Origin of the sequence: Micromonospora sp. NPDC049081 (assembly GCF_040648835.1) — a bacterium.
Classification (GTDB): domain Bacteria; phylum Actinomycetota; class Actinomycetes; order Mycobacteriales; family Micromonosporaceae; genus Micromonospora; species Micromonospora antibiotica.
The window spans coordinates 1-44,274 of record NZ_JBEZEK010000038.1 but is presented as its reverse complement, the minus strand read 5'-3'; the positions used below and the strand labels follow the sequence as shown (position 1 = coordinate 44,274).

Sequence of the window (44,274 nt, the reverse complement as noted above, 5' to 3'; positions counted from 1 at the left end):
CCGGTTGACCCCCATCGAGTACGAGACCATCATGACCCCACCGGCCAATCAGGCCGCGTGACTGAAACTGTCACCTATCGGTGCAGCAGACCCCGCACCGCGACATCGCCTCGCGCTTGTGGGACGTGCGCGAGTCGTACCTGTCTCTGATCGTCGACCTGATGTCCGGCGCGACGTCGGCGTCCGATGCCCGTGAGCGCCGTGACAAGCTCCAGGAGGCCACGCGTGCGGCCTACGCCGACGCGCCCAGGACCACATCCAAGGCTTACGGCAAGGCGCAGGACGGGCTTAAACACAACGAGGAGCTGACGTTCACGTCACGCGAGGTTGATCTCTTCCTCCCGGAGGCCCTCCGGCTCAACGAGAGCGAGGCGGCCGCATGAAGGTCGCGGAGATCTTCGACACACTTCTCGAGAACCTGAAGGTCGGCGACGCCAGCACCACCATCGCCGCGCGTCGGGATGAAATCACTAAGGCGCTGAATAAGGACTTCAGGTCGGTCGAGGGATCCACCGCGAACCGGCTAATGGTGGGCTCCTACGGGCGACACACGGCGATCCGTGGGGTGTCCGACCTCGACATGATCTACATCATCCCGGCCAACCTTCGCTCGAGCTACGACAGCGAGACTGGGCCGCGGAGGATCCTCAGCCGCGTCCGGGAAGATCTGAAGGCTCGTTATCCCAACACTGATATCCAGGTCGACCAATGCGTTGTGCGGGTGCAGTTCACCAGCAACAAGTTCAAGTTCGAGGTTCAGCCGGCCTTCGAGAACGCTGACGGCACCTTCGACTACCCGGACACGAAGTCCGAGAGCTGGAAGGTCACCAAGCCGCGCCACGAGATCACGGCGACCAAGGACTGCAACGATCGCACGTCGAAGAACATGCGCCACCTCGCTCGGATGACCCGGGCGTGGAAGGACACGAACGGCGTGGTCATGGGCGGCCTGCTTATCGACACGCTGGTACATCGGTTCTTCTCGAACACCACCGAGTACGACGACAAGGGGTCTCTCTGGTTCGACTTTATGGTCCGGGACTTCTTCAAGTTCCTCGCGGAGGAGCCTGACAAGGACTACTACCTTGCGCTGGGCAGCAACCAGCGTGTGACGGTGAAGAAGCGGTTCCAGCCGAAGGCGAAGAAGGCATACAGCCGCTGCCTCGAGGCTATCGCCGACGAGGGCAAGGCATCTGCGAACAAGAAGTGGCGCAAGGTGTTCGGCACGGCGGTTCCGCTTGAGACCAACGAGTCCGCCCGTTCGTTCATCGACACGGAGGAGTTCATCGAGAACCTGTTCCCCGTCGACATCGGGCACTCGGTGACGATCGACTGCGAGGTCACGCAGAACGGCTGGCGACCGACCCTGCTGCGGATGATGCTGCGCGACCGGACTCCGCTCCTCGCGAACAAGGGCCTCGAATTCACGATCATCGAGTGCAGCGTCCCAGAGCCGTATGATGTGAAGTGGAAGGTGCTGAACCGAGGGGACGAGGCCGAGCGCCGGAACAACATCCGCGGCCAGATCATCTCGTCGAGCCGCCCCGGCGTGAGGCACGAGCGAACCAGCTTCCGCGGGGAGCACGTTGTCGAGTGCTACATCGTCAAGGACGGGATCGTGGTCGCACGGGACGTCATCGACGTGCCGATCAACACCAACGCGGCATAGCGCTACAGAGCGGCGATGGTCGTCGTTGCTGGTCGGCGGTCGAAAAGTCGGGCTGTATGCAGAGAATCGTGCATACCCCATCTAAATATACTAGGCCGCCCACAAGGGCACATAGTGCATCATCCCCGCGCGGACCCTCAGCCGCGCCACTCGCGGCTTTAGGGGATTAATTTTCAGGTGAACTTGCGGCGATTGACCGAGAGTTCGGCTGGTCCATGGTCGTCCAAAACGCGGACCTGCGGGTGCTCGCGCGCCATGGACAGGCGGCATCTAGTGGTACGTGGTACCCCGCCCAATTGCGGACCGCCAGGGAAATCTTGGCCTGCCGGCGTTGTATGGGACCGACGAGCACGGCATCGACGTAGCTCTTAACCTGCGGGACTGCCTGGACTGGGCGGTACTCGTAAGACTGGGGCTGACCTGGTGATCCTGTGCGGACCGTTAGTGTTGAAGCTGCTGGTCCAGTGGGGCTTTGCCCCGCTGCATGTGTGAAGTCCGCTGGTCAAGGAAGCCGGCTGGTCTGTCACTGAGGCAATCTTTCGGGGGCCGGTCGTAGGTTCAGGATTTCGGTCGCGTCTGTCCTGTCGGTGGTGTGGCGTCGAAGTAGGTTGAGGAGGTCTTCCTGTCGTGGTTGGCCGAACGCCAGTCGGTACACCGCCAGGTCAGATTTGAGCCGGTCTAGCCTCGTCTGGTCGCGGCTGAGTGGGTACGGCAGGACGTGTCGTTCGATCTTCGCCCGCCCGGGGAACACCCAGTACGGCGCGAAGTCGCCAAGCTCTCCAGAAACCACTCGTGCCGCGTCGTACAGGGCTTTCCACACGTCCGGCTCGGGGGAGCGCAAGGCATCAGCGCGGTGTGCGGCGGCGATGTTACGGCGTACGGCGTGTCCGCCGAAGCGGTGGACCCGGCCTTCGCGTTGTTCGAAGTCGACGGGGTTGGCGGGGGTGTTCCAGTGCACGACGGCGGAGCACCACTGGTGGAAGTCGATGCCTTCCTGGCCGGCGCTGGTGGTGGCGACGACGAATGGCCAGAAGGGGCTGTTGAAGGCTCGGCGTACGACTGCTTTGCGGTCTGCTTGGGTTTGTTCTTCGCCGCGGCCGCCGTAGCGCAGCGCGAACCGGCCAGGCAGTTTGATCCGCTCGTCGGGGTGGTGCGGGTCGAAGGCTTCGTAGGTTGACGGTCGGCTGGCGATCGCCAGCCGTGCCTCATCGGCGAGCTGGCAGAGGTTCTCGTCGTCGAGGCGGGTGTCGGCGGTGCCGCTGCGTAGGGTGTGCAGGTGCTCGTCGAGGACGGCCTGTAGATCACCGGCGGCGCAGTAGCGCAGTACTGCCTGCCAGTAGACCGGGCCCATGGACAGGCTGTCGAGCAGTTGGGCGGATTCGGGCCGGTTGAACAGGGACCGGAGTCCGTTGGCCAGGATCGCCGCGGCGCGCCAGTGCCCTGCGGGTGTGACTGCGTCGTCGGGGTGGATCAGTCGGGACAGTGCCCGCCAGGCGATGTTGCCCGGCCCGTGCATGCCGATCTCCGCGACGCTGCTGAGCAGACCGTGGAGATGGTCTGCTGCCGGGTAGCGGGCGTTGTCGGCCAGCTCCCGGGCTCGCCCCACGTGCCGGTCCAGGCCGGTGGCCGTTGCGTCCTCGTCGGCGGAGGTACCCAGGGCGGCAGCGGCGTCGTCGCAGCCGGGGTCGGCGCCGGGCCACCGGAAGACCAGTTCCCACGGCTCGGCCGGGGTCGCTTCGGTGACCGCCGTATCGGTGGAAGCGCGAGCGAGCAGCCGCTCCCGCACCTCGCGTTCGAGCACGGCCAGCGGCGCGGTCTCGTCCGGTCGCTGCCGGGCCAGGGCCAGCGGGTCGCACAGTGTGGCCAGGGCGGGATGGGGCCAGAAGAGTGCCAGGGCGCTCATTGCCGCTGGGCGGTTGTTCTCGGTGCGGTAGTCGAGGTGCCGGTGTCCCTCCCCGTGGCCGCCGAGCCGGCGTTCGGCTTCGTAGCTGAATAGTCCGGCCACCGCGGTGGGGGTGGCGTTCCAGGAGGAGAACAGCAGCCGCTTGGTGATGCCTTCGGCCGCCGCGGTGGCGAACGGTTCGTCGAGGGTGTGGTACGGCAGGGACGGGGGCAGCCACAGCAGTCGCCACCAGCCCCGGTCGACGGTGTCCGCGGCGAGTCGCCGTAGCCGGCCGTTGCCGAGATCGACGGGTTCTCGTCGGTTGATCATGTCGGCGTCGAGTAGTTGCGCGGTGGCCAGCAGTGCGGTGACGTCGGGGTCCGGCTTGCCGTCGAGGGCTTTTCGGACCTTGTCGCCGAGTTGGTAGCCGTCGAGGAAGTTCAGGAAGTAGGGGGCGGACTTCCAGTACTCGACCGACATCCGTGCGCCGACAACGTCGGCGACCCGACGCATCGCCACGTAGCCACGCACGTCACGGGTGTCGAGGTCGTCGGCCAGGTCGAGGTGTTCGCGTAGCATCCCGTCCTGGCCCAGCGCGGGCCGCTCGGTGCGGCACATGACCCGCAACAACAGGGCGCGCACCCGGTCGCGCAGGTCACCGCAGGGCTCGCCGCGGACCAGGGCGTCCCGGTACGCCTCGAAGGCCTTCGTCACGTCGGCGTGCCAGGACTCGTCGTCGGTGAGGAAGCGCAGGACCTGCCGAAAGTCGCGGTAGTGGTCCTCGCCGGCGCCGGCTTCCTCGGCGAAGGTGAACGGTTTGTACGGGGTGGCCGACAGCAGCAGCACCCGGGCGGCTCGATGGTCGAACAGGTGCCGGGCGAGTTCCGCGCTGTCGCCACCGTCCGGGTCGAGGAGCTCCCGGAACCGCTGGAACTCGTCGAGGATGACCAGGTCCGGGTCGAGGACCTCGACACCGGCGGTGGCCAGCGCCGTTCGCAGGGCACCGGTGAGTGTGCGGGCCTTCTCCCGCAGCGCGTCGGGCAGGGCGGGGCGTCGACCGATGCCGTCGAGTAGCGCGTCGAACTCGTCGAGCAGGCCGCCCTGGCGGGCACGACGCAGGAACCCCTCGGCGATCGTCGGGTCGATCTCTCCTTCGAGTTGTTCCCAGAGCCGGTTGCACTGATCCTCGAACTTCTCAGGGGTGGCGACGGTCGCCTGCAACGCGCGTAGCGCGGCTCGGGTTCGCCAGCCGTCCCACGAGTGGGCCTGTTCGAGGAGTAGGAAGATCAGCGCCCGCTCCTCTGCGGCACCGGTTAGCCGGCCCTGGTCGAAGGAGGTGCCCGGGGTGAACGCGATCAGATTGATCGGCTTGCCGGTGGTGGCGGTCGCGGCGTTGAGCTTGTGTGCGTGTTTGGCGAGCAGGGTGAGTCGGCTGGACAGGGTGACGGTCTTGTCGGCGGTGACCCGTAGCCGGTCGATGTTCTGCCGGGCGACGTCCTGGTTGGAGCAGACGTAGATGATGTCGACCCGTTCAACGCTGTCGTCGTCCTGTAGCCGTTGCAGGGTTTGGGCGATGACGCCCCGGGCGACGACGCTCTTGCCGAGTCCGGTTTCGTCGGCGACGAGGAACCGGCGGGTCGGGTCGGCACCGAAGTACCGGTCGACGACATGCGCGACGGTGGCGCGCTGGAAGTCCTTTAGGCCGGCCATGACCGGCCCCGCGTCGTACCGCTTCACCGGTCCACCGCCTCTGGGTTCGCGTTCCGTGCCTGGTCGATGACCCGCCACAGCTCGGTGAATCCGGGCGGTAGCAGTCGTCTGCTGTCGCCGTCGGCTTCGATACGGGCGACCATCCGGGCCAGGTCGTCGAGCTGCTCCGGGCGGTCCACGAGAGCGTTGAGTAGCAGTTCGAGGATGCCGGTGCCGCCGGTACGCCAGATGCCCTGCCCGTCGGCGTCGCCGGTCACGGCGGCGGCAGCCTCGGTGCCGAGGCCGAGCATCAACAGCAGGAACCGCAGGAACTTCTCCGGCGTGTCGATCTGGTGGGCGAGGACGTGGTCGAGCCGGTGGGCGGGGTCACCGATCAGGGTGGCGAGGACGACGGTCTGCTCCCGGCCCGTACGGTCTTCGGCGACCACCAGGATGAACGGGGTGATGTCGGCCAACGCGAGCCCGGCGAACACCGCGGACACCCGTTGGCCCGGAAGCAGCGGCACAGTTTCCCCACGGCGGGTGTGCAACTGCGCGGTGATCCGTACACCCGTCACCTTCGGAACGGCTTCCTGCGAGTCGAGCCGGATCTCGTAGCCGCCGGCTGAGGTCGTGACGGTGGCCGACATGGGTATGGCGGCGATGTCCCGGATGAGATCGCGCAGAAACCCGGTGTCGGGTTCCGGCTCGGTGACGTCTTGGCGGTTGTGCCGTTCGAGGATCTCCCGGAAACCGGCGTCGGGACCGAGGAGGGCGTTGATCCCCCACCGGTTCCGGCTGCCGCCCAGTTCCACCAGCAACTCGACGTTGCCGCCGAATGCCGCGTCGGTGGCGTTCGCCGAGCCGAGCAGGACCCGCGCATGGTGGCCCTTCTCCACGACGTACACCTTCGCGTGCAGCCCGTGCAGCACCTCCTGACCCGGCGGCGCCTCCTCGGCGGGCAGACCGGCCAAGGCGCTGACCACGAACGCCTCGGAACCGGCCAGGCTCTCCTCGGGCAGGCGGTCGAGCGCCTCCTGCCGGCTCACCACCGACAGCGCCCCGCTGGGCGCGCACCGGTTCAGGCCACCCGGCGTGCAGAACGGCGAGATGACCAGGTGACGAGTCCCCGCGAAATCCGGCGGGCGGCTACCAGGCACCCCCAGGGCGTGAAAGACGATCCCCTGAGCATCCTCGGGTGGTTCCCAATCGGCGCGACGCAGGTCCTCGCACAGCGCCTCGATCGCCGCGTGCCGGGCGGCCGGTAGCGGCGTGACCGCCAGCCGCACCGCATGCCGCAGAAGATCGACCAGAGGCCGGTTGTCCTTCCTCGGGCGGGTGCCGGGCACGCCATCCAACCGAAGGCACACGTCCCAGCTGCGATCCTTGGTCAGATTGCGGCTGAGCACCAGCAGCCGCAGCGACACCTCTCCCGTCGTGTCGTCGCGGAACCGCAGCATCCACAGCTTGGGGTGGAACAGGTGACCCGGCTTGGGCCGGTGCACCTGGTGCACCATCGGCTCGACGAACGCCAACAGCGCCGACGCCCCTGACGGCACCACGATCTGCCCCGTCTGACAGAACACGTCGATCCGGTCCGCGCAGCGCCGTACACCCTCCATGACCGCGATCGGGTCCGCCGACTCCCGCAGGCCATGCGCGGCGAACGCCAACGGTGCGACCAGCAGACTCTCCAGATCCAGGGTGAACGTCAACGCCACCGCCCGGCACAACCGCGCCCCCGGCGGTGGGCGCAACGCGTCGAGCAACAGCGCGCGGGAGTCAGGCGCGAGCACCGGCAGCCTCCGAAGGACCAGCAGCGCAACCGTCGTGGATGTCGGCAAGGATCCGGCGAACCTGCGGCCAACGGAACACCAACTGTCGGCTGCCCGACGCGCCACTCCACGTACGCAACAACTTGTCGTTGACCAACCGCGACTGGCCCTTCTTCACCGACCGCTCCCGCTCGCCGACGAGATCCCGCAGGGCCGGGTCGCTGGCCGCCTCGCCGGCAGCCCCGCTGGTCACGGCGTCGAGCCACCGCTCGATGAACTGCTTCGCCTTGACGTTCGTGCTGATCCGCGGATTCTTCTCGATCAGCCGCGTCCACATCCCTGACCGATCCCAGCCCTTCAGGTCCGGCTCCGCCGACACCCCATCGCTCCATGCCGACAGCCTGTCGCGGTAGCGAGCCGCCGGCTCCTCATGCTCGGACAGGCCCGCCTGCTCGTACCGCTCGGCGACGAGCAGGTTGTACAACAACGCCGCACCATGCATCGCCAGCGAGAAGCGCTGCGTGTCCCGAACCAGGGAACCGATCGGCTCCGGCGCGGCCAGTGCCATCGGCTCGTCCCACGGCGCATCGCCCTCCGACCCAGGGCGATGCGCGGGCTCGAGGAGGTACGCCAGCAGGGTGCCGGGCACCGCGGCGATGATCCGCTCGCGCAGCCAACGGGCCTCGTCTGGGAGTAACCTCAGCCCGCCCTCGACCTTCTGTGGAAAGTTCGGCGGTGCCCCGGGCAGGGTCGGATGCCAGCTGCCGCGTGACCGCTCGGTCAGCTCATCAGCCTCGGCCAGCCGGGATACCAGCCGTCGGTCCGGTGCCGTGTCATCCTCACCGCTGCGGATGCCGTACTCCTGGAGAGCAACGGCGTAGATGTTCGAGGGCAGGGTGCGAACCCCGACTCCGGCACGCCTGCCGATCATGCCCTCCGTGTCGCTGCCACGCAGCAGCGCGGCGATCACCTTCCGCTCGTTGCGGTCGACCCGCGCGGCGAGACGATCACCACGTAGCCCACGCTTCTGCGCATCCTGGTAGCACCAGGGCACGATCAACAGGTACCGTGCCCGGTTCTGCAGGACCGACGTGCCGGGGAACAGCAGGTCGCTGAACGCGTCGCGGACCTGACCGATGCCCAGCTCGTCCCGGCTCTCCGTGTCGCTGAAGAGCTTGAGCAACTCGCGCATGCGTTGCTGATCCTCGCGAGACGTGTCCAGCCAACTCAGCCCCGAGGTCATGAGCGCCTCCCGCCGGCTTCGGTGCAATCGACAAGGTCGCTGAGCGGCCCCGTGGGCAGGGCGATCCAGCCCTCGACTCCTGCGATCTGCCGTTGCTCGTCGTCGGGTCGGGTCGCCCTGCCTGTCGCGGCGGCACGTGCGTTGAGGGCCGCGACGACCGCATCGAAGGCGTCGTGGCTGCGGCGACACAGCGCCTCGGAGGCACCCATTTCCAGCCAGGGTGCGGCCGCGCAGAGCGCGGTCACGAGGTCGGCATGCTGCGTCTTCTGGCCACGCCCCTTGTAACCGCGGTACGTCAACCCCCAGCGGCACAGAGCTGCGGCCGGGTACACCTCGACGACTTTGCCAACGCCGCACCGGTCGACGTCCTGGCCGGCGGCGGCCAGCATCGCCAACAGCCCGACACATCGGAAGGCGGCATGGGCGATGCGGTCCGCGGCGACGCTGAGCGGAATGATGCCGGTCGTCTCGCGTACCACCTCGTCGGTCAACCGGTAGGCCAGGCGACGCCGCCACCGTGCGGCATCGCCGTCATCGACGGAGACATGGCCGGACCGGTGGGCCGTGACGAGCGCGACGAAGGGTTCCGGCCAGCCGAGTGGGCAGTCCAGCCCGACCTTGTCCGCCTCCTGGCTGGCCTTGACGATCTGGGCGTCACCGACGTCAAGGGCCACGTCTCGCACCACTGCGCGGTCCGACAGCCATTCGATGGTCGCCATCGCCGTACGTTTGTCCGCCGCTGCGAGGTCGACGCCGAGGGTCAGCACCGCAACACTCTAGGTGCCGCCCATGCGCCGAGACATGGATCAACAGACTGTCGTTGTAGGACGTTCAGGTACGCGTGACCCCCGATCGGTGAGCGAGAGTGGGTCCAGTCCCTGTGAGTGATTCCGCGCCAGCACGGCCAGGGCCTACCGTGATCCATGGTCAGCTGGTTGTCATGATCCATGCGGTGTCTCCGTGGGTGCTCGGGCGCGATGGGACGGGGCCAGCGCGCGACGGACTGGGCTGGACGCCGTCCCGTGAAGCTGGGGCCTGACCGCGAACAGATGGACTCACGCGACTCCGTTGGACCAGGCGACTCGACCAAGATCAACCTCCTGATCCGCGGGTTCGGGGTTCGGGCCGCGGTGGACATGAACACGAAAGGCCCCGACCCGGGGACAAACCCGGGTCGGGGCCTTTTCGGGTTCATGCCCGGTGTCCGGGTGTGTCCAGTCGCGTCCAGCATCCCGCTCGCAGCCTGCTGCCTGTTGCGAGGCTTGCCGTCCCGGTCCGGGGGCGTTCGGCTCCTGACCCGGCCGACCAGTCCCCTCGCGATGGGAGCGGTGAATGTCAGAACGTGCCGTCAGTTACCCGGAATTGAGAAGACCAGGCCGCAGGGCCCTGCTCGCCGTGGCACTCGCCGCCGTGACGTCGGTGGCCTTCGTCCCGACGGCCGCAGCGGCCGGACCGGCCGGTGACCGTCCGGCCCGGCCCGGGGGCGGGGTGGATCTGACCCGCACCGACGGCCGGGCAACCCCGGCTTCCATCGGTGGCGTCGCCGACCGGGGCCGGGCGGGCGGAGCCCCGGACATGGCCGAGGCGATCGCCGAGCAGCGCGGCATCAGCCGTGCAGCCGCCGAGAAGCTGATCAGCGTCGAGAACGCCAACGTGCGACTCGCCAACCGGTTGACCACCGAGCTGGGTGCCAGCTCCGGCGGCGCGTACCTGTCCGACGGCAACCTCGTCGTCACGGTCACCGACGCGGCGGCTGCCGCGAAGGTGACCGCCACCGGCGCGAAGGCACGCCTCGTCGCCCGCAGCGAACGGCAACTCCAGGGCATCCAGCGCGCGCTGGAGGCCGCGGCGAGTGAACCCGACACGACGTGGGGGGTGGACCCGCAGACCAACCAGGTGGTGGTGAGCCTGCCGGCGTCGGGGGCGAAGAACGCCGTGCAACGCTCGGCGGCGCGCAGGTTCGGCTCGGCGGTCCGGTTCGAGACCGGCACCGGCCCGATCCAGCCGAACGTCGGGATCTCCAGCGGGGACTCGTTGGGTGGCTGCTCGGCCGGCTTCACCGCCACCGACTTCACCTTCAACTACATCATCACGGCCGGCCACTGCACCCAGGGCTTCCCACACTGGACGCTGCCCAACGGGCAGGACGTCGGGCCGTCACTGGAGAGCAACTATCCGGAGAACGACTTCGGCCTCATCTGGATGAACGGTCCGTCGGTCTGGGCCACCGGCACCATCAACCTGTGGAACAACACCAGCCGCAGCATCCACGGCTGGGCGACGGCCGTGAGCGGGCTGTCGGTCTGCAACTCCGGCCAGACCACCGGATTCAGGTGCGGCTCCGTGCTCAAGACCAACGTGACGGTCAACGGCACGGGCGGCACCGTACGCCAGATGATCGAGACCAACATCTGCACCCTCGGCGGCGACAGCGGAGGGCCGCTCTTCGCCACCAACACCGGGTACGGGCTGAACTCGCACGCCAACCGCAACGGCAGCCAGTGCAACTCCTCGCCCCGCACCTGGCACCAGCCGGTGGGAGAGGCGATCACCACGTACCAGGTCGTCATCTACGGCGCGCCGTGACGAGCGGCGACAAGCACAAGGAGACCGCGATGAGAAGCGCATTCACCCGCGCCGCACGCCTCACCGCCGCGGCCGTCATGGCGACGACGGTGGCCCTCACCGTGGCCGTCGGCCCCGCCCAGGCGGACCTCTGGCAGCACACCGACGGGTTCGAGAGCAGCCCGGCAGCGGTGTGGGAGTTCCACCGCTCCGGCGCCGGGAGCGGAGCCTTCGAGCTGGGCGCGGGGAAGGCCCGCTCCGGTGCCAACAACGCCATTCTCACCACGTCGGCCGGTGGCTGGTCCGGGGTGGGCAAGCTGCTCACCGTACGGCCGCGTACCGCCGGGCACAACACCACCTGCGGCGGCGGGTTCTTCGTCCAGGCGGTCAGCGGCCCGGCGGTGCTCAACGTCGAGGTGATCGATCCGGCGACCTGGAACTACCTCGCGCTGCGCACCGTCCGGATCACCGACACCGTCTGGCGGCGGCACGACGTGGCCAGCTACGCGAACGGCCCGAGCCAGGTGTTCGTCCGGGTCTCCCTGCTGGGCGGCAGTGGCCCCGTACGGGTGGACGACATGGCGTTCCAGTGCACCTTCTTCAGTAACTGAGCAGGTCGACCACGGCGGGGCCGGCGCGCGTGGCGTCGGCCCCGTGACGCCCGCACGCGATGACTTGACCGTGACGTCAGTGTCAGGGTTTTAGCATCGCCGGGTGGGTAAGGGGACCAGTGACATGCGGATCGGCGAATTCGCGCGCCGCTGCGGGGTCAGCGCCCGTTCGGTGCGGTACTACGAGCAGCAGCACCTGATCGCCCCGGGCCGTGCCGCCAACGGTTATCGGGAGTACGACGAGTCGGCGGTGGTCCGGGTCCGGAACATCCACGAGCTGCTCGACTCCGGCCTCACCATCGAGGACATCCGGCTCTCGATCGACAAGGGGTGCCTCGACGAGCCGTTGAGCACCCTGCCCCGGTGCCCCGACGCGCTGCGGATCGCCACCGACCGGCTCGGTGCCCTGGACCGGCGGATCGCCGCTCTCCAGGACCTGCGCGGGCGGCTCGCCCGGCAGCTCCTGGCGACCAGGTCGGCGATGGCCTGCGCCGGGGAAACCGTGACCGACGAGTGGACCCGATGAGATTCGGACTCTCCCTCGAACCGCAGGCGTGGCCGGGCGACACGGGTGCCGCCGTGCTCCGGGCGGCACGGGACGCCGAGCGGATCGGCCTGGACCACGTCCTGATGGCCAACCACGTGCTGGAGAACCCGCACGGTGCCGGCTTCGACCCGGTGGTCCTGCTGGCGGCGGTCGCCGGGGCGACGACCCGTCTGGGGATCGCGACGAGCGTGCTGGTCCTGCCCTATTACCAACCTGTGGTGCTGGCCAACCAGCTCGCGACGCTGGACGTCGTGTCGGCGGGGCGGCTGGCGGTCGCCGTCGGCACCGGATGGAACCCGCAGGAGTTCGCCGCGCTGGGGGTGCCGCTGCGGCTACGTGGCCGGCGGACCGACGAGAGCCTGGAGGTCATGAAGGCCCTGTGGGCCGGCACCACCGCAGACCTGGACGACAGGTTCGCCGGCCTGCGCGACACCCGCACCGGTGTTCCCCCGTACCGGTCCGGCGGGCCACCGGTCTGGGTGGGTGGGCACAGCGACGCGGCGATCCGGCGGGCACTGCGGTTCGGGGAGGGCTGGCACGGTTCCGGCCTCGACCACGAGGAGGCCCGCTACGTCCGGCGTCGGATCGAGGAACTGGCCGACGGCACGGGACGTGACCCGGCGACGATCGAGATCAGCACGGTCGGGTTCCTGGTACCGCCGGGCATGCCGGCGGTCCGGCCCGCGCCGGGCCGGCTGATCGGCGGCACCGACGCCAGCACCGAGGCGATCGTCGAGGACCTGGGCCGGCTCGCCGACGCGGGCGTGTCGATGTGCTCGCTGTGGATGCCGATCGACGGTCGCCTGCTGGATGCGGCGTTGGAGTGGCTCGCCGGCGAGATCCTGCCCCGGGTGCAGCGTACGAGCGGGTCAGGTCCGCGCTAGCCGCCGCTCGCCGGAGGGCGTCCGGCGTCGTGCCGGCCGGGCGAGCAGCAGCACGACCGTGAGGACGGCGGCGGCGACCGGGAGACCCCAGGGCCGCCGGGTAGCCGCCACGGTGAACGCGAGCGGCCGACCGGGCACCGCGATCCGGCCGTCCACCTCGTACCGGCCGAACGGGGCCGCGTCGGTGGGCACCGGGACGTGGTACTCCCGGGTCTGCCCGGCGGCGATGGTGCCCAGCGCCGGGGCGGCCACGATGGTCCGGGCCCGGCCGGGTGGCCCGACGGTCAGTGCGAACGCCGGGTCGGTGATCTCCTGCGGGCCGGTGTTGTGCAGGGTGATCCGGACCGCGAGTTCGCCCGGTAGGCCGAACCAGCCGCGCGGCCCGGACCGGTCGACGGCACGCAACGCCACCAGGGTCAGCTCGGGCGGGGTGATGGGCGCGGCGGCCGGGGCGGTCACCCCGGCCAACGTCAGGTCGGCGACGGCGGTGGCCGTGCCCGTCGGCGTCCGGACCCGCAGCACGCACGGGCAGGCCACCGGCGGGGCGACCAACAGCACCGGCAGGGTGGCCCGGCCGGACGGCGGCACCTGCCCGTGGGTGGCGGCCCCGGTCGCGCAGTCGAGCGCGCCGCGCCGGGCCGCGTTGCCGCACACCTCGGCCTGCACTGTGCCGGCCGGCCAGCTGTCGAGGCCGACCAGCATCCGCTGCCCGACCCGCAGCATCCCTGCCGGCACGGTGACGCCGGGACCGCCGCCCGCCGGGGTGCCGGCCGGGGCGGGTGTCCCGGGGGCCGGAGCCAGCGCGGCGGCCACGGCCAGCAGGGCGACGGCACGCAGCGGCCCGGTCATCGGGCGGGCGGGGCGTCGGGACGCGGGTCGACACCCGGGGTCGACCCGGCGGCGGCAGCCGGAGTCGGCACGGTGGCGGCAGCGCCGGTCGCGGCGGAGGCGGTCGCGGCCGGTGGCGGGGTGGCGGCAGGGTCCTGCTGACCGGGGGCGGGGTCCGGGGTGGACGGTCGACCGGCGGCAGCGGCCTTCCGTCGCCACCACCGTAGCCCGGCCCAGCCGGCCGCCCCGGCGAGCAGGGCCAGCAGCAGCCACGGCGCAGCCCACACCCCGGCGGTACGGACCACCGGCGGCAGGGCGGTGTCCGTGCTGGTGGCCGCGATGTCGACCTCGGCGGTCAGCCGCAGCAGCGGGGGCACGCCGGTGATCCGCTCGGTGACGGTGAAGGTGCCCCCGGGCAGCAGCTCCGGCAGGTCGGTGGGGGAGGTGCGGGCCTGTTCCCGGCCGAACGGCGCGCGTACGGTCACCGTGGCGCTGCCGCCGATCCGGACGTTGCCGTCGTTGCGCAGCCGGTAGCGGACCACCAGGTCGCCACCGGCGAACGGGTTGACCGGGTTGGCGTAGGAGACGTCGACCGCCTCGACGGTGACGGCCGGCCGGACCGGGCCGTCGACCCGCAGGTAGACCCGGGCGGCCAGGCGCTGGTCGACCAGCACCCGCTGCCCGTCGGCGGTGGTCCGGACCCGGGCGACGGCACCGATCACCCCGCCGGTGTGGTCGCCCGGGGTGGCGTTGGCCGGCACGGTGAGCCGGAACGGGATGTCGACCCGCTTGCCCGCCGGAATCGTCCATTCGCGCCGGTCGACCCTGATCCAGGAGCCCACGTCGGTAGCCGGCCGGTCCGCCGGCAGCAGGGCGAACGCGCCGTCGGTGGAAGTGTAAGCATCGGTGCCGTACACGTCGAAGGTGACCGGGTGGTCGCCGAGGTTGGTGATGCCGACGTGGTCGGTCAGGGTGCTGCCCGGGGCCAGGTCGTAGATGAAGTAGTTGCGCCCGGTCGGGCCCTTGGCACTGGACGGCTGGACGGCCCAGCGCGCCGCGCCGGTCTCCCCGGCCCCGGCTGCCGGGCCGGGCGACGGGGCGGGCGCGGCGGGGGCCGGTGCGGGCGGTGCCGTCGCCACGAGCAGCGCGGCGGCGAGCACGGCGCTCGCCCGGATCAGGGTGGTACGCAGGGACATGCCGGGCTCCGCAAGGGTGATCGGGCCCGGTGGGCGGGTGGCGAGCCCGTCCCACCGGGGTGTTGCCGAATCAGGAGAGGGTGAGGGTCAGCACCGCGCTGTAGTCGCCCGCCGCAGCGGACGCCGGAACCCCGAGCTGGAGTTCGGCGCCACAGGTGAAGGTGCCGTTGCTCGCGCCGGTGGCCGAGGTGCACAACGCACGTGCCGTGCCCAGGCCGGCACCGGGCGCGGCGGGTGCGCCCGGGGTGACCACGCCGGGGGTCCCGGCGAGGCCGTCGATGCCGACGGTGGCGCTCGGCGTCCAGCCGAGGTTGTCCGCGGCGATGGTGCCGCCGCTGGCCGAGGCGAAGTCGGCGACCTGCCCGACCAGGCTCCAGCCGGCGTTGGTGCCGCGCAGGTCGGCCACGGTGGCGGCGTTCAGCGCCCCGGTGGTGACCTGCCCGTTGCTGACCGCCGGCAGGGTGACCGAGGAACCGGTCACGCCGAGGGTCAGCGCACCACCGGTGACGGTGGTGGTGATCTGCTGGCTGGCGTCGCCGCCACCGGCCGGGGTACGGCTGAACGTCACCGGGGTGAAGGTGTCCTGGCTCCGGTCGGCCGCGCCCCGGGCGGCGAAGGTGATCACATAGCACTGGACCTTCGTGCAGTCGACGGACGTGCCGGTGCGGTCGGTGTAGACCGCGCTGATCGGCAGGGTGGTGCGGAACGTCCCGTCGGCGTTGAGCCGGTCGCGGGCCTCGGTCGGCTCGTTGGACTTGTTGACCCACTTGGTGACCTGGAGGACACCGGCGTTCGTCCAGTGCTCGTCGACCTTGCGGCCGAAGGAGACGTAGATCCCCGCCGCCCCGTTGGCCTCCGGGTCGAAACCGCTGCCGGTGACCGTGATCGTCGCCCCGGCCGGATCGAGCCCGGTGGCCGGGGTGACGCCGACCGCCGGGCCGGCCGGTTCGCCGCCGCCACCGGTGGAGAAGGTGAACGACAGCGGGTCGAGTGCGGAGCCGGCGGAGTAGAAGCCGTTGAACGCCGAGGCGCCCTCGGCGGTCAGCGTCGCCGCCAGGTCGGTCGCGGTCACCGTGCCGCCGCTGCCACCGGGGTTGCCGTCGGTGACGGCGATGGTGGCGATGGTGGCCTGGCGGACCGAGACCGGCTCGGCCGCGGTGGTGGTGAGGTCGACGTCCGCGGTGACGGCGGCGGTGCCACCGGTCACGACGACCGTCGGGTTGGCCAACGAGATGGTGAAGAAGTGCGCCGGGTACGAGAAGACGATCTTCCCGCCGTACCGGGCGTCGATGGCCCCGGTGCCGGCGTCGTGCGTCCCGCCCTTCGCCGGGAAGGTGAAGGTGCCGTCGCTGTTGATGCTGGCGCCCTCGCTGGCGGCGATCGGCGGGTTGCCGTTGCCGGTGTTCAGGTAGGCGCGGAACGATGCCTTGAAACCCCAGGTCAGGCTGCCGGAGCGGATGTCCGCCCCGGCGGCCTGGGCGGGGCTGACCCCGACGAGTGCGGCCGACGCGCCGAGCAGGGCGACCGCCGCCCACCGCGCCGACCGCCACCGACCGGTGCCGGTGCTGGATCTGACCATGCTGCTCCCTCTGTTGTCCCCAATACGGACAGTGGTTGAGGTTAGGCAAACCTAACTACCGCGGCACAGTGGGCGGTGGGTTGAAGATCTTGACCCGAAGAACCCCTTGTGAACTGCGGATCTCTCGCTTAGGTTAGGCAAACCTTAGCTACGGTCGGTGTGTCAGCCGGCCCGATCAGTCATGTGGGGAGCCTGATGCGAGCACTGCGTCGCGCCGTCCTGACCGCCACCCTGATCACTGTCGGTGTCGGCCTGCTGCCGACGTCGGCCCACGCCGGCACCGGTCGGGGCGCCACCGGGCAGGCCCTCACCGTCACCCCGAGCGCCGGGGTGGGCCGCAACGGGGCCACGGTGACCGTCACCGGCAGCGGATACGACGTCACCAAGGGCATCTACGTCGCCTTCTGCGTGGACAACGGAGCCGGCGTCGCCCCCAGCCCGTGCGGCGGCGGAGCCGACACCACCGGCAGCACCGGCGCCTCGCACTGGATCTCCTCCAACCCACCCTCCTACGGGGAGGGCCTGGCCGTGCCGTACGGCACCGGCGGCTCGTTCCGGGTCAGCCTCACCGTGGCCACCCGCATCGGCGACGTGGACTGCACCGTCCGCCGGTGCGTGGTCGCCTCCCGGACCGACCACACCCGCACCGCCGACCGTTCCCAGGACGTCCGGGTGCCGATCACCTTCGCCGCCGCGCCCACTCCGGCGCGTACCACCGCCGCCGCCCCGGCGACCACCGGCGTCGGCGGCGGCACCGGTCGGACCACCCCACCGGCGGCGGCACCGACCGGCGGGGCCGCCGCGCCCACCGGCGCGGGCCCGGTGGCGACCGCCGACGGGAGCGTCCCCGTCGGGGCCGGCGGCGGGACCGACCAGGGGGGCCGGGTCGGGCAGACCGACCAGGCGCAGGTGACCCGGGTCAGCGCCGCCTCCGACACCGGACGCTGGTGGCTCGCCGTGCTGGTCGTACCCGTGCTCGGGGTGGCGCTGCTCGCCGGCCTGCGCCGTCGTCGCCGGGCCACGTCATGACCCGACGCGCGCTGCCGCTCGTCCTGCTGCTGATCGTCGGTGGCCTGACCGCCTGCACCGACCCGACGGCGCAGGCGCAGCCGACCGCACCGACGTCCTGCGGCCCGGTCACCGCCACGCTGCCCGACACCGACGTCACCCCGCTGGTCCCGCCGCCGACCCCGGCCCTGCCGGTGACAGTCAGCTCCACCGACGGCGTCGCCAGCACGGTCACCGATGCCACCCGCATCCTGCCGGTCAACCTCTACGGCTCGATCGCTGAGATCGTGTTCAGCCTCGGGCTCGGCGGCAACGTCGTCGGCCGGGACACCTCCACCACCTTCCCCGCCGCCGCGCACCTGCCGGTGGTCACCCCGGCCGGACACGACCTGTCCGCCGAGGCGGTGCTCGCCCTCGCCCCGACGGTGATCCTCGCCGACGACAGCATCGGTCCACCCGAGACGCTGCGGCAGTTGCGCGCCGCCGGCATCCCGGTGGTCCTGGTCGCCGCCGAGCAGAGCCTCGACGCCGTCCCCGCGCACGTGCGGGCCATCGCGGCGGCGCTCGGCGTCGGCGCGGCCGGCGACCGGCTGGTCACCCGGATCGAGGCCGAGATCGCCGCCGCCCGCGCCGGGGTGCCCGACGGCCCGGCCCCCCGCGTCGCCTTCCTCTATCTGCGCGGCACCGCCGGGGTCTACCTGATCGGTGGGCGGGGCGCCGGCTCCGACGCGATGATCGAGGCGGCCGGGGGAGCGGACGCCGGCACCGCGATCGGCCTGGCGAAGTTCCGCCCACTGACCAGCGAGGGCCTGATCAACGCGGCCCCGGACGTGCTGCTGGTGATGAGCGGTGGGCTGAAGTCCGTCGGCGGCGTCGACGGCCTGCTCAAGCTCCCCGGGGTGGGGCAGACCCCGGCCGGGGCCGCCCGCCGGGTCGTCGACATGGACGACGGCGTCCTGCTCACCTTCGGCACCCGATCCGGGCGGGTGGTGCGGGCCCTGGCCGACGCGCTGCACTGCCGGACCCCCCGGTGACCGCCACCGACATCCGGCCGGCCACCGGGGAGACCGCAGCCGGCCGCGACCGCCGCCGTCGGGGCCGGCGCGGACCGGTCCTGCTCGCCGGGCTCACCGCCGGCCTGCTGCTGGTCGCCCTGATCGCCGCCGGCCGGGGGCAGGTGGCCGTCTCCCCGGCCGAGGTACTCGGCTCGGTGCTGCACCGCCTCGGCCTGGACCTCGGCGCCCGGCCCGCCGCCCCGCACGGCGAGAGCGCGCTGTGGCTCGTCCGCTTCCCCCGGGTCGCCCTCGCCGCAGTGGTCGGCGCCGCGCTCGGCTGTGCCGGTGCGGTGATGCAGGGGGTGTTCGGCAATCCGCTGGCTGAACCGGGCGTCATCGGCGTCTCGGCGGGCGCGGCGGTCGGCGCGGCGCTGGCCATCGTCACCGGTGTCACCGTCCTCGGTGGCTGGACGGTGCCCGCCGCCGCGTTCGCCGGTGGCCTCGCCACCACCTGGCTGGTCTACCTGCTGGCCCGCTCCGGCGGCCGGACCGAGGTGGTCACCCTGGTGCTCACCGGGGTCGCGGTCAACGCCGTCGCCGGTGCCGCCATCGGGCTGCTGATGTTCGTCGCCGACGAGTCGGGCGTGCAGGCCATCGCCTTCTGGAACCTCGGCAGCCTGGCCCAGGCGAACTGGTCGGCGGTCGCCCTGGCCACGCCCTGCCTCGCGGTCGGGCTGCTCGCCACCCTCGCCGACGCCCGCCGGCTCGACCTGCTCGCCCTGGGTGAACGGTCCGCCCGCCACCTCGGGGTCGACGTGGAACGGCTACGGGTCCGGATGATCGTGGTCACCGCACTGCTCGGCGCGGCGGCGGTCGCCTTCACCGGCATCATCAGCTTCGTCGGCCTGGTCGTGCCGCACCTGGTCCGGATGGTCGCCGGCCCCGGGCACCGGCTGCTGCTGCCGGCCAGCGCCCTCGGTGGCGCGATCGTCGTCATCGTCGCCGACCTCGCCGCCCGGACCCTCGTCGACTACCAGGAACTGCCGTTGGGGGTGCTGTCCGCGATCGTCGGCGGCCCCGCCTTCTTCTGGCTGCTGCGCCGCACCCGCGACCGCGCGGGAGGCTGGGCATGAGCGGGGACGGCCCCCGGGTACGGGACCGCCGCCGACGGGTCCGGCTGCGGCTGACCGGCCGCCGGTCGACCCCCCGGCCGCCTGCGCCGGCGACACCGGGCGGCATCCGGGTCCAGGTCACCGGGGTCCGGGTCGAGCGCGCCGGCCGACCGGTGCTCGACCAGGTCGACCTGTCCATCCGCGCCGGTGAACTGCACGCCCTGGTCGGCCCGAACGGCGCCGGCAAGTCCACCCTGCTGGCCGCCGTCAGCGGTGACCTGCCGCTCGCCGCCGGGACCGTCGAGGTGGACGGTCGTCCGCTGGCCGAATGGTCGGCCGTGGAGTTGGCGATGCGCCGGGCGGTGCTGACCCAGCGCAGCACCCTGAGCTTTCCGTTCGCGGTGGTCGAGGTGGTCCGGATGGGCCGGGCACCCTGGGCCGGCCGTCCGGAAGAGGCCCACGACGATGCGGTCGTCGCCGAGACCATGCGACGCTGTGACGTGATCCGGTTCGCCGCCCGCCCCTTCCCGTCGTTGTCCGGGGGCGAGCAGGCCCGTGCCGCCCTGGCCCGGGTGCTGGCCCAGCAGGCCGGGGTGCTCCTGCTCGACGAACCGACCGCCGCCCTCGACCTGCACCACCAGGAGCTCGTCATGCGGATCGCCCGGGACCGCGCCGACGCCGGCGACGCGGTGGTGGTCGTGCTGCACGACCTCGCCCTGACCGGGGCGTACGCGGACCGGATCACCCTGCTCGCCGACGGGCGGGTACGCGCCGCCGGCCCCCCCGACACGGTGCTGACCGCGCCCCTGCTCAGTGAGGTCTACCGGCACGACATCGAGGTCGTGCCGCACCCCGACACCCGCCTGCCGCTGGTCGTGCCCCGCCGTCGGGGCCCCGCCCGGAACACCCCCCGCACGGAGGAATAGATGGACACCCCGCCCATGCCGTTCTCGGCCCGGCTGCGGGCCGCCACCCAGGGCGCCCACGCCGCCGCCGAGAGTCAGCGCTACGTCTCCGCGCTGGTCGCCGGTGAGCTGGACCTCGCCGGCTACGTCGACCTGGTGGTCCAGCACCACGCCCTCTACCAGGCGTTGGAGTCGGCCGCCGGGGTGATGCGCGACGACCCGCTCGCCGGTGGGTTCGTCGACGACGCGCTGACCCGGCTGCCCGCGTTGGAGGCGGACCTTAGCCGGCTGGTCGGCCCGGACTGGGCGTCGCGTACCGCGCCGAACCCGGCGACGGTGGCCTACGCCGACCGGATCCGGGCCGTCTGCGGCACCTCCCCGGTACGGTTCATCGCCCACCACTACACCCGCTACCTCGGTGACCTCTCCGGCGGCCTGTACATCGGACGGGCGGTGTCCCGGCGGTACGGGTTGACCGACGGGTCCGGGGTGGCGTTCTACGCCTTCGACCGGATCACCCGGCCGAAGGCGTACAAGGACGCGTACCGGGCGCGGTTGGACGCCCTGCCGATGAGCGCGGCCGACGAGGCGGCGCTGCTGGACGAGGTGCTGGTGGCGTACCGGCACAACATGGCGGTCTTCTCGGCCCTGGCCCGGCACGTGCCGGACGGCCCGGACGCCACGGAGGCGGTGGCGTGACCGGGCAGCCGTTCGACGCCGACGTCGTCCGCGCGGTCAGCCGGCACATGAACGACGACCACGCCGGGGACGCGCTGCTGATCTGCCGCACCCTCGGCGGCTGCCCGGACGCCAGCCGGGCGCGGGTGACCGGGCTGGACGCCGACGGGATGGACTTCGCCGTCACCCTCGACGACATCGAGGTGCCGGTGCGGGTCCCGTTCGCCCACCGGCTCACCGAGCGGGCCGAGATCCGCCGGGAGGTGGTCCGGATGTACGAGCAGGCGTGCGCCGCGCTCGGCGTGCCACCGCGCCGGGCCGGCTGAGCACCCGGCGGTGGGGCGTCGCGGGGCCGACCCGGTGCGGGCCGGCCCCCACGGGCGGGGCCGAGCCGGTCAGGTCGTGCCCGGGTGTGGCGGGGTGGGCGCCGCCGGACGGCTCAGCTGCTCCGGCAGCGGCTTGCTGTGCAGGATCACCAGTTCTCCGACGGCCCGGGTCAGGGCGACGTAGAGCCGGTTCATGCCCCGGGGTTCGGCGGCGACGATGTCGGCGGGTTCGACCAGCACCACCCGGTCGTACTCCAGGCCCTTGACCTGGCTGACCGGGACCGCGTGCAGGGCGTCGGCCAGGTGGTCGGGGGCGATGACGGTCCCGGTCTCCCCGGCCACGGCCGCGGCCAGGTCGTCGACCCGGCGGATCTCCAGGCTGCCGCCGGGCCGGAACGACCGGGTCGGCGCGATGCCGGGCGGCAGGGCCCGGGCCGCGAAGTCGGCGATGACCTCGGGCACCCGGTAGCCGGTGGGCAGGTCCAGCGTCCGGGCGGTCCGCTTGCCGAGCCGTTGCACCAGCTCCGGCCACGAGCCGCAGGCCAGCGGATGGGTCGCCTGACCGAGGTCGCCCACGATGGTCATCGAGGCGTACTCGGCCCGGCGGGCGATCATCCGGCACTCCATCGGCGACAGGTCCTGCGCCTCGTCGAGGATGACGTGCTGGTAGGCGTCCTCGACGGGCTCCTCGGCCTCGGCCACCGGCAGCGGCTCGGCCAGCACCGGAACGTAACCCTCCTCGCCGTACGGGTCGAAGCCGTCGACCCAGCCCACCACCTGGTGACCCTCCCGCAGGATGATCGCCGCCGCCCAGCGCTGGGCACCCCAGTGGCCGCTGTCCAGCGACTGCCCGGACTGCGCCATGGGGGTGGCCAGGCCGGGGGCGAAGAGCTGCCACCCGTCGGCGAGGCTCGGGCTGAGCACGAAGGTCTCGGCCAGCCGGGTGCCGCTGCCCAGTTCCCGGCGTTGCCACTCGGGCCGGACCTCGGTGACCCGTGGCGGCCGGCCCAGGATCTCGGCCAGCTCGTCGAGCAGCGGGACGTCGTCCACCGACCATCCGCCCCGCTGGGCGGGGAGGACGTCCTGCGGGGTCAGTGCCGGCCACCAGGCGGTCAGGAAGGCGTCGGGGACCTCCCGGCCGTCCAGCAGTTCCGCCAGCACCGTCGCGGCCTGCGGCCGGGCGGCGTTGGGGGTGATCCCGGCGGCCTCGCACCGGCGGCGGATTTCCCGGCGGGCCCGCGCCAGGTCGTCGGCGTCGAGACCCCACAGCCGGTCCGGCACGTTCGGTGGGGTGTCCCAGGCCAGGTCGGTCAGCACCCGCACCATCCGCAGGTCACCCTTGGTGCGGGCCACCTCGGCGCTGTCCCGTCGGGTCGCCACGACACCGTCGAACAGCTCGCCGATCGCGCGCAGGTGGACGCTGTCCTCGCCGAGACCGGGCAGCACCCGGCCGATGTACTCGGTGAACACGGTGGACGGGCCGACCACCAGCACCCGGCCGTCGGCGAACCGGCCCCGGTCGCGGTAGAGCAGGTAGGCGGCCCGGTGCAGGGCCACCTGCGTCTTGCCGGTGCCCGGACCGCCGGTGATCAGGGTGACCCCGTGGGTCGGTGCGCGGATCGCCTCGTCCTGCTCGCGTTGGATGGTCGAGACGATGTCGCGCATGTGTGCGCCGCGTTCCCGGGTCAGCGACGCGAGCAGGGCACCCTCGCCGACCACCCCGTCGACGGGCGTGGTCGACAGCACCTCGTCGTCGAGGCCGACGACGGTACGCCCGGCGCAGGTGATCACACGGCGACGGGTGACCCCGAGCGGTTCGCCGGGGGTGGCCCGGTAGAACGGTGCGGCGGCGGGGGCCCGCCAGTCCACCACCAGCGGCTCCCGGTCGGCGTCGCGGACACCCAACCGGCCGATCCGGTACGTCTCGTCGTCGTCGAAGTCGAGCCGGCCGAAGACGATGCCCTCTTCCTGGTCGTCGAGATCGGACAGCCGGGTGGCGGCACCCAGCACCATGGCGTCCCGCTCGACCAGGCCGGCGACCGGTCCGCCGCCGGCCCGCCGGTGCCCCTCCTCGTTCAGCTGTCTGGCCTGCGCTCGCATGACCTCCAGGCGGGCGTACACCGCGTCGACCACCTGTTGTTCGATGGCGATCTGCCGGGCTGTCTCGGACACGTGCTCCCCGTTCTCCCGCCGGCCGGTCCGGCGTGGACCGGTCGAGCGTAGGCGTGGTCCCGGGGGCAAAAATCGTTATCCGGGACGATCTGGGCGGCTTGACCGACGCATATGATGAATGTGGCGGCAGGGGAGACGGGTGCTCCGTTTCCGGGGGTCGAGCGCTGCGACGCGACCCGACGCCACCCCCCCATCTCACCGGCCGGACGCCGCCCCGGCGGCCCCGGCCGGACGATCACTCGTTCCACGGCGTGGGCCACTGCTTGGCTGAGACCTGGTTGGCTCTCACGCCGCCCGGGCCGCACTGCGCCGCCCGGGTGGCCGGGCTCGACCTCGACCGGGGCACCGACGCGGAACTCGCCGCCGTGCGCGCGGCCCTGGTGGCGCACAAGGCGGCATCTTCGCCAACCCGGGCTTCACGTCACACGTCGTCGGTGTCTCCCCGGCGGCGAACCGGGCTGTGCTGGATCTGCTCTACGCCCACCTCACCGAGCCGGAGCACCTGGTCCGGGGGACCGTTCCCGGGGGCCGGGCGACCTGTGGCGTCCCCGGTGGCTTGATCACCGGTGTCCGACCTGCTCGCATCCCGGTGCGACCCGGTCGTCGGACGGGTGGGACCCGGGCGCGGCTGTGGTGCCGGCCGCGGCGGACCGGGTGTGACCGGAGGTCCGTCACCGAACGGGGATCGGTCGGGGTCGGCCCGGGTCGGGTGGTCCGTCGAGCTGCGGACCGGGATCGTGCTCGCTGCGGTGCCCGCTGTCAGCGGGTCTTCCTGGTCGCCCGTTTGCGGGGCGGGGTCAACAGGTCGGCGATCGCGCTGATCGCGGAGGGCACCGTGCGGTAGTACGCCCAGACCCCGCGCTTCTCGCGTTCGATCAACCCGGCCTCGGTGAGGATCCGCAGGTGGTGACTGACCGTCGGCTGGGACAGGCCGAGCGGCGCGGTGAGGTCGGTGACGGACGCCTCGCCCTCCGGGGCGGACTGGATGAGGCTGAGCAGTCGCAGGCGGGCCGGGTCGGCGAATGCCTTCAGCACTCCCGCGAGCCGTTCCGCGTCGGCACGTTTGATCGGCTCGCCGGCCAGCGGCGAGACCACAGGTGTATTGATTTTCGCAGCTCCCACGTCCGCCATCATGGCAGCAAGTGCCCCGTCCGACCGCTGGATCGACAATCGGCCGGCACGAATTCGCGGATCGGGTGACTCCTGCCGGCGAGTCGGCCGACCCGCCGTGGTGCCAGTGGACGACACCCGGGGGCGGGGGCACAGGACGTCACTCCCGTGCCCCCGCCCCCGGGTCGCCTGCCTGCCGCTTCCCGGTGGCGCAGCCGGCCGGCGGCCGGTCCGTTCAGCGGGCGGTGCGGCCGGCGGCCGGCCCGGGTCAGCGGGCGGTGCAGGTGGGTGTCAGCCCGGACCCGCTGCCGTTGCCCTGGAAGCCGAATTCCGCCACCTGGCCGGCACCGAGCTGGCCGTTGTAGCTGACGTTGGTGAAGCGCACCGTGCCGGTGCTGCCGCTGGCGGTGGCGTTCCAGGTGTTGGTGACGCTCGCGCCACCGGGCAGGGTCGTGCTGACGGTCCAGCCGGTGGTGCCGGAGGAGCCGGCGGTGACCCGTACGGAGGCGGTGAAGCCACCGGTCCACTGGTTCACCGTGACGGTGGCGGAGCAGCCGCTACCGCCGGGCGGTGGCGTGGTCGGGGTCGCGGGGGGAGTGGTGGGGGTGGCCGGGGGAGTGGTCGGCGGCGGCGTGGTGGGCGGCGTCGTGCCGTCGAACTGGGTGAAGAAGCTCCACACCACCGGTCGGGTCCAGGACTTCTCGCCGGGCGCGTAGGGGTCGGCGGTGCCGTCCACGGCGTTGGGGGCGTGCCCGCCGTCGAACGGCGCCCAGGCGACCGGGTATCCGGCCCGGCAGCCCGAGTAGTAGGTGATGGTGTGCGTCAGGCTGCCCTGCGCCGGCTCCGGCGGGTTCTGCGGGGTGCAGCCGTTGTTGCGGACGAACCGGTCGCGCAGCGACCGCCCGGTCGCGATGGGGAGCACGTTGTCCCGCAGCCCGTGGATGCCGATGTACGCGATCGGCTGGGTGCCGCCGTTGCAGCCGCTGAGCTGGCCGCCGGAGTAGACGGCGACGGCGCGGAAGACGGTGGCGCGGGCGCAGGCGATGGCGTAGCTCATGCCGCCGCCGTAGCTGAAGCCCATGGCGAACCGCTGGGTGGTCTCGACGCACAGGGCGGACTCGATCTGGCGCATCATGTCGTCGACGAAGGTCAGGTCCCGGTCGCCGCTGTTGGCCCAGCCGTTGCCGATGCCCTGCGGTGCGACGAAGATCGCGCTGTTGTTCGACAGCGCCCGGATGCCGTAGTACGACCAGGGATAGCCGCTGGTGCCGCCCGAGTCGACGTCGTTGGCGGTGCCACCGTTCCAGTGGAAGCCGAAGATCAGCTTGTAGGGGTGGTTGCGGTCGTAGTTGTCGGGGATCCGCAGGATGTACGAGCGGTTCTGGCCGCCGCTGGAGATGGTGCGGTTGCCGCTGGTCAGCGTGGGCGCCTTGCCGCAGCCCGCGGTCGCCGCGAGCGGGGTGACGTCGTTGGCGTACGCGGGCGGGCTGGCTCCGGCGGTGATCGCGGCACCGCCCAGCGTGAGGGCGAGCGTCGCCGCTGCCGCGACGATGCCGGCCGCGAGTCGGTGTCTCGACATCAGGGGAACTCCTTCGATGTCAGCGTGGTGGTGGAGGGGGTGACTTGCCCGCCCGCCCGGCGCGGACGGCGGCGGTCGTGGGGTGACCCGGTCACGCCGGTGGTGGGTCACCGGATCGGGACAGGCGTTCACATTCATCGATGATTACGAACGTAATCCGTATGACGTATGATGTCAACGAGCGGGCGGTCGGCGGTGCGCCACGGAGGGGGTCCGAGGCGTGCCGGTCCGGAGCCCGGCCAGGCGGGCACCGGATGCGCGAGCGACGGGGCCGGCGACGCGGACCGGTCCGCGTCGCCGGCCCCGTCGTCGTGGGGCCCGTGCCGGCGTCAGCCGGGAGAGTGGTTCACCAGGTCAGCGGCAGGGTGTTGACGAACCGGGTGAGCGCGCCGGCGAGGAGCTGGTCGTCGCGGCGGGAGGGGTGCCAGTCGCAACCGAGCTTGTCCAGCCCCAGCGCGTTGTCGTCGTAGTAGAGCGAGCGGATCCGGGTGTCGCCCCGGCTGGTGCGGGTCTGCACGATCTGCTGGACGGAGCTGGCGAGCGCGGTGGTGGGGGACAGATCGGGGTAGGTGAGCACGATGAAGGTGTCGGGGCCGTACCGGCTGCGCAGCTTGTCGATGAACGCCAGGTAGGCGGTCCGGTAGTCGGCGGCGAGCTGGTCGACGGTGGACCAGCGCTCACCGGGGTTGAGGGCGGTGGAGAAGTCGTTGATGCCCAGCCCGACCACGACCAGCTGCGGCTTCCAGGTGCCCGGGTTCTGCCACGTCGTGCTGTTCCACAGGGCCTGGAGGTCGGTCTCGTAGTAGGTGCGGAAGTTGTCCGTGCCGCCACCGTTGTAGTTGCGCACCATGCCGAGGCCGGACCAGGCGATGAGCTGGTAGTCGGCGTTCAGGCTCTGCGCGGTCAGCGCGCCGAAGGTGACGTCGGCGTTGGAGTTGCGGGTGACCCCGCCGTTGCTGTTGCAGTCCCGGGTGGTCGACATGTTGCCGTACCCGGCGGTCCAGGAGTCACCGATGAACTCGATCTGCCGGCTGCGCGGGGCGGGCCTGGCCAGGATCGCACCGCCGGAGGCGGCCACCAGACCACCGAACTCGCCGGCGGCCCACGGGCTCTCGGTGCGCTTGGCCAGTCGTACGGTGTGCTCGGTGTTGGCGAGGTTGCGCACCCAGTAGGTGGTCCGACCCGGGGTGACCAGGGTGGCGACGGTCGCCCCGTCGATCTGCACGGCGTAGTCGTTCTGCGCGTCGTTGAGGACGATCCCGACCCCGGTGCCGCGGAACCGGCCCTCGAAGTAGACGCCGGGCCAGGTGTACTGCGCGCTGGTCCCGACCGCCTTGACCCGCCCGACAGTCGAGGTCTGGTCCAGCGCCCCGGAGGCCGGCGGCGCGGTGGTCGGCGGCACCGTCGTGGGCGGTGCGGTGGTCGGCGGTGCGGTGGTGGGCGGCGTCGTGGTGGGCGGCGTGGTCGTCGGCGGTGCGGTGGTGGGCGGCGCGGTCGGGCTGGTGGTACGCCCGGTGCACGGCACCCCGTTGAGGGCGAAGTCGACAGGCACCGGGTTCGCCGCGTTGTTCCATGAGGCACCGAAGCCGAACTGGGTGCTCGCCCCGGAGCCGAGGGTGCCGTTCCAGCCGGCATTGGTGACCGTGACCCGACCGGCGGACTGGGTCACCGTGCCGTTCCACAGCTGGTCGATCACCTGCCCTGCGGAAAACGACCAGGTCAGCCGCCAACCGGTGAGCGGATCGCCGAGGTTGGTGAGGTCGACGCTCGCGCCGAACCCGCCCGGCCACTGGTTCGTCACCGCGTAGGTGACCCGACAGCCGGCAGCTGCCTGGGCGGGTACGGTGCCGACGAGCGCGGCGGTGGCGGCGACGGTGGCGGTGGCGAACAGCGACACCGCCAACCGGAACCGGGAACGGGTGAGTCGCATCGGTGGTCCTCCCGCGAGGGTGGGCGGCGACAGCTGTCGGCCGCGGTGGTGGGGCGGCTGCACCGGATCGCCCGTACGGGCCCGGTGGCCGTGGAGGTGTCGAGGGGATGCGCCGGTCGACGGCGTGCCGCCGACGGCCCTGATCCGCCGTTGGTCGGCTCGCGTCTGTTGGTGTCGTGCGGTGTCGCTCGTCCGCAGCCAGCCCGGCTCCGCAGGGATTATCCCGCCCGGCTTTCACGTCCGTCAATCCAGGCGGCTGTCGCCCCCGGGCATCGGCCGGTGGCGTCCGGCCCTTACCCGGACCGGAAATTTAGCGAGATCCATCTATATTGACGTCGGGCGTCGGCGGCGGCAGGATCGCGGCACCACCCCCGTGATCCGCCCTGGAGGCGTCATGCCCCGTCCCCGTCTGCCGCTGCTGCGGGCCGCCACCCGGACGGTCGCGCTCGCCGCGGCCACCGCCGGTGTGCTGTCCGTCGCCGCCGCGCCCGCCACCGCCGCCGTCCCCACCGGCCGCTACGTCGCGCTCGGCGACTCGTACACGTCCGGTCCGCTGATCCCCACCCAGGTCGACCGGAACTGCCTGCGCTCCAACCGCAACTACCCGTCCCTGGTCGCTGCGTCCGCCGGCTCCTCGTCGTTCACGGACGTGAGCTGCTCCGGGGCCACCACGGACGACATCCGCTACGGCAGCGGCACGCTGCCCCCGCAGCTCACCGCGGTCACCCCGGACACCGCCCTGGTGACGGTGCAGATCGGCGGCAACGACATCGGTTTCTCCAGCATCATCGGCGACTGCGCGCAGGCGAGCTTCAGCAGCCCGCTCGGCTCGCCGTGCAAGAACCTCTACACCGCCGGCGGCACCGACCAGTTGCAGGCCCGGATCACCGCCACCGCGCCGAAGGTGACCGCCGTGCTCCAGGCGGTCCGCCAGGCAGCGCCCGGCGCGCGGATCGTGGTGCTCGGTTACCCGGCGATCGTGCCGGACTCCGGGTACGGCTGCTGGCCACTGGTCCCGATCGCCTACCAGGACGTGCCGTACCTGCGGGGGGTGGCCAAGTCGCTCAACGCGATGCTGGCCGGTGCCGCCGCCGCGAACGACGCCGTCTACGCCGACGTCTACACCCCGTCGATCGGACGCGACACCTGCAAGAGCAGCGGCACCCGGTGGGTGGAGGGGCTGCTGCCGGAGAACGCCGCCGCGCCCTTCCACCCGAACGCCCGGGGCGAGCAGGGTATGGCCACCGCACTGCTGGCCACCTTGGACGACTGAACCGACCGCACCCTGCTCACGCCGGTGCCGCGCTGCGCCCGCCCGGCGGGGACCCCCCGGTCCTGAGCAGTCGGATCCCGGAGTAGGGGCCGACGTCATGACCGGGGGGTCCTGCCGTTGCGGGGGACGCCCGTCAGGCCACGGCGCATTCCTGGCCGTTGAGGGTGAACCCGGTCGGCTTGGCGTTGCCGCCGGACCAAGTGGAGATGAAGCCGAAGTTGGCGCTGCCACCGGGGCTGATGGTGCCGTTCCAGCCCACGTTCGTGGCGGTGACCTGGGCCCCGCTCTGCGTGTAGGTGGCACCCCACGCCTGGTTGAGCTGCTGGCCGTTGGCGAACGACCAGCGCAGGCTCCAGCCGTCGACCGCCGTCGTGCCGGTGTTGCGGATGATCACCTCGGCCTGGAACCCGTCCGGCCACTGGCTGCTGATCGCGTACGTGACCTGGCAGGACGCGGTCGACGGCGGCGGCGTGGTCGGGGCCGGGGTGGTGGGAACCGGCGTGGTCGGAACCGGCGTGGTCGGGGCCGGCGTGGTCGGAACCGGCGTGGTCGGGGCCGGAGTGGTGGGAGTGACGGTCGGGGTGGGGGTGCTGGTCGCGCCGCTGACCCGGTAGACGACCGTCCCGTGACCCGGCACGCTGGCCGAGATGGCCCCCGAGGTGGTGCTGGTCGTGTTGGTCCACGCGTCACGCAGGGTGAACGAGCCGCCCGACAGCCCGATCGCGGCAGCGGTGGTGCTGATCGTGGTGGCGGCCGTCCCCTGGTTGAACAGGGCGACGGCGACGTCGCCGTTGGCGAGCCGCTTGGCCAGCACCCGACGGGTGCCGTCGAAGGAGACCTGGCTGGCCTGGAGCGCGAGCGGGTCCTGGCTGATACCGATGAGGTTGGCGTTCTTCAGGATCGTCTGGGTCGCCGTGTTCATGTTGCGCAGGTCGTTCCCGGCGATCATCGGTGAGGCCAGGATGGCCCAGAGCGCGAAGTGGCTGCGCATCTCGGTGTCGGTCATGCCACCACGGCCGACCTCCATCATGTCCATGTCGTTGAACGCGCCGGGCTTGGCCCGCGCGGCGAGCGGCACGGTGACGTCGACGATGTTCTGGATGCCCATCGGGTAGCCGTTGGTCTGGCCGCTGTTCCAGGTGTTGGTGATGTCCTCGGTGGTACGCCACATGTTCGACACGTCGCCCCAGTTGCGCTGCGGGCCGGTCTTGGAGTGGATGCTGTTCGAGTTGATGCTCAGCACGATGGGTCGACCGGCCGCGGCCAGCCCGTCGCGCATCTTGGCGAAGGCCCGCACCTGGTCGTCGATGCTGCCGCTGGGCGAGCACCAGTCGTACTTGAGATAGTCGACGCCCCAGGCGGCGAACTGCCGGGCGTCCTGCGCCTCCCGGCCCTGGGAGCCGGTGGCGCCGGGGTAGGAGTTGAAGTACTGGGCGCAGGTCTTGTCCAGTGGTGCCTGGTAGATGCCGAACTTCAGCCCCCGGGCGTGGATGTAGTCGCCGAGCGCCTTCATCCCGGAGGGGAACCGGGTCGGGTCACCCTGGAGGTTGCCCGCCGAGTCCCGGTTCGGGTTCATCCAGCAGTCGTCAACGACGACGTACTGGTAGCCGGCGTCCTTCATGCCGGAGCTGACCATCGCGTCGGTCATCTGCCGGATCAGCGCCTCGCTGATGTTGCAGCCGAAGGTGTTCCAGCTGTTCCACCCCATCGGTGGGGTGCGGGCCACCCCGTTGTCCAGGGCCAGCGCCGGGGAGGTCCGCAGCACCACCGCCGGGCCCGCCACCAGCAGCAGCCCGGCCGCCAGGGCGGTCAACAGGCGACGCCTGCGGGTAGATGGTCTCGTCATGTTCTTCCGTCCGTTCCACTCGGGGGATCGTGTGCCGGCAGGGGCGGGACGTGTCGTCGCCACCTCGGCCGGCCCGGGGCGGACCGAGGTGGCGACGACACGTCCGGTGCCGGTCAGCTCGTGGTGCAGGTGAGGTTCGTCGGCGCGTTGTTGGTGCCGTTCACCGCGCCGATGAAGCCGAACGTGGTGGAGGCACCGGCGGCCAGCGCCCCGTTGTAGTCGACGTTCTTCACGGTCACGTTCGCGCCGCTCTGGGTGTGCGACCCGCCCCAGATCTGGCTGACGGTCTGTCCGTTGGGGAACGTCCAGGACACCGTCCAGCCACGGATCGCGGTCGCGCCGGCGGTCACGGTGACCTCGGCCTGGAAGCCACCCGACCACGAGCCCGTCACCGCGTACGTCGCCCGTGCTCCCGAGGGTGCGGGCGAGCTGGTGGTCGGGACCGGCGTCGTCGGCGGCGGGGTCGTCGGCGGCGGGGTGGTCGGGACGGGGGTGGTCGGCGTGGGGGTCGGAGTCAGCGTCGGGGTCGGCGTCACGCCCGGCCGGGCCGCCCGGTAGGTGTGTCCGGCGCGGACGGTGAACTGGACGACGTCGGTCTCCGGGCGGGTGGTGGCCGGTGCGCTGCCGTCGGCGACGTCGACGAGGGTGAAGCTGCCGGTGAACAGCCGCGACCGCACCCGCAGCGTGCCGTCGCGGTCGGCGCGGATACCGATCTCGTCGGGCTGTCCGCTGCTCCACGCCACCCCGACGGTGTAGCCGCCGCGCCCCCGCAGGCCGGCGACCTGGCCGGTGGGCCAGGCGCTGGGCAGCGCGGGCAGCACGTTCAGCTCACCGGTGTGGCTGTGCAGCAGCATCTCGGCGATGCCGGAGGTGGCGCCGAAGTTGCCGTCGATCTGGAACGGCGGGTGCAGGTCGAACATGTTCGGGGCGAGCCGGTCGGTGCGCACCAGGTCCTTCAGCAGCTTGTGGGCGCGGGCGCCGTCCTCCAGCCGGGCCCAGAAATTGATCTTCCAGGCGAGGGACCAGCCGGTCCCGTCGTCGCCCCGCAGCTCCAGGGTCTTGCGGGCGGCCTCGTACAGGGACGGGGTGCCCCGCTTGGTGATCTGATTGCTGGGGTGCAGGCCGTACAGGTGCGAGACGTGCCGGTGGTTCCGCTCGGTCTCCACCCAGTCGGCCAGCCACTCCTGCACGTTGCCCCGCGAACCCACCCGGTTCGGGGGCAGCCGGTCCTTGGCGGTGCGGACCTGCGACCGGAAGGTGGTGTCCACGCCGAGGGTCTCGCTGGCGCGGGCGGCGGCGTCGAAGAGGTCCCGCAGGATCTGGTTGTCCATCGTCGGCCCGGCGCAGACGCTGGCGTTCGAGTGGTGCGGCAGCTCCGGCGAATTCGACGGGTTCGTCACCAGGTAACCCAGCGTCGGGTGGGCGACCAGGGTGTCGAGGAAGAACTGCGCGGCGCCCTTGAGCGCCGGGTAGTTGGCCTGGAGGAAGCCCAGGTCACCGGTGAACAGGTAGTGGTCCCAGATCAGGGTGCCCAGCCACGCGCCACCGGTCTGCCACATGCCCCACAGCGCCCCGTCCACCACCGACGCGCCCCGCCAGGCGTCGGTGTTGTGGTGGGTGACCCAGCCACCCGCGCCGTACTGCGCCTGGGCGACCCGGGCACCGGTCACCGTCAGGTCCTTGACCATGTCGAAGACCGGCAGGAAACACTCGGCGAGGTTGGTGGTGTCGGCCGGCCAGTAGTTCATCGGCAGGTTCGCGTTGATCGTGTACTTCGAGTCCCAGGACGGCGTCAGCGAGTCGTTCCAGATGCCCTGCAGGTTGGCCGGCTGGGTGCCCGGCCGCGACGACGAGATGAGCAGGTACCGCCCGAACTGGAACAGCAGCGCGGCGAACTGCGGGTCGTTGCTGCTCGCGTGCTGGGCGATCCGTACGTCGGTCGTCTGGTCGGCCGCGGCCGTCCGACCCAGGTTGATGCTCACCCGGTTGAACAGCGCCTGGTAGTCGGCGAGGTGCCGGCTGCGCAGCTGCTCGATGGCGACGCCCTTGGCGGCGTTGAGCCGGGTGCGGGCGATGCCCTGGTAGTCGCCGTTGACGGTGCGGTAGTTGACGTAGCTGGAGCCGATCGAGATCAGGATGGTCACGCTGGTGGCCCCGGACACCCGCAGGGTGCCCCCGGAGCTGCTGACCGTGCCACCGGTCGCGGCGGCGTTGGCCAGGGCCAGGAACCGCACCGAGCCGGTGACCCCCTCCTGGCTGCCGGAGATGCCGTCCAGCCCGATGGTGGCGGAATCCGGGCTCGACACGGTGGTGCGCTGCGGGCTGTCGAAGGTGGCGGAGAACGTGATCGCGTTGGCCCGGTCGGCGGTCAACCGCACCACGATCACCTGGTCGGCTGCGCTGGCGAACACCTCCCGCTGGTGCCGCACCCCGTTCAGCAGGTAGGTCGTGGTGACCGTGGCGGTGGTCAGGTCGAGGGTCCGGACGTACTGGCTGACCCCGCTGGCCGAGCCGAAGGCCAGCCGCAGGTTGCCCACGGTCTGGTAGGCGAGCTGACCGCCCGGGTTGCCCATCATGGTCTGGTTGATCAGGTCCTGCGCCGAGGTCCACTGGTCGGCGAAGACCCGCCGCCGGATCTCGGCCAGGTTGGCCGCCCCCCGGGTGTTGGCCGAGTCGTACGGGCCGCCGGCCCAGACGGTGTCCTCGTTGAGCTGGAGCCGCTCGGTGTCGACGTTGCCGAACACCATCGCGCCGAGCCGTCCGTTGCCGATCGGCAGCGCGCGGAGCCAGTCGGTGCCGGCTCCCTCGTCGTACCACAGGGCCAGGTCGTTGGCGGCCAACACCTGGGGCGGTGCGACCGAGTCGGCGCGGGCGGTGGCGGTCCAGGCGACCGGGACCAGCGCGGCACCGGCCCCTGCCGCTCCCGCCTTGAGGACGTTCCTTCGGGTCACTTCAGACATGATCACTCCCAGCGGTGCGGATCAGGGACGGGTGCGGGTGGGGGGACGGGCGTCGCCGCCGGGCCGGGTGCTCAACCGTCACGCCCGGTCCGCCGTGGCCGGCGCATCGGTGCTGGCCGGAGGTCGTGCCATGGCATGACTCCTGTCGGTGCTGCGCAGTGGTGGTCCGACCGCAGGGCAGGGTGGGTTGGTCGTCGTCGTGGTCCCGGGACGGGGACACGGCCGATCGCCAACCGGCCCGAGTCGGTGTTTCGATCAGCCGGCAACGGGATACGCCGCTGTGAGCGTTAACAGGTGCGGCCCCTCGCACCCTGACGTCGACATCCGCGAATGCCGTGACGGCGCGTCGAGCTCCCGGTGGCGCACCATCTCGCCTTATATGGACTCTCGTGGATTCGCGGGGTCCCGTCAAGATATGACGGCCATGTTGCGCGAATGTTCCTGCCGGGTGCCGGCGGTCCGGCCGGCCTGCCGTGTCCCGTACCGCCGGGTGGGGTGGACGCCTGGTGCCGGCGGGGGAGCTACCGAATCGGGCCCGGAGTGCGGGGTTTACTGCCAGCTCAGGGCGCTGTCCTGGCGGCGTGCCGGTGGGTGCGCCGCCGGGGGTGGGGCGTGCCGGTAGCCGGGGACCTTGAACCCCGGGCGGGCCTTCCGTAGCATTCGGGTCGCGAAATGTTATCGCAAACATTTCTGGACCGTGGCAGCTCCGCGGGCCCACAGGCACCGTCCACTGTGGTGGAATTCCCCGCAGGGAGGTGATGCCCGGTGTCCACCGGACCGTCCTACCGCAATCCGGTCGTCCCCGGTTTCCACCCCGACCCGAGTGTCTGTCGGGTGGGCGAGGACTACTACCTGGTCTGCTCCAGCTTCGAGTATTTCCCCGGCGTACCCCTGCTGCACAGCCGTGACCTGGTCAACTGGCGGCAGATCGGCAACATCCTGGACCGGCCGGGCCAGTGCGAACTGCCCCCGGACGCCGAGGCGTCCCGGGGCATCTTCGCGCCGACCCTGCGCCACCACGACGGACGGTTCTGGCTGATCACCACCAACGTCAGCCTGGGGCGGCACCTCATCGTCACCGCGCCGCACCCCGACGGCCCCTGGTCCGACCCGGTCTACCTCGACCTGCCGCACGTCGACCCCTCGCTGGCCTGGGACGACGACGGCAACTGCTGGCTGACCACCTCCGGGGTGGACGCCTACCGGATCGACCCGGAGACGGGGGAGGTGCTGGAGGGCCCGATCGCGCTGTGGTCGGGCACCGGCGGCCAGTACCCCGAGGCACCGCACCTCTACCGGATCGACGGCTGGTGGTACCTGCTGCTCTCCGAGGGTGGCACGCACACCGGCCACGCCGTCTCCGTCGCCCGCTCGCGCACCCCACGCGGCCCGTTCACCCCCGCGCCCACCAACCCGATCCTGACCCACCGCAGCAGCGACCGCCCGGTGCAGGCCACCGGGCACGCCGACCTGGTCCAGGCCGTCGACGGCAGCTGGTGGCTGGTCCTGCTGGGCATCCGGGCCAGGGGCCACTGGCCGCCCTACCACGTCCTCGGCCGCGAGACCTTCCTCGCCCCGGTGCGCTGGGTCGACGGCTGGCCGGTCGTCGACCCGGTCGAGGAGCTCACCGTCGCACCCGCCGGCAGCGCCCCGGCCGGTGCCGCCCCGCCCGACCCGGGCGACCACCACGACGACTTCGACGCGACCACCCTGGCACCGGAGTGGATCTCGCCCCGCCGCCGACCCGCCGACTCCTGGTCGCTGACCGCCCGGCCGGGCTGGCTCACCCTGCATGCCGAGGGCGCGACGCTCGACCTGGCCGGCGCGACGATCGTGGCGCTGCGGCAACGGCACCACGACTGCCGGGCCAGCGTCCGGGTGGACCCGGGCGACGGCACCGCCGGGCTCACCATCCGGATCGACGAGGCGCACCACTACGACCTGGAGGTAGGGGCCGGCACGGTCCGGGTCGTCGGCCGGGTCGGGCCGTTCCGGCAGGTGTTCGCCACCCACGCCGTGCCGCCGGGCCCGCTGGTGCTGACGATCGCCACCCGCACCGACGACCTCTTCCCGCCCACCGTGACGTCCGCCGCCGAACTGGCGGCCGGAACCGCACCACGGGGGGTACGCGCCGCCGGCTGCGACATGGTCACCTTCGAGGTGGCCGGCCCGACCGGCCCGACCGTGCTGGCCGAACTGGACGGGCGCTACCTGTCCACCGAGGTCGCCGCCGGCTTCACCGGCCGGGTCATCGGCATGTACGTCACGCAGGGCAGCGCCGCGTTCGACTGGTTCGCGTACCGGCCGGTGGCGGAGCGCGCCGGTGCCGGGCCCGTGGGCGCTACCGGGCCGTCGATGGAGCCCGCACCGTAGACTTCGTCCCGTGATCGAGGAAGGTCGACGCCGTGGCTCGCGCAAGCCCCGGCGGGGCGACCTGCCCATCGCCACCATCGCCGAACTCGCCGGGGTGTCCCCGCCGACGGTGTCCAAGGTGCTCAACGGCCGCCGGGGGGTGGGCGAGCAGACCCGGCAGCGGGTGGAGGCGTTACTACGCGACCACGGCTACCGCCGCCGGCCGGCCGGTAGCGTGACACCCTGCATCGAGGTGGTCTTCCACCAGATGCTCTCCTCGATCGCCATGCCGATCCTGCGCGGGGTCCAGGAGGTCGCCGGCCCCCGCGACCACACGGTCGGCTTCACCGACGTGCACCACCGCCTGCGCGCCGGGCAGCCCTGGGTGGAGTCGCTGCTGCTGCGCCAACCGGCCGCCGTGATCACGGTGTTCTCGCTTCTCACAGCCGAGGACGGGGCGCGGTTCAGCGCCGCCGGCATTCCGTTGGTGGCGGTCGATCCGATCGGCGACCTGTTCCCCGTCCCCGCCGTCGGGTCGAGCAACTGGAGCGGGGCGCTGTCCGCCACCCGGCATCTCCTGGATCTCGGCCACCGGCGGATCGGGGTGCTCAACGGTCCGGTCGGGGACCTGTCGGCGCGGGCCCGCCGGGACGGTTTCCGCGCCGCGTTGGACTACGCGGGTGTCCCGTTCGACGAGCGCCTCGAACGCGGCGGGGTGTTCACCTTCGAGGAGGGCCGACGCCTCGCCGCCGAGCTGCTCGGCCGGCCGGAGCCGCCCACCGCCGTCGTCTGCGGCAACGACCTGCAGGCGTTGGGCGTCTATGCGGCGGCCCGGGAGGTCGGACTGCGGATTCCCGACGAGCTCAGCGTCGTGGGCTTCGACGACGTCGACGAGGCGGCCTGGCTGGCGCCGCCGCTGACCACGGTGCGGCAGCCGTTCGGGGAGATCGGGGCCACCGCTGCCCGGCTCGCGTTGACCCTGGCCGACGGCCACCCGCTCACCCAGGACCGCTACGAACTCGGCACCTCGCTCGTGGTGCGGGGCAGCACCGCCGTACCACGGTCCCGCTGAACCCGGGCGGGTCGCGGACCCGTGCGCCGTGCCGTCGGCAACAGGTGCCGTCGGTCCCGGCGGCGGTGGCCCCGCCGGTCCGCCCGGTGCCTGTGCTGCCGGTCGCCCTGTGCCTGTGCCGTCGGGGGTCGCCCTGTGCCCGTGCCGCCGGTCCGCCCAGTGCCTGTGCCGCCGGGGTCGCCGGTTCGCCCGATTCGCCCGCCGGTGTCATCCGGTAGGGGGACATGGGCCGACGCGCCGCAGCTAAACTTGATTTGTTCCAGAACAGCGGGCTAGGGTCGTGCCATGACGGCCGACCTCGAGGCACAGTTGCGGGCGGCGTCGCTGCGCGTGACCCGGCCCCGACTGGCCGTGCTCGCCGCGCTGCGCGACCACCCGCACGTCGACACCGACACGGTGATCGCGCTGGTCCGGGCCGACCTGCCCACGGTCTCCCACCAGGCGGTCTACGACGTGCTGCGGGCGCTCACCGACGCCGGCCTGGTGCGCCGCATCCAGCCGGGGCGGTCCACCGCGCGCTACGAGGCGCGGGTGGGGGACAACCACCACCACGTCGTCTGCCGCTCCTGCGGCGTGATCGCCGACGTCGACTGCGCCGTCGGTCACGTTCCCTGTCTCACCGCCTCCGACGATCACGGTTTCGTGGTCGACGAGGCGGAGGTCGTCTACTGGGGCACCTGCCCCGACTGCGCGGCCGACCGCACCTCCCAGTGATCCACCAGTTCGGAAGGAAGCACATGAGCGACACCCAGGACAACGCTCCCGCCAGCGCGCAGGGCGTGGACCAGAAGGCGGCGGCCGGTTGCCCGGTCGCGCACGACTCGGTGACCGCGCAGGGCAGCGAGAGCGAGAACCCGGCGATCGACTCGCCGACGCCGAAGACCGGTGGGCGTCCGCGTACCAACCGGGACTGGTGGCCCAACCAGCTCGACCTCTCGGTCCTGCACGCCCACTCGGCCAAGGGCAACCCGCTGGGGGAGGACTTCAGCTACGCCAAGGAGTTCGCCAAGCTCGACGTCGAGGCGCTCAAGCGGGACATCACCGAGGTGCTCACCACCTCGCAGGACTGGTGGCCGGCCGACTTCGGCCACTACGGCGGCCTGATGATCCGGATGAGCTGGCACGCCGCCGGCACCTACCGCATCGAGGACGGGCGCGGTGGCGCGGGTGACGGCGGGCAGCGGTTCGCGCCGCTGAACAGCTGGCCGGACAACGCCAACCTGGACAAGGCCCGCCGGCTGCTCTGGCCGGTCAAGCAGAAGTACGGCCAGCAGATCTCCTGGGCCGACCTGCTCGTGCTCGCCGGTAACGTGGCCCTGGAGTCGATGGGCTTCACGACCTTCGGCTTCGGCTTCGGCCGGCAGGACGTCTGGGAGCCCGAGGAGATCTTCTGGGGTCCGGAGGACACCTGGCTCGGCGACGAGCGCTACTCCTCCGAGAGTGAGATGTCGGCCGGCGTCGGGGCGACCGAGATGGGCCTCATCTACGTCAACCCGGAGGGCCCCCGGGGCAACGCCGACCCGCTCGCGGCGGCGCACTTCATCCGGGAGACCTTCCGCCGGATGGCGATGAACGACGAGGAGACCGTCGCCCTCATCGCCGGCGGCCACACCTTCGGCAAGACCCACGGCGCCGGCATCGCCGACGACCACGTCGGCCCCGAGCCCGAGGGCGCCCCGCTGGAGGCGCAGGGCCTGGGCTGGCTGAGCACCCACGGCAGCGGCAAGGGCGGCGACACCATCACCAGCGGGCTGGAGGTCACCTGGACCGACCGGCCGACGCAGTGGAGCAACCGCTTCTTCGAGATCCTCTTCGGCTACGAGTGGGAGCTGACCACCAGCCCCGGTGGGGCCAAGCAGTGGGTCGCCAAGGACGCCGAGGCGATCATCCCGGACGCCCACGACCCGGCCAAGAAGCACAAGCCGACGATGCTCACCACCGACCTGTCGCTGCGCGTCGACCCGGCGTACGAGAAGGTCTCGCGGCGTTTCCTGGAGCACCCCGACGAGTTCGCCCTGGCGTTCGCCAAGGCATGGTACAAGCTGCTGCACCGCGACATGGGCCCGGTCAGCCGCTTCCTCGGCCCCTGGGTCGCCGAGCCGCAGCTCTGGCAGGACCCGGTGCCGGCCGTCGACCACGAGCTGGTGTCCGACGCCGACGTCGCCGCCCTCAAGGCGAAGGTGCTCGACTCCGGCCTGAGCACCGCGCAGCTGGTCAGCACCGCCTGGGCCTCCGCCGCGAGCTTCCGGCACACCGACAAGCGCGGTGGCGCGAACGGCGCGCGGATCCGCCTCGAACCGCAGCGCAGCTGGGAGGTCAACCAGCCCGAGCAGCTCGCGACGGTGCTGGGCACGCTGGAGGGGATCCAGCGCGAGTTCAACGACGCCGGTGGCGCGAAGATCTCGCTGGCCGACCTGATCGTGCTGGCCGGCTCGGCGGCCGTCGAGCAGGCCGCCCGCGCGGCGGGTGTCGAGGTGACCGTGCCGTTCCGGGCCGGCCGCACCGACGCCAGCCAGGAGGAGACCGACGTCGAGTCGTTCGCCGTCCTGGAGCCGCGCGCCGACGGGTTCCGCAACTACCTGCGTCCGGGTGAGAAGACCCAGCCGGAGGTGCTGCTCGTCGACCGGGCGTACATGCTCAACCTGACCGCACCGGAGATGACCGTCCTCGTCGGCGGCCTGCGGGCCCTCGGTAACAACGTGGGTGGTACGGCGCACGGCGTGCTCACCGACCGGCCGGGCGTGCTCAGCAACGACTTCTTCGCCAACCTGCTCTCCCCGGGCACCCGGTGGAAGGCGTCGGAGTCCGACGAGCACGTCTACGAGATCCGGGACCTGGCCACCGACGAGGTGAAGTGGACCGCCACCGCGGTCGACCTCGTCTTCGGCTCCAACTCCCAGCTGCGCGCCCTCGCCGAGGTCTACGCCAGCCAGGACGCGGGCGCCAAGTTCGTGACCGATTTCGTGGCGGCCTGGACGAAGGTCATGGAGCTGGACCGGTTCGACCTGTCCTGATCCGACCCTGCTGCGCGGGCCCCGGCCGATGGCCGGGGCCCGCCCTGTTTCCGGGCGGAGGAGGGGTGAACCCCGCTTCCTATTGGACAAAACTTCCATAAGCCTCCGGTAGTGTCGTCCGTGCATCTCCTGGCGGCCCTGGTCGGCCCGTTGTTGCCCGTGGGTGGTGTCGCACCGCCTGGCGCGGCACCCGTTCCGCGTGTGCGGGCGATGGCGCTGGTGGTCGGTCTGGACATCACCGTGCCCCCGCGGCCAGCCTCGGCGCGGGTCTGCCCGGGGCCACCCTCAGTCGCTCGATGGGGCATCGTCACCGTGAACGACACCCGGACGACCAACCCGAACGCCGGGCCGACGGCTGCCGCCGCGACCAGCAGGGACCATTCCGGGCTGGTGCTCGCCGGCGGGCTCGTCGCGTCGGCGGTGGTCCTGCTCCTGTTCACCGGGTTCGCCTTCCGCCGTCGGGGTCGTGCCCGGCATGCGCTGCCCGCCTGACCCGGCGCTGCGGAAAACAAAATTGCGTGGCACGTAATATTGCGTGTCACGCAAACTTGGCTATGCTGGGTGGGTGAGCGGGCTACGGGAGCGTAAGAAGGCCGAGACGCGGGCGGCGTTGAGCTGGGCGGCCATCCGGCTGACCGTCGCCCGGGGCTTCGACAACGTGCTGGTGGAGGACATCGCCCAGGCCGTGGGCGTGTCCCCGCGTACGTTCAACAACTACTTCTCCAGCAAGGCCGAGGCGATCGCCTTCCGGCACCTCGACCGCAGCCGGCAGGTCGCCGAGGCGCTGCGCCGACGGCCGCCCGACGAACCCCTGTGGACAGCGCTGATCGCGGCGACGCTGACCAGGTTCGCCCCCGGACCCGAGGTCACCCGGTCGCCGCCGGGCCCACACGCCGAATGGGTCGAAGGGCTCGCGGTGATGCTGGCCGAGCCGGTGTTGCAGGCGGAGATGCTGCGTGCGGGCGCGACCGCCGAGGCCGACCTGGCCGCCGCCATCGCCGAACGCACCGGCACCGATGCCGACCACGACCTCTATCCCCACCTGGTAGCGGCCAGTGTGAACGCCGCCGTGAACGCCGCGATCCGGCACTACCTGCGCGCCGATCCGCCCGTGCCGATGGAGCGCCTGCTCCCCGACGCGCTGACCCAGCTCGCCGCCGGCCTGCCGCCGCCCCCCACCCGCTGACCCAGCTCGCCGCCGGCCTGCCGCCCCCACCCCGCTGACCCGACCCGTCGCCCGCCCGTCGCCCAGCCGACCGTTCGCGCCGATCCGCGCAGGCGCGACTCGACGCGTCCACCCGTACCCCGTCGGGGTGCCCGGTCCTGCCCGTGATCCGCCGTGCCCCGGCGGCGGATCCACCATGCCCTCGAAAGGATCCCGCCATGATCGACGTCCTCATCGTCGGCGCCGGCCCCAACGGTCTCCTGCTCGCCGCCGAACTGGCCCTGGCCGGCGTCCGGCCCGTCGTCTGCGAACGGCTGTCCGCCCCCACCACCGAACAGCGCGCCAACGGGCTGGTCGGTCAGGTGGTCCGGCTGCTCGACCGGCGCGGCCTGCACCACCGCCTCGTCGACGACCCGGGCCCGCCGCAGCCGTCACCCGGGTTCGTCTTCGGGGCGCTCCCGCTGGACCTGCGGGCGGTGCCGGACAACCCGCTGTACCTGCTCCAGACCCCCCAGAAGCACCTGGAACGGGTACTCGCCGAGCGGGTCGCCGAACTGGGCGTGCAGGTCCGACGGGGACACGAGGTGACCGGCCTGACCCCGGGCGCGGACGACGTGCACGTCGCCTTCGCCGACGGCACCAACCTGCGCTGCCGCTACCTGGTCGGCGCGGACGGTGGGCACAGCGTCGTACGCCGGCTGGCCGGGATCGGCTTCCCCGGCGTGTCCACCGACCGCACCGTCTCCCGTACCGCACAGGTCAGCCTGCCTCCGGAGCTGATCGACGCGGCGACCGGCGACCTCGTGGTCCCCGGCTACGGCACCGTCGCGCCGTTCCGGCACACCCGCACCCCGCACGGGCTGATCGTGTGGGCGCCCTTCGCCGGGCGTCCGGTCACCCTCAGCACGATCGAGTGGCCCGGGTCGACGCGGTTCGACGGGCCACTGACCCTCGCCGAGCTGCGGGCCAGCGTCACCCGGGTGCTCGGGGCCGACGTGCCCGTCGGTCCGCCGGCCGGCCCCGGCCCGCACCTGCTGCGTCGGCTGGTGGGCGGCAACACCCGGATCGCCGAGCGGTACCGCGCCGGGCGGGTGCTGCTGCTCGGCGACGCCGCCCACGTGCACGCGGCGATCGGCGGGCCGGGGCTCAACCTCGGCCTGCAGGACGCGGTGAACCTGGGCTGGAAGCTGGCCGCCCAGGTGCACGGCCGGGCCCCGGCCGGGCTGCTGGACTCCTACGACGCGGAACGCCGCGCGGTGGCGCACCGGGTCACCATGTCCACCCAGGCCCAGTCGGCGCTGATCGCCCCCGGCAGCGAGGTCACCGCGCTGCGGGTGCTCCTCGGCGAACTGCTCGACCGGCCGGAGAACGCGGCCCACGTCGCCGCCCTGCTGGCCGGGGCGGACGTCCGCTACCCGATGGGTGACGCCGACGGGCCGCTGGTCGGACGTTTCGCACCCGACCTGGTGTGGCACACCGGCGCCGGTCCGGTCCGGCTGGCCGAGCTGACCCGGACCGCCCGCCCGCTGCTGCTCGACCCCACCGGCGTCCACGCCGGGGTGGCCGGCCCGTGGCGGGATCGGGTCGACGTGGTCACCGGACGGTTCACGCCGGACGGCGCGGCGGCCGACGCCCCTGGCGATGCCATGCCGACCGCGCTGCTGTTGCGCCCGGACTGCCACGTGGCCTGGCAGTCCCCGACGGACGGGCCGGACGCCGACGGGTTGACCGCCGCGCTCGCCCGCTGGTTCGGCCCGCCGAACGCCGACCGGGGTCGACGTACGAAGGGTTCGGCCGGCCCGGCGGGGGAGGGTGCCGGGCCGGCCGATGCGGAGCGCCGGGTCAGTCCCGCTGGATGACCATGCCGGCGGCGACGGTGCGGTTGGTGGTCTCGTCGATGATGACGAAACCGCCTGTGGTGCGGTTGCGGTGGTAGTCGTCGGCCAGCAACGGCACGGTGGTGCGCAGCTTGATCCGCCCGATCTCGTTGAGCGCGAGCGACGTGCTGCTCTCGTCCCGGTGCAGGGTGTTGATGTCGAGCCGGTAGTGCAGCTCGCGGACGATGGCGCGCGCCGTCCGGGTGGTGTGCTTGACGACGTACCGGCCGCCGACCTCCAACGGGCGGGTCTCGTCCATCCAGCAGACCATCGCCTCGATGTCCTGCGAGACGGTCGGCGTGTTGTTCGGCCGGCAGATCATGTCGCCCCGGGACACGTCGATCTCGTCGTCGAGGCGGACGGTGACCGACATCGGGGGGAACGCCTCGTCGACCGGGCCGTCGGCGGTGTCGATCGAGGCGATCCGGCTGG

The 44,274-nt window shown here is 72.0% G+C and carries 33 protein-coding genes and 1 pseudogene; 20 read left to right on the top strand and 14 right to left on the bottom strand.

Features of this window, described 5'->3' with window-relative positions:
* Positions 1-80 precede the first annotated feature (80 nt).
* Together AB0B63_RS30885 and AB0B63_RS30880 are read left to right on the top strand one after the other, a co-directional pair.
* Positions 81-383 (top strand): SLATT domain-containing protein, encoded by a 303-nt coding sequence (locus tag AB0B63_RS30885; protein ID WP_357025260.1) that lies wholly within the window; start codon positions 81-83, stop codon positions 381-383.
* Entirely contained in the window at positions 380-1,669 is a 1,290-nt protein-coding gene (locus tag AB0B63_RS30880; RefSeq protein WP_357025257.1) for a nucleotidyltransferase, read from the top strand. Before AB0B63_RS30885 ends, AB0B63_RS30880 begins: the two co-directional genes overlap by 4 nt.
* 523 nt (positions 1,670-2,192) lie before the next feature.
* On the opposite strand, the gene AB0B63_RS30875 is transcribed toward AB0B63_RS30880, so the two are convergent.
* Genes AB0B63_RS30875 through AB0B63_RS30860 form a run of 4 tightly spaced genes read right to left on the bottom strand, consistent with a single transcriptional unit; the run spans position 2,193 to position 9,025 of the window.
* Positions 2,193-5,261: a helicase-related protein gene (locus AB0B63_RS30875; protein WP_357025254.1), complete on the bottom strand. Its 3,069-nt coding sequence runs from the start codon at positions 5,259-5,261 to the stop codon at positions 2,193-2,195.
* A gap of 23 nt (positions 5,262-5,284) precedes the next feature.
* A complete protein-coding gene (locus tag AB0B63_RS30870) occupies positions 5,285-7,036 on the bottom strand; it encodes a phospholipase D family protein (protein WP_357025251.1) in 1,752 nt (583 codons plus the stop codon).
* Positions 7,023-8,258 carry a DUF6361 family protein gene (locus tag AB0B63_RS30865; RefSeq protein WP_357025248.1) on the bottom strand — a complete coding sequence of 412 codons (1,236 nt, stop codon included), beginning with the start codon at positions 8,256-8,258 and terminating at the stop codon, positions 7,023-7,025. The genes AB0B63_RS30870 and AB0B63_RS30865 overlap by 14 nt, the downstream gene beginning before the upstream one ends.
* Complete coding sequence (locus AB0B63_RS30860) at positions 8,255-9,025, bottom strand: DUF429 domain-containing protein (protein ID WP_357025245.1); 771 nt, start codon at positions 9,023-9,025, stop codon at positions 8,255-8,257. Before AB0B63_RS30860 ends, AB0B63_RS30865 begins: the two co-directional genes overlap by 4 nt.
* A 565-nt stretch (positions 9,026-9,590) precedes the next feature.
* Between AB0B63_RS30860 and AB0B63_RS30855 the strand changes: the two genes are divergently transcribed.
* The 4 genes from AB0B63_RS30855 (at position 9,591) to AB0B63_RS30840 (ending at position 12,865) form a co-directional block, all read left to right on the top strand.
* A complete protein-coding gene (locus AB0B63_RS30855; RefSeq protein ID WP_357025242.1) occupies positions 9,591-10,844 on the top strand; it encodes a S1 family peptidase in 1,254 nt (417 codons plus the stop codon).
* A 29-nt stretch (positions 10,845-10,873) separates the two neighbouring features.
* The gene (locus tag AB0B63_RS30850; RefSeq protein WP_357025239.1) at positions 10,874-11,434 is read left to right on the top strand and encodes a hypothetical protein; all 561 of its coding nucleotides are present in this window, start codon (positions 10,874-10,876) and stop codon (positions 11,432-11,434) included.
* 103 nt (positions 11,435-11,537) lie between these two features.
* Complete coding sequence (locus AB0B63_RS30845) at positions 11,538-11,960, top strand: MerR family transcriptional regulator (RefSeq protein WP_357025236.1); 423 nt, start codon at positions 11,538-11,540, stop codon at positions 11,958-11,960.
* Complete coding sequence (locus tag AB0B63_RS30840) at positions 11,957-12,865, top strand: TIGR03619 family F420-dependent LLM class oxidoreductase (RefSeq protein WP_357025234.1); 909 nt, start codon at positions 11,957-11,959, stop codon at positions 12,863-12,865. Before AB0B63_RS30845 ends, AB0B63_RS30840 begins: the two co-directional genes overlap by 4 nt.
* Here AB0B63_RS30840 and AB0B63_RS30835 read toward each other — a convergent pair.
* The 3 genes from AB0B63_RS30835 to AB0B63_RS30825 form a co-directional block, all read right to left on the bottom strand.
* Entirely contained in the window at positions 12,851-13,714 is an 864-nt protein-coding gene (locus AB0B63_RS30835) for a hypothetical protein (protein WP_357025231.1), read from the bottom strand. The genes AB0B63_RS30840 and AB0B63_RS30835 overlap by 15 nt on opposite strands.
* A complete protein-coding gene (locus tag AB0B63_RS30830) occupies positions 13,711-14,889 on the bottom strand; it encodes a DUF916 domain-containing protein (RefSeq protein ID WP_357025228.1) in 1,179 nt (392 codons plus the stop codon). The genes AB0B63_RS30835 and AB0B63_RS30830 overlap by 4 nt, the downstream gene beginning before the upstream one ends.
* A gap of 70 nt (positions 14,890-14,959) precedes the next feature.
* Positions 14,960-16,468 carry an HtaA domain-containing protein gene (locus tag AB0B63_RS30825; protein WP_357025225.1) on the bottom strand — a complete coding sequence of 503 codons (1,509 nt, stop codon included), beginning with the start codon at positions 16,466-16,468 and terminating at the stop codon, positions 14,960-14,962.
* Positions 16,469-16,663: 195 nt separating this feature from the next.
* On the opposite strand from AB0B63_RS30825, the gene AB0B63_RS30820 reads away from it, so the two are divergent.
* Genes AB0B63_RS30820 through AB0B63_RS30795 form a run of 6 tightly spaced genes read left to right on the top strand, consistent with a single transcriptional unit; the run spans position 16,664 to position 21,492 of the window.
* Positions 16,664-17,497 carry a hypothetical protein gene (locus AB0B63_RS30820; protein ID WP_357025222.1) on the top strand — a complete coding sequence of 278 codons (834 nt, stop codon included), beginning with the start codon at positions 16,664-16,666 and terminating at the stop codon, positions 17,495-17,497.
* Positions 17,494-18,510 (top strand): ABC transporter substrate-binding protein, encoded by a 1,017-nt coding sequence (locus AB0B63_RS30815; protein WP_357025219.1) that lies wholly within the window; start codon positions 17,494-17,496, stop codon positions 18,508-18,510. The genes AB0B63_RS30820 and AB0B63_RS30815 overlap by 4 nt, the downstream gene beginning before the upstream one ends.
* Positions 18,507-19,604 carry an iron ABC transporter permease gene (locus AB0B63_RS30810; protein WP_357025216.1) on the top strand — a complete coding sequence of 366 codons (1,098 nt, stop codon included), beginning with the start codon at positions 18,507-18,509 and terminating at the stop codon, positions 19,602-19,604. The genes AB0B63_RS30815 and AB0B63_RS30810 overlap by 4 nt, the downstream gene beginning before the upstream one ends.
* Entirely contained in the window at positions 19,601-20,509 is a 909-nt protein-coding gene (locus tag AB0B63_RS30805; protein ID WP_357025214.1) for a heme ABC transporter ATP-binding protein, read from the top strand. The genes AB0B63_RS30810 and AB0B63_RS30805 overlap by 4 nt, the downstream gene beginning before the upstream one ends.
* A complete protein-coding gene (locus AB0B63_RS30800) occupies positions 20,510-21,187 on the top strand; it encodes a biliverdin-producing heme oxygenase (RefSeq protein WP_357025211.1) in 678 nt (225 codons plus the stop codon).
* Positions 21,184-21,492 (top strand): DUF2470 domain-containing protein, encoded by a 309-nt coding sequence (locus tag AB0B63_RS30795; RefSeq protein WP_307799991.1) that lies wholly within the window; start codon positions 21,184-21,186, stop codon positions 21,490-21,492. The genes AB0B63_RS30800 and AB0B63_RS30795 overlap by 4 nt, the downstream gene beginning before the upstream one ends.
* A 69-nt stretch (positions 21,493-21,561) precedes the next feature.
* On the opposite strand, the gene AB0B63_RS30790 is transcribed toward AB0B63_RS30795, so the two are convergent.
* The 4 genes from AB0B63_RS30790 to AB0B63_RS30775 all read right to left on the bottom strand — a co-directional run bounded on the left by AB0B63_RS30790 (position 21,562) and on the right by AB0B63_RS30775 (position 28,283).
* A complete protein-coding gene (locus AB0B63_RS30790) occupies positions 21,562-23,664 on the bottom strand; it encodes a UvrD-helicase domain-containing protein (RefSeq protein ID WP_357025207.1) in 2,103 nt (700 codons plus the stop codon).
* Positions 23,665-24,423: 759 nt separating this feature from the next.
* Positions 24,424-24,795, bottom strand: a complete 372-nt coding sequence (locus tag AB0B63_RS30785; protein ID WP_357025204.1) for a metalloregulator ArsR/SmtB family transcription factor — start codon at positions 24,793-24,795, stop codon at positions 24,424-24,426.
* Positions 24,796-25,042: 247 nt separating this feature from the next.
* Positions 25,043-26,353, bottom strand: a complete 1,311-nt coding sequence (locus tag AB0B63_RS30780; RefSeq protein WP_357025201.1) for a cellulose binding domain-containing protein — start codon at positions 26,351-26,353, stop codon at positions 25,043-25,045.
* Positions 26,354-26,699: 346 nt separating this feature from the next.
* Positions 26,700-28,283, bottom strand: a complete 1,584-nt coding sequence (locus tag AB0B63_RS30775) for a cellulose binding domain-containing protein (protein WP_357025198.1) — start codon at positions 28,281-28,283, stop codon at positions 26,700-26,702.
* Positions 28,284-28,677: 394 nt separating this feature from the next.
* Here AB0B63_RS30775 and AB0B63_RS30770 point away from each other — a divergent pair, with 394 nt between their 5' ends.
* Complete coding sequence (locus AB0B63_RS30770) at positions 28,678-29,556, top strand: SGNH/GDSL hydrolase family protein (protein ID WP_208570836.1); 879 nt, start codon at positions 28,678-28,680, stop codon at positions 29,554-29,556.
* Between the two features lie 133 nt (positions 29,557-29,689).
* On the opposite strand, the gene AB0B63_RS30765 is transcribed toward AB0B63_RS30770, so the two are convergent.
* On the bottom strand, positions 29,690-31,402 hold the full coding sequence (locus tag AB0B63_RS30765; RefSeq protein ID WP_357025196.1) for a cellulose binding domain-containing protein: 1,713 nt from the start codon (positions 31,400-31,402) through the stop codon (positions 29,690-29,692).
* 113 nt (positions 31,403-31,515) lie between these two features.
* Positions 31,516-34,362 carry a glycoside hydrolase N-terminal domain-containing protein gene (locus tag AB0B63_RS30760; protein WP_357025193.1) on the bottom strand — a complete coding sequence of 949 codons (2,847 nt, stop codon included), beginning with the start codon at positions 34,360-34,362 and terminating at the stop codon, positions 31,516-31,518.
* A gap of 765 nt (positions 34,363-35,127) precedes the next feature.
* On the opposite strand from AB0B63_RS30760, the gene AB0B63_RS30755 reads away from it, so the two are divergent.
* The 7 genes from AB0B63_RS30755 (at position 35,128) to AB0B63_RS30725 (ending at position 43,824) form a co-directional block, all read left to right on the top strand.
* Positions 35,128-36,735: a glycoside hydrolase family 43 protein gene (locus AB0B63_RS30755; RefSeq protein WP_357025190.1), complete on the top strand. Its 1,608-nt coding sequence runs from the start codon at positions 35,128-35,130 to the stop codon at positions 36,733-36,735.
* A 10-nt stretch (positions 36,736-36,745) separates the two neighbouring features.
* Positions 36,746-37,786, top strand: coding sequence for a LacI family DNA-binding transcriptional regulator (locus AB0B63_RS30750; RefSeq protein ID WP_208570833.1), 1,041 nt, complete (start codon positions 36,746-36,748; stop codon positions 37,784-37,786).
* Between the two features lie 285 nt (positions 37,787-38,071).
* Positions 38,072-38,500, top strand: coding sequence for a Fur family transcriptional regulator (locus AB0B63_RS30745; RefSeq protein WP_208570832.1), 429 nt, complete (start codon positions 38,072-38,074; stop codon positions 38,498-38,500).
* Between the two features lie 23 nt (positions 38,501-38,523).
* Entirely contained in the window at positions 38,524-40,800 is a 2,277-nt protein-coding gene (katG, locus tag AB0B63_RS30740; RefSeq protein WP_208570831.1) for a catalase/peroxidase HPI, read from the top strand.
* 312 nt (positions 40,801-41,112) lie between these two features.
* Positions 41,113-41,292 carry a hypothetical protein gene (locus AB0B63_RS30735; RefSeq protein ID WP_208570830.1) on the top strand — a complete coding sequence of 60 codons (180 nt, stop codon included), beginning with the start codon at positions 41,113-41,115 and terminating at the stop codon, positions 41,290-41,292.
* Positions 41,293-41,365: 73 nt separating this feature from the next.
* Positions 41,366-41,986 carry a TetR family transcriptional regulator gene (locus AB0B63_RS30730; protein WP_208570829.1) on the top strand — a complete coding sequence of 207 codons (621 nt, stop codon included), beginning with the start codon at positions 41,366-41,368 and terminating at the stop codon, positions 41,984-41,986.
* Positions 41,987-42,183: 197 nt separating this feature from the next.
* The gene (locus AB0B63_RS30725) at positions 42,184-43,824 is read left to right on the top strand and encodes an FAD-dependent monooxygenase (RefSeq protein WP_357025184.1); all 1,641 of its coding nucleotides are present in this window, start codon (positions 42,184-42,186) and stop codon (positions 43,822-43,824) included.
* On the opposite strand, the pseudogene AB0B63_RS30720 reads toward AB0B63_RS30725, so the two are convergent.
* Positions 43,808-44,274, bottom strand: a pseudogene (locus AB0B63_RS30720) (sulfate adenylyltransferase); the annotation flags it as partial. The gene AB0B63_RS30725 and the pseudogene AB0B63_RS30720 sit on opposite strands and share 17 nt — an antisense overlap.

Coding starts and splice junctions, on each gene's coding strand:
- AB0B63_RS30850 (WP_357025239.1), top strand. CDS start 10,874: ATGAGAAGCGCATTCACCCGCGCCGCACGCCTCACCGCCGCGGCCGTC.
- AB0B63_RS30725 (WP_357025184.1), top strand. CDS start 42,184: ATGATCGACGTCCTCATCGTCGGCGCCGGCCCCAACGGTCTCCTGCTC.
- AB0B63_RS30840 (WP_357025234.1), top strand. CDS start 11,957: ATGAGATTCGGACTCTCCCTCGAACCGCAGGCGTGGCCGGGCGACACG.
- AB0B63_RS30760 (WP_357025193.1), bottom strand. CDS start 34,362: ATGTCTGAAGTGACCCGAAGGAACGTCCTCAAGGCGGGAGCGGCAGGG.
- katG (WP_208570831.1), top strand. CDS start 38,524: ATGAGCGACACCCAGGACAACGCTCCCGCCAGCGCGCAGGGCGTGGAC.
- AB0B63_RS30780 (WP_357025201.1), bottom strand. CDS start 26,353: ATGTCGAGACACCGACTCGCGGCCGGCATCGTCGCGGCAGCGGCGACG.
- AB0B63_RS30835 (WP_357025231.1), bottom strand. CDS start 13,714: ATGACCGGGCCGCTGCGTGCCGTCGCCCTGCTGGCCGTGGCCGCCGCG.
- AB0B63_RS30800 (WP_357025211.1), top strand. CDS start 20,510: ATGGACACCCCGCCCATGCCGTTCTCGGCCCGGCTGCGGGCCGCCACC.
- AB0B63_RS30745 (WP_208570832.1), top strand. CDS start 38,072: ATGACGGCCGACCTCGAGGCACAGTTGCGGGCGGCGTCGCTGCGCGTG.
- AB0B63_RS30830 (WP_357025228.1), bottom strand. CDS start 14,889: ATGTCCCTGCGTACCACCCTGATCCGGGCGAGCGCCGTGCTCGCCGCC.
- AB0B63_RS30855 (WP_357025242.1), top strand. CDS start 9,591: ATGTCAGAACGTGCCGTCAGTTACCCGGAATTGAGAAGACCAGGCCGC.
- AB0B63_RS30825 (WP_357025225.1), bottom strand. CDS start 16,468: ATGGTCAGATCCAGCACCGGCACCGGTCGGTGGCGGTCGGCGCGGTGG.
- AB0B63_RS30770 (WP_208570836.1), top strand. CDS start 28,678: ATGCCCCGTCCCCGTCTGCCGCTGCTGCGGGCCGCCACCCGGACGGTC.
- AB0B63_RS30815 (WP_357025219.1), top strand. CDS start 17,494: ATGACCCGACGCGCGCTGCCGCTCGTCCTGCTGCTGATCGTCGGTGGC.
- AB0B63_RS30820 (WP_357025222.1), top strand. CDS start 16,664: ATGCGAGCACTGCGTCGCGCCGTCCTGACCGCCACCCTGATCACTGTC.
- AB0B63_RS30805 (WP_357025214.1), top strand. CDS start 19,601: ATGAGCGGGGACGGCCCCCGGGTACGGGACCGCCGCCGACGGGTCCGG.
- AB0B63_RS30785 (WP_357025204.1), bottom strand. CDS start 24,795: ATGGCGGACGTGGGAGCTGCGAAAATCAATACACCTGTGGTCTCGCCG.
- AB0B63_RS30875 (WP_357025254.1), bottom strand. CDS start 5,261: ATGGCCGGCCTAAAGGACTTCCAGCGCGCCACCGTCGCGCATGTCGTC.
- AB0B63_RS30880 (WP_357025257.1), top strand. CDS start 380: ATGAAGGTCGCGGAGATCTTCGACACACTTCTCGAGAACCTGAAGGTC.
- AB0B63_RS30865 (WP_357025248.1), bottom strand. CDS start 8,258: ATGACCTCGGGGCTGAGTTGGCTGGACACGTCTCGCGAGGATCAGCAA.
- AB0B63_RS30775 (WP_357025198.1), bottom strand. CDS start 28,283: ATGCGACTCACCCGTTCCCGGTTCCGGTTGGCGGTGTCGCTGTTCGCC.
- AB0B63_RS30765 (WP_357025196.1), bottom strand. CDS start 31,402: ATGACGAGACCATCTACCCGCAGGCGTCGCCTGTTGACCGCCCTGGCG.